We start from the raw sequence: 57671 nt of genomic DNA, 5'->3' as shown, positions 1-57671 counted from the left end.
ATTTTGCGTAAGTGCTTTAAATGATATAGCTATCGATAAATTCTTAGATGCAATTGTATATAACTTCCCAACACCAATAGAAGCAAAAGCTGCAAAAGTTGACCAAGATGGTAAAGAAGCACAAAGACATTACGAAGATGATGCTCCACTTAGTGCTTTCGTATTTAAAACAATTGCTGACCCATTTGTTGGAAAACTTTCTTTATTCAAAGTTAAAAGTGGTATTTTAAAACCTGGTATGGAATTAAATAACACAACACAAGATAAAAAAGAAAAAATCGCAAAAGTATATACATTAATAGGTAAAAAGCAAGAAGAAGTTATGGAAATGCATCCTGGAGATATCGGTGCACTTGCAAAACTTGCATATACTAAAACATCAGATACTCTATGCGATCCTAAAGACCATATTAAGTTTAACCCAATTAACTTCCCTCAATCTATTATCTTTACAGGTATTGAACCTAAATCAAGAGGAGATGAAGATAAACTTTCAACAGGTCTTAATAAACTAAGAGAAGAAGACCCAACAATTGTTGTTAAAAGAGATGATGAAACACACCAAAACGTACTTTACGGTATGGGAGAAACACATCTTGAAGTTGTTAAAGAAAAACTTAAAAATAAATTTGGCATAGAAGTTGTATTAACTCCACCTATTATACCTTACAGAGAAACAATAAAGAAAAAAGCAACTGCTGAAGGTAAACATAAAAAACAATCAGGTGGTAGAGGTCAATTTGGTGTTGTAAACATTGATTTTGAACCTACATATAATCTTGAAGATGATTTAGTATTTGTAGATGCTGTCGTAGGCGGTGCAGTTCCAAGAAACTTCATTCCTGCTGTAGAAAAAGGATTAAGAGAATGTATAGAACATGGTGTTCTAGCAGGATATCCTGTTGTTGGTCTTAAAGCTACATTGTTTGACGGAAAATTCCATCCTGTAGATTCAGACGAAATGAGCTTTAAAATGGCTGCAAGCATAGCTTATAAACAAGGTATGGCATCTGCTGATCCTGTACTTCTTGAACCTATTTATAAAGTTGAAATTACAATTCCTGATGATAACACAGGAGATGTAATGGGAGACTTAAATAAGAAGAGAGGTAGAGTTCTTGGAATGGATCCTGTAGGAAATGGCAAAACAATGATTACTGCTGAAGTTCCTTTAGGAGAAATGTTTAAGTACGCAACAGAACTTCGCTCAATGACTCAAGCAAGAGGGTCTTTCACAATGGAATATGAAAGATATGATGAAGTTCCTCAAATGGCAAGCGCTAAAATAATTGAAGAAGCGAATGCAAGAAAAGAAGCTAAAAAATAATATTTAAAATAAAAAGAAACATCTAAATATTAGATGTTTCTTTTTTTATAACATTAATACACATAAAATCTATTATAATATCTAATTTATTTTTTATATTTCCCTTCCGTAAATACACAAGAAATAATAAGTCCTATCACCCAAAAGGGCATTAATAAAATTGATAAAAACGAATACTTTGAATTTTGAGAAAATAAAACTATAGGTGATAAAATAGGTAAAAGAAGCAAAGCAAAAATAATAAATATTTTACCAATAGCCTTATTATATCCTCTTATATTTTTTACATTTGGTAGTTTTTTTGTATTTGATAAATACTGTATAGGTTTATCTTTTGTATTAATCATTGAAATTCCAATTATAACAAATATTAAAACTACAATTAAAACAATCCCTAAAGCTATTACATTTTCCATATTATTATTCTCCTATCTTGTTGCAATTAATTTATTTTATTTTTATAATATATTATTATACATAAAGGAGATTTATTTTGAAAGTATTATTACATTCATGTTGTGCCCCATGCTCAATAATGTGCATTGATACACTTAGAAAAGAAAATATAGAACCAACTTGTTTTTGGTATAATCCAAATATTCATCCTTTTAATGAATATAAAAAAAGAAAAAAAACACTTATTGATTACACTGAAAGCATTAATATAAAACTTATTATAGAAAACGAATATGGACTTAGAGAGTTTATTGATAATATTTACCCTAATTTTGATAACAGATGTGGTGTATGCTATAATATGCGTCTTTTTGAAACAGCAAGATACGCAAAAGAAAACGGATTTGACGCATTTTCTACAACTCTTTTAATTAGTCCTTTTCAAGACCATAATTTAATTTGCTCTATTGCAAAAGCTGCAGCAAAAAAATATAATGTTGAATTTCTATATAGAGATTTTAGACCATATTTTAATGAAGGGCAAGAAAAAGCCATAAGCCTCGGTTTATACAGACAAAACTACTGTGGATGTATTTTTAGCGAAGAAGAAAGATTTTCTAAAAAGAGAAGAAGAGAACTTATTAATAAACAAAAGGAATCACAAGAAAATAAGTAAAAAGACAGCCTAAGCTGTCTTTTTATTTTTATTAATAATTTGCTACATCTGTAATATCAAATTTATCATAGTCTAAATCTTCACAGAATAATGTTGCTAAAGCAATTGCACTGTCTATTGAAGTAACTATGCTTACTCCACATTCAACAGCACATCTTCTTATCTTAAATCCGTCTGTTTCTGAATCTGATGAGCTTTGAGGAGTATTGATTATTAAATCAATTTTATGATTTTTAATTACATCAAGAATACCAAGTTCTTTATGTTCTCCTTCGTAACCAATCTTATACACTTCAGTAACATTTTCTACACCATGTTCTTCCATGTATTTCTTTGTATTTCCTGTTGCAAAGAATTCATATCCAATATCAGACATCTTTTTAAGAGATTCAATAAGTTCTTCTTTACTTTCATCATTTAAAGAAATAAGAAGTTTTCTTTTTCTTCTGCTTAAATCAAATCCTGCTGCAAGGAAACCTTTGTATAATGCTTCAAGGTAATTTTTACTTACACCAAGTACTTCACCTGTTGAACGCATTTCTGGTCCAAGGCTTACTTCAACGTTTGGAAGTTTTTCTGTTGAGAATACAGGTACTTTAATTCCATAATTTTCACTGTCTTTATATACATAACTTCCATATCCCATTTCTTTAATGCAAGGACCAAACATAGATCTTACTGCCATTTCAAGAATAGGAACGTTTGTAATCTTTGTAATATATGGTACTGTTCTACTTGAACGAGGGTTAACTTCGATTACATAAAGTTCGTCTTTGAATACGATAAATTGGATATTTATCATACCTCTTACATCAAGTTCAAGAGCAATTTTTCTTGTATAGTCATATAATGTTTCTTTTATTTTATCACTTACATGAATTGTTGGATAAATTGTTACGCTGTCTCCTGAGTGAACCCCTGCTCTGTCAAGATGTTCCATGATACCAGGAACGAAAACATCTTCACCATCGCATACTGCATCAACTTCAAGTTCAAGACCATATAAATATTTATCAATAAGAACAGGATTTTTAGGGTCTTCTTTGATTGCGTTTGTTAGATATTTAACAAGACTTTCTTCGTCGTGGCAAATCATCATACCTCTACCACCAAGAACATATGAAGGTCTTACAAGTACAGGATATTCAATTTTATTTGCAGTTTCGATACCTTCTTCAACTGTAAATACACCTTTACCTGTTGGTTGTTTTACACCAAGTTTTGTAAGCATTTCTTCAAATCTTTCTCTATCTTCTGCTCTGTCGATACTATCCGGAGAAGTTCCAAGAATTGGAATATTTTCTCTTACGCACATTTCTGCAAGTTTAATTGCTGTTTGTCCACCGAATTGTAAAATTACTCCGTCAGGTTTTTCTTTATTGTAAATGTTAAGCACATCTTCATCTGTTAATGGTTCAAAATAAAGTTTATCTGAAATGTCGAAGTCTGTACTTACAGTTTCAGGGTTGTTGTTTACAACTATTGTTTCTATTCCAAGTTGTTTTAAGGCATATACACAATGTACTGAGCTGTAGTCAAATTCGATACCTTGACCGATTCTAATTGGACCTGAACCGATAACCATAACTTTCTTTTTATCTGTTACTACTACTTCATCTTCCGTATCATATGTTGAGTAATAATATGGAGTATTTGCTTCAAATTCTCCTGCACATGTATCAACCATTTTATATACAGGATTAATATTCCACATTTGTCTCATTTCATAAATATCTTTTTCTCTAACACCCATTAAGAAACTTATACCTTTATCTGAGAAGCCTTTTTTCTTTAAGTCAAGAAGTTCTTCTCTTGTTAAAGTTTCTAATGTTAATGTTTTTAAATGTTCTTCTCTTTTTACAATTTCATTGATTTTATTTACAAAGAATAAATCAATACCTGTTATTTTACTTACTTGTGTTACAGAATATTTCATTCTAAGCATTTGAGCAAGAACAAAAATCCTTTCATCATCAGCTTTAAATACTCTATGTCTAAGTTCTTTTATAGGAATATCATTTACTTTATCGTGTACTAAAGTATGTTTCTTAATTTCAAGAGAACGTATAGCTTTTAAGAATGCTTCTTCAAAAGTTCTACCTATAGCCATTACTTCTCCTGTAGCCATCATTTTTGTACCTAAATCTCTTTTTGCATTTAAAAACTTATCAAAAGGCCATTTAGGAATTTTTACTACAACATAGTCAAGAGCAGGTTCAAAACATGCATAAGTTTCTTTTGTAACTGCATTTTTAATTTCATCAAGATAATATCCTAGAGCAATTTTAGCTGAAACTTTAGCAATAGGATAACCTGCAGCTTTTGATGCAAGAGCTGAAGAACGAGAAACTCTTGGGTTAATTTCAATAATTGCATATTCCATACTGTCTGGATGAAGGGCAATTTGTACGTTACATCCACCTTCAATACCTACTGCATTAATTATATCTATAGATGCTGTTCTTAGCATTTGATATTCTTTATCTGAAAGGGTTTGACTTGGAGCAACAACAATACTGTCTCCTGTATGGATACCTACAGGGTCGATATTTTCCATATTACAAATTGTAATACAAGTACCTTTTGCGTCTCTCATTACTTCGTATTCAATTTCTTTCCAGTTTTTAATACTCTTTTCAATTAAAACCTGAGTAGTCATTGATAAAGCAAGACCGCTTTCTGCAATTTTTAAAAGCTCTTCTTCATTATTAACGATACCGCCGCCTGTACCGCCAAGTGTATAAGCAGGTCTTACAACAACCGGATAACCTATTTCTAAAGCTGCTTTTTTCGCATCTTCCAAAGTATTTACGATTCTACTTTCAATTATAGGTTGTCCAATTTCTTTCATTAACTTTCTGAACTCATCCCTATCTTCGCCTTTGATAATTCCCTCAATACTTGTACCTATTACTTTTACTCCGTATTTATCAAGAATACCTTTATTGTGAAGCTCCATTGTCATATTAAGAGCAGTTTGACCACCCATACCTCCAATGATTGAATCCGGTCTTTCTTTCGCAATAATTTTTTCCAAAGATTCTACATTCAAAGGTTCAATATATACTTTATCAGCAGTTTGTTTATCTGTCATTATTGTTGCAGGGTTAGAGTTTACAAGTACAACTTCAACACCTTCTTCTTTTAATGCTTCACAGGCCTGTGTTCCTGAATAGTCAAATTCTGCAGCTTGACCGATAATAATAGGACCAGAACCTATAACCAATACTTTCTTTATATCATCTTTTTTTGGCATTTGTACATTCCTCCTATTCTATTACCTTTAAAAATTCGTCAAAAATATGAACGCCTTCATAAGGACCAGGACAAGCTTCAGGATGGAATTGAATTGTATATATTTTCTTATCCTTACATCTCATTCCTTCTATACTTCCGTCATTTATATTTCTATAAGTAACTTCTACACCTTCAGGTAATTCATCTACTACATAACCATGGTTTTGACTTGTCATAAATACTTTTTCATTATCTAAATTTTTTACAGGATGGTTTCCACCTCTGTGACCAAATTTAAGTTTTGAAGTCTTTCCTCCAAGAGCAAGAGATGCTAACTGATGTCCAAGACAAATTCCTATTATAGGAAGTTTTCCTATTAATTTTTTAATTTCTTCAACACATTCAGGTAAATCAGCAGGGTCTCCAGGTCCGTTTGATAAAAATACGGCATCAGGATTCATTTTTAATATATCTTCCGCCTTTGTATCAAAAGGAACTACAGTTAAATTTACACCTCTTTGTTTAAACATATTGATAATATTTGCTTTTATACCATAATCTATTGCAACAATATGTTTTCCATCCTTATCACCTTCAACTTCAAAAGGAGCAGAAGTTGAAACACTGAATACACTTTTTGAATTATCAAATTCATCAAGTATTTCAATAAGTTTTGTTTTTGGCATCATATGAGTTGTAATCATACCTCTCATAACACCTTCATTTCTAAGTACTTTTGTAAGCATTCTTGTATCTACACCACTTATTGCTGTTATATCTTCACTTTCCAAATAATCGGGAAGAGTCATTTCATTATTGAAATTGTTTGGTTTATTGCTTACTTCCTTTACAATAAATCCTCTTGCCTTACAACAAGCAGATTGTTCATAATCAAAATTAACCCCATAATTACCGATTAAAGGATATGTCATTGTTACTATTTGACCATAATATGAAGGATCTGTAAGGATTTCTTGATAACCTGTCATAGATGTGTTAAATACAACTTCACCTATTACTTTTTCTTCTATCTTACCGAAAAGTTCACCTTCAAAAGTCATTCCATTTTCAAGTTGTAAGTATCCTTTCATCTTCTAACCTCTTTATTTAGTTTTTTTAAAATCTCTGCTGCCCGGTTTTACAAGTTCAATTTTTCCTTCTTTGCAAAGTGGACATTCTTCACTATCATAAGAAACAATGTTAAGTCTTATTGCAGAATAAATAGGAAGTGGGAAATTAAGATCATCACTTGTTCTATTTACTATTGAACATACCCCAACAACTTCAGCTCCCATATCTTCTAAAACTTTTACTGTTTCAAGTGTACTTTTACCTGTTGTAATAACATCTTCACTTATTAAGACTTTATCGCCTTTTCCTACAGTGAACCCTCTTCTAAGTTCCATGTTACCGTCTTTTCTTTCTGTAAAGATACTTTCTATTCCAAGTTGTCTTCCAAGTTCGTAAGAAACTATAACACCGCCCATTGCAGGTCCGCATATTTTTGTAATACCTAAATCTTTTACTTGTTCAGCAACATCTTTTAATACTTCTGCTGCTTTATCAGGAAATCTTAAAAGTTTTGCACATTGTACATATTGATTTGAATGTCTTCCTGATGAAAGTAGAAAATGACCTTCTAAAAATGCTTCAGTTTCTTTTAAAATTTCTTTTACTCTTTGTTCACTCATTACATACTCTCCTTTATACTATACCTATAAGTTCACTTATATTGTTTATATTATTATTTTTTAAATATTTATCTAAATCATCTCTTATTTCAAGCATTACCATAGGATTTGCAAAAATTGCACTTCCAACTCCTACCAAAGTTGCTCCTGCCATTACAAATTCAAGAGCATCTTTATAATTGCTTACTCCTCCGTAAGCCAATATAGGAATGTTTATTTCCTTAGCAACTTGATGTACCATTCTAAGAGCAATAGGTTTTATTGCACTTCCTGACAAACCTGCATATACATTGTCAAATACAGGTTTTTTCTTATTTATATCAATAGCCATTGCAAGAAATGTATTTGTTAAGCTTACAGCATCAGCACCACCGTCTTCTACTGCTTTTGCAACATCTGTAACACTTGGTGCGTTTGGCGATAATTTAACGATAATAGGATGTTTTGATTTTTCCTTTACCGACTTTGTAATATCATACGCACTTGCTGAATGCATACAAAAAGCCATTCCACCTTCCTTAACATTTGGACATGAAATGTTAAGCTCTATAAAATCAAGTTCTTGTTCATTTAAAAGCTCTATTCCATCAAGAAAATCTTCCTTGCTGTGAGCCCCAAAGTTTACTATAACCCTGCTGCCGGTAGAATTCATATATCCAAGTTCGTTTTCTATAAAACTTTTAACACCGGGATTTTCAAGTCCGATACTGTTTATTACCCCGCTTGGAGTTTCCCAAATTCTAACTCCGGTATTACCGGGTTGAGGATTTAAAGTAAGACCTTTTGAACATATACCGCCAATTTCTTTTACATCAAAAAACTCGCTGTATTCTCGTCCAAAACCAAAAGTTCCGCTTGCGGCAACTAAAGGATTACTAAATTCTTTACCTAAAAAATTTACTTTTAATCTATCCATTTTAGTATACCTCGCTTCCTTTAAATACAGGACCGTCTTTACATACTTTTTTATTTCCATTTGGAGTCTCAACATTACATCCAAGACAAGCACCTACGCCGCAGGCCATTCTGTTTTCAAGGGACACATATATTTCTCTTCCTGCTTTTTTTGCAAGGTCATATGCACTTCTCATCATAATATCAGGACCACAAGTAAAGTAAATATCATCCTTTGTAAAATCAACTTTATGAGTTATTATTCCACCTACATCAACTATAACTTCATCTGCAATTTCCTTAAAATCATCTACAAGATAATCTTCTTTAGTAAAACCAAGATATACTCTTATATTTTTATCAGGATATTTTTTTCTTATTTGTTTACATAGATAATATAACGGAGCGGTTCCGATACCTCCTCCTATTAAAGTAACGTCTTTTTCTATATTTTCTATATCAAATCCGTTACCTCTCGGACCGAATAAATCAAGTTCCATTCCTTTTTGAAGAGTTTTAAAATACTTTGTTCCCTCTCCTTTTACCTGATATAAGAAAGTTATCCCTTCATCATCTATATCATGAATACTTATAGGTTTTGCAAGGAATGTATTTAAAGAACGAAGCATATAAAACTGTCCTTCTTTTCCTTCAAACTTTCCTTCAAGTTTCATCATATAGATATCATCTTTTATCTTTTTATTAAATAATACTATAGCCATTGTCCTATATCCTCTTGCATATCTTTTACGGCTTTTACCGTAAGTTCGGTAAAGTTTTCATCTTCAATTTTACCTTTGTGTGCAGATATAATTCCTCTTGAAGAATTAACAACTCCGCAAATATCATCTTTGAAAATTTCCGCAATATCTTTTCCTGTTCCACCTTGAGCGCCATATCCAGGAATTAAGAAGAAAGCTTTTGGCATAAATTTCTTTACTTCTATAAATTCTTTAGGATAAGTAAGACCTACAACAGCTCCGACACTGCTGTATCCACATTCTCCTACAAAGTCGCTTCCCCATTCATCAACGTATTTAGCCATCTTTTCATAAACTTTTTCGCCGTCTTTTACTTCTAAGTCTTGAATTTGATGTCCGTTTGGATTTGATGTTTTTACTAAAACGAAAAGCCCCTTGCTTCCATCTTTCATATAGTCAAAATATGGGCTAATTGCATCAAGTCCCATATATGTGTTTATAGTAATAAAGTCAGCTTCAAAGTCTCCTTTGAAATGACCGTCAGCATACATTGCAGCAGTTGAAGAAATATCTCCTCTTTTTATGTCTGCAATTACAATTCCGTCATTTTCTCTTATATATTTAAGTGTTTTTTGATATGCGTTAAGCCCATCCATTCCAAGAGCTTCATAATAAGCAATTTGAACTTTGTAACAAGCTACAATATCTTTTGTAGCATCTATTATAGCTTTATTAAACAAGAAATATTTTTCTCCAAGAGATATATCCATGTTGCTTATATATTCAGGTAAAAAAGCTTCTTTTGTATCAAGCCCCAAACATACAGCCATGTTTTTCTTGCTTCTTTCATATAGTTTATCTATCAGCTTCATATTTCTTTTCTCCCTTGGCAAATGTCATTAAAACTTTGCCCTTAATTTTTTCTTTATCAAAAGGTGTGTTGTTTGATTTTGAAATAAACTCATATTTGTTTATAACTCCTTCATAATCAGTATCAACGACAACCAAATCTGCATCATAACCTTCTTTAATTAAACCTTTGTTTAAACCTATTTTTTTTGCTGGATTTAAACTTATCATTTCGCTTAATTTATTTATGCTGATATCATTATCAAAGAATACTTTATAGTACATAGAAAAAGCAACTTCGATATTGTCAATTCCCGGAGCTCCTTTTTCTTTATCTTCTTTTGAATGAGGAGCATGGTCTATTGCAAGAATATCTATATCGTTATTCCTTACTCCTTCTATAAGTGCCATTCTGTCTTTAGGTGTTGCAAAAGAAGGATTTACTCTATAAGAAAGGCTATCGGCAAATAAATGATGTGGTGCAACCTCACAAGTTACCGTTAATCCTTTTTCCTTTGCTGCTTTTATAAGCTCTAAAGATTTCTTTGTACTGATATGGCATACATGAAGATTTCCTCCAACCTTTTCAAGAAGTTTCATATCTCTTTCGATTATTTCTTCTTCAGGCTGGCAATGAGTTAGTAAATGGAAACCATATTCTGTGGATTTTTTCAAAGCCTCTTCCATAAATTCATCGCTGAAAATTGTTTTTCCGTCATTTGAGAAAAGGTTTGTGTATTTCATATTTTCTTTTATATCTACAAAATCTTTATCTTCAAGGTCTTTTCCGATTGCACTAATTTGGATTACTTTATTTAAACCTACTTTTTCTGATTTTTCTTTAACATATTGTAAAACTTCCGTATTATCACAAACAGGCTTTGTGTTTGCCATAGTGCAAACAACGCTATATCCGCCTTTAACGCTTGCTTTCATACCGGTTTCAATATCTTCTTTATAGGTATAACCAGGGTCTCTAAAATGAGAATGCATATCTATAAAGGCAGGAAGTAATGTTTTACCTTTTAAGTCAATTACTTCGCAGCCCATTTTATCAATATCTTTTCCAACTTTTATTATTTTTCCATCTTCAACCAAAACATCTTCTTTTACTGTTTTGGTTGCATCAATTAAAACACCGCCAGTAAATAATGTTTTCATATCTCTCCTTATTTATATTCAACCAATGTTGTTTTTGAGTCGCAATAAGAACATCTATATTCTCTTTTTTCTGCATTTGCAAGATAGAATTTAATGTTATCAACTTTTTCATATTGTGTTATACATCTTGGATTCTTGCATTTTAAAATACCTTCTACAACTTCAGGTAGCTCAGGTTGAACTTTTTTTACTCTTTTTCCATCTTTAATGTAACTTACAGTAATGTTTGGGTCAATTAATCCAAGTATTGTGAGGTCAAGTTTTAAGTCTGTTTCTATTTTTATAATGTCTTTTCTTCCCATTTTATGACTTGGAATATTTCTCATAAGAACAATAACATCATCTATTTCATCAAGTTTAAGTTGTTTAAAAACTTCATAACCATGATTTACTTTTATATGGTCAATAACAATACCTTGTTTTAACATTGAAACATTAATCATCTAAACTTACCCCCAATAATTTCATTATAAGAGCCATTCTTACATACATTCCAAGTCTTCCTTGCATAAAGTAAACTGCTCTTTTATCGCTATCTACATCTGTTGAAATTTCGTTTACTCTTGGAAGCGGATGCATAACAATCATATCTTCCTTTGCATTTTCTAACTTTTCTTTTGTAAGAATGAAGTAATCTTTAAGTCTTAAATATTCTTCTTCGTTTACAAATCTTTCTCTTTGTACTCTTGACATATAAAGTACGTCTAAATCACCTATTACTTCATCAAGAGAATTTGTTTCAGAGTATTTAACTTTTCCTTCGATTTCCTCTTTAATATATTCAGGCATAGAAAGCTCTTTTGGTGAAATAAAGACAAACTCTATATTTTCATATCTTGACATTGCTTTTACCAAAGAGTGAATTGTTCTTCCAAACATCAAGTCTCCGCAAACACCGATTTTTAAATTATCAAATCTATGTTTATAGTACTGAATTGTAAGAAGGTCTGTTAATGTTTGTGTCGGATGTTGATGTCCACCGTCTCCTGCGTTAATTACCGGAACACTTGAATGTTCGCTCATAAGTTTTGCAGTGCCTTCTCTTGGGTGTCTTGCAACGATAATATCAACATAATTTGAAATTACAACTGTTGTATCTGCAAGAGATTCACCTTTTGATGTACTTGATGTATTTGGGTCTGAAAAACCAAGTACATTTCCACCTAATCTATACATGGCTGCGTCAAAAGAAAATTTTGTTCTTGTTGACGGCTCATAAAAAAGGCTTGCCAATAATTTCCCATGACATACGTTAACATACTTCTTTTCGTCTTTAAGAATATCATTAGCAAGCTCAAATATTTCATCTAATTCTTCTACAGTAAAATTCGTTGGCTCAATCAAATTGCGACCTTTTAACATTGTTTTATACCTCCGATATTTATAAAAAAATACCTGCACTTAGGCCAGGTATTCGCAAAAAATGCATAGCTTGTCCATCAAGCTACTCATAAATCGGATATAACCTTTTTAGCCTCTCGTGCTAAGTTAAAAGTATTTTTGTTTATTATATAAAATTACACTAATAAAGTCAACGAAATATGCGTTTAATTTAACATATAATAACGTTTTAATTATATTAATTTTTATTTCTTTTTTTATCTTAAAAAAATTTTTTTCTTACAAAATTAAATGTATTTTTTTGATATTTATTTCTAACATAAATTTTAATGATATAATAAAACAGAGGTAAAAATGAACATAGAAAAAGAAGAAATTTTTTCAAAACAAAGAGCATTACAACTTTATGAAAACACATTAAAAATAAATCAAATAAGCGGTAAAACCATCGAATTAATTCAAATCCATAGATATCTGTTTATGGATGTATTTTCTTTTGCGGAAAAAATACGCAGTGTAGATTTATCTAAAGGAAATTTTAAATTTGCACCTGTAAAATTTTTAAATGAAAGTTTAAGAATTATTGATAATATGCCTATTGATTCTTATGAAAAAATAATAAAAAAATATATAGAAATGAATATCGCACATCCTTTTAGAGAAGGAAACGGCAGAGCAATGAGAATATGGCTTGATTTTATGCTTAAAGAAAAATTAAATGTTATTGTAAGATGGGATAAAATTCCTAAAAATGAATATCTTAATGCAATGATTATCTCACCTATTAACGAAAAAGAAATAATGAGTTTAATTAAAAATGCACTAACCAGTGAAATAAATAATAATGCAATATATAAAAAAGTGATTAATGCTTCCTTTGACTATGAAGGAATGACAAATTATATAATTTAAAAAGACTCTAAACTTTTTAGAGTCTTTAATTTATTCATTATCTTTATCTTCTTCATTCGGTGAATTTTTCTTTACAACCGCACTTACTACTTTATGGTCATATATTTTAACATTCATTACTTTTATTCCTTCAAAATCAAATTCAATATTTTCTCCTTTTTCCGGAATACTTTGAAGAACATGGAATATTAGCCCTCCGATTGTGTCGTATTCTTCGGTAGATAATGATACACCCATTTGTTTTGAAAGCTCGTCTAAAGAGGCAATTCCCTTTACTTTACATGTTACATCATCTATTTTTACAATCTCATTATCTTCTTCAAGGTCTCCAACAAGCTGTTCTACCAAGTCATTTATTGTAATTATCCCGGCAGTTCCGCCGTACTCATCTAAAACAACAGCCATTGTATTGCCTGTTTTTCTCATATTTCTGAATAAATCATCTGCTTTTATTGTATCAGGAACATAATATGCTTTTGACATGGTATTTTCTATTATAGTTTCAATATTTTTATCTTCCAAACGAAAATATTTCTTTGAATCAAGAACTCCAATAATTTTATCTATTGAACCGTCACAAACAGGATAAAGAGTATGCTTTGTATTAAATATAATCTCTTTCCACTTTTCAAGACTTTCTTCCATATCAAGAGTAATAACATCAGTTCTATGTGTTAATATTTCATCAGCAGATAAATCATCAAATTCAAAAACATTTTGAATGAATTTTCTTTCTTCATGGTCAATAGTCCCCTTTTCGCTTCCTACATCAACCATCATTCTTATTTCTTCTTCGCTGACATCTTCGTCTTCTTCCTCAGGATCAATACCTATAAGCCTTAAAACAAAGTTTGTTGACGCAGTAAGCATACTTACCAAAGGCGCAAATATCTTTGAAATAGAATATGTAAGCCCTGACATACCAAGAGCCAAAGATTCTGCTTTTTTCATAGCAACTCTTTTTGGAACAAGCTCACCAAAAATAAGAGTTACGTAAGACAATATAATTGTAATCAAAATTACAGAGATAGAATCTAAAACGCTTGGGGAAATTGGCACCCCTAATTTCACAGCTAAATTAACCAACCCATCAGAAAAGTTTTCCGCAGCAAAAGCACTGCCCAAAAATCCGGAAAGAGTAATTGCAACTTGAATTGTTGCTAAAAATCTTGCAGGCTGCTTGGTTAATTTTGAAAGTCTTATTGCCCTTTTATCTCCTTTTGCCGCCATTTTTTCAAGCTTGTTATCGTTCATGGATATAACGGCAATTTCAGCACAGGCAAATACAGCATTTAACGCAATTAAAACAATTTGTAATAAAATCATTAATATTATCGAACTTTTCATAATCTTACCTCCTAAATACGTTTTTTTTATTCGATATTTATTTCTATCATTCTTTTTTATATCTAAAATATATAAAACGCACTATCAGAGGTATCGGTTTGTTCGCCGCATCACTATCGTCATCGTTCATTTTTGATTCTATTCTCCTTTCATAATTATATTTAGACTATTCTATCATTTTATATTATTTAAGTCCATAAGTTAGCAATATATTACAAAAAAAACAGCACCTTAAAAGTTCTGTTTTCTATCTGCATTTTACAGCTTCAAATAAAACAATTCCCGCTGCAACAGAAGCATTTAACGAATCAAAATTGTTTTTTAGTGGAATAGAACTTATAAAGTCGCATTTTTCTTTAACAAGTCTTCCAAGTCCCTTACCCTCTGCACCTACAACTATGGCAAGAGGCATATCATAATCGATATCGTAATAATTTTCTCCGTCCATATCAAGACCTACAACAAAAAGTCCTTCCTTTTTTAATGCATCTATTGTCTGCGATATATTTGACACTTCGCATATATCGATATATTCTAAAGCACCTGCAGAAGATTTATACATACCTTCTCCTATTGAGGCACTTCTTCTGTTTTGCATAATTACACCGTCAGCACCTGCGCAGTACGCACTTCTGATTATTGCCCCTGCATTATGAGGGTCTGTTATATTATCAAGAATTACAACAAGAGGTTTTCCTTCTTTTTTATTAAGCTTATCTGTAAGCTCTCTTAAAGATACTGTTTCAACAGGAGAGCAAAGAGCAATAACTCCTTGATGATGAGGGTTCCCTGCAATGCTGTCAAGTTTATGTCTGTTTGTTTTTTGTATTGAAATACCTTTGCTTTTTGCCATTTTAATTATGTTAACAAGTCCAGAATCATGGTTTTCGCTAATATATAATTTATTTATGTTTCTTCCTGATTTTAAAGTTTCTCTTACGGCATTACGTCCGCTTACTCTTTCATAATTACTCATATCTTACCTCTATAAATTTTTAAATTTTTCTCTTATTTCTTTTGCTTTTCCGCAAGTCATCTTTCCTTCCGGACAGCCGCCTTTTACACATCCAGGGCCTGCACTTTCAAAAATAACAGGACAAACTTCTTTAACAAGTTTTAACATCTGTGTCGCAAGTTCTCTTATTTCCCATTGAGCTCTTACACATGTTCTCTCTTCAAAGAAATGAAGAAGTTGTCTTGCGTTCATTGTAGTTATAATCTTTGTTTCACAAGCTCCAGGCAAAACAAATCTTGCATCTTCATTTGCAAGTTTAACGGCTTTTTTTCTAGCTTCGCTTTCTTCAAGTCCGTCTTCGTCCATAATTTGTTTTGTAACATTTTTTGTTAGAACATCTCTTAGCTTTTCGTATGAAGATTGAATCATACTCATACTTTCCTCAAATACTTTTAAAGCTTCTTCGTCTTTTTCGATTTGAGGAGGTATTATATAATCAAACTCGTTTTCGTCAACATATCTTTGTGACTGCTGCGAATAACTTGCAATTCTATGTCTAACAAGTTGATGAGTTAAAGTTCTGCTTACTCCTTCTATTGCAAAAGAAAAGCTTATATGTTCAAGGGGTGACATATGAGAAAATCCCATAAGCATCTTTACAAATTTTTCAGCATCTTCATTACTCATTTTTTCACTTATATCTTCAACCCCAACCTTTGAATAACAAAGCTTAGCAGCCATTGCCACAGTCTTTACAGGTTCAGGAGTGTATCTAACTAAACTTACTTTTAAATTACTCTTCATTTTTCTCCTCCACTTTCCATTTAAACCATTATACAATATTTTTCTCACTTTTCTACCCTAAAGTAAGAAATCTTAAATATACATTATTTTTTTAATTTGCAAATAAAAAAGGCGGATAAAAATCCGCCTGATTTTTTTATTTAACATACTATTTTTCTTCGTATGTATAGAATTCTGCACCTTTTTCTTCAAATTCCATAATTGCAGCTGTTGTAAGTGGATGATAGATTAATTTTTCAAATAAATCACAGCTGATTGTTGCAGCATGAGAACCAGCCATAGCTACATTGTGAACTTGTTGTGTATTTTTGAAGCTTGCAGCTAATACTTTTGTATCTTTTCCGTACATATCGAATAATTCAACGATGTCAGCAACAACTCCGATACCGTCAGAAGAGAAATTATCTATTCTGTTTACATATGGAGCTACATAGTCAGCACCTGCTGTAGCAGCAAGTAAAGCTTGTTGAGCTGTAAAGATAGCTGTAGCTGTTACGCCAAAGCCAAGTTCTTTAAGAACGCTGATTGATTTTAAACCTTCACCTGTTACAGGAACTTTTACAAAGAATTTTCCGCCTACAGCATCTCTAAGTCTGATTGCTTCTTGTACGATTTCATCGCAAGTTGAAGCTAAAACTTGAGCGTGAAGTTCACAGTCAGGACCAATAACGTCTCTTATTTCTTTAATTTTTTTATAAACATTTTCTCCGTTTGCAGCAATAATGCTTGGATTTGTTGTTACCCCTGTAATTGGGAAATATTGAGTAATTGTTTTAATGCTTTCGATATTAGCATCATCGATTAAATATAACATTTGTAATCTCTCCTTGTTTTATATAACACTTGATTTTTACTAAAAAAATTATATATGATAAAAAATATAATTACAAGTACTTTCATAAAAAAAGAAAAAAAAAGGTCATGAAAATTTACATCTTTTAAATAAACATCATTATCTTTTTTAATGTGTAACCTTTACATATTCAACTAATAAACAATTGTAATCATGTTACAAATTATTTATTAACAGCTGTTTTTTATAAAAGGAAACAATAATTAAACTTTAATTGCATTAAAGCATTTTAACGATAGTATTGTTTAATATCGTCATATAATATATAATGAATTTAATATTAAAAAGGAAGTAATAAAATGACTGAATTAATTGAATTAAAAAATTTACTTAATGATATATCAAAGGAACTTGATGATTTATCAAACTCCATTAACATTGAAAGTTTACAACAAAATCTAAAAGAAAAAGAAAGCTTAATGAATGATGAAAATTTCTGGAATGACAGTGAAAATGCAAATCAAATTTTAAAGGACGTTAAAACTTTAAAATCACAAATAACATCATTTACATCTCTTGAAAACAAAAAAGAAGATATCAGCATTATAATGGAAATGTTAAGTGAAGAATTCATAGAAACAGAAGCAGATAATACCTTAAAAGAATTAAACATGCTAAAAAAAGACGTAAACAGTTTTGCACTAACAACTCTTTTATCCGGAGAATACGATTCAAACAATGCCATTCTTTCAATTCACCCGGGAGCAGGAGGAACAGAAAGCCAAGACTGGGCGGAAATGCTATATAGAATGTTCACAAGATTTGCAGAAAAGAGAAATTTTAAAATAAAAATTCTCGAAGAGTTATCGGGAGATGTTGCAGGAATAAAAAGCGTTACAATGCTTATTAAAGGCGAAAATGCTTACGGATATTTAAAAAGCGAAAAAGGGGTACATCGACTTGTAAGAATCTCACCTTTTGACAGCAATAACAGAAGACATACTTCTTTTGCATCAGTAGATGTAGAACCGGAAATAAAAGAAGATATAAACCTTGAAATCAATCCAAGTGATTTAAAAATAGATACTTATCGTTCAGGAGGAGCAGGAGGACAGCATGTAAACAAAACCGACTCAGCTGTTAGAATAACTCATCTTCCTACAAAAATTGTTGTATCATGCCAAAACGAAAGAAGCCAGTTCCAAAACAAAGAAACAGCGATGAAGATTTTAAAGGGTAAACTATACAAAATATTAATGGAAGAACATAAAGAAAAACTTGATGAAATAAAAGGCGACTATGGACAAATCGCATGGGGAAATCAAATTCGCTCATATGTTTTCCACCCATACAGCATGGTAAAAGACCATAGGACAAAAGCCGAAACGTCAAACGTTCAATCAGTAATGGACGGAGATATTGATTTATTTATTGATGCGTATTTAAAAAAGACCGATTAATCGGTCTTTTTATTTTTTATCTCAAGCAATTTATCAAGTAAAATCTCGCTTACTTCATCTTTACTCATAAGCTCTTTTTTCTCTATATTATCTTTTGTAAGGAATGTCACTTTATTTGTATCTCCCTTAAAACCTGAGCCTTCTTCTTTTAAGCAGTTAGCCACTATAATATCAGCGTTTTTCTTTACAAGCTTAGCTTTTGCATTATCTATTAAGTTTTGAGTTTCCATTGCAAAACCACATAAAACTTGATTTTGTTTTTTATTTTCTCCAAGATACATCAAAATATCATCTGTTCTTTTTAGTTTTATGGAAAGATCTCCATCTTTTTTCTTTATTTTTTCATCACTTACATCAATAGGCGTATAATCAGAAACTGCAGCAGCTTTAATAATAAAATCCATTTCACTGCTTTTTTCTTTTACTGCTTCGAACATGTCTTTTGCACTTTTTACTTTAATTAATTCAACAAAAGGAGGAACCTCTTCACTGCTATTGGCACTTACTAAAGTTACGTTTGCACCTCTTAGCATTGCATTTCTTGCAATCGCATATCCCATTTTACCGCTTGAATGATTTGTTATGTATCTTACAGGGTCTATAGCTTCCATTGTAGCTCCTGCCGTAACCATAACATTCATACCTTTTAAATCTTTTTCATGAGCTATTTCTTTTAATACATAATTTACAAGAGTCTGTTCATCAGGAAGTTTACCGTCTCCAATGTCTCTACACGCTAGCATGCCTTTTGCAGGCTCTATTATTTCAAAACCATATTCTTTTAATTTTTCTATGTTATCTTGAACTATTTGATTATGGTACATATGTGTATTCATTGCAGGAGATACTATCTTTTTACAAGTAGCTGCCAAAACAGTAGTTGATAACATATCATCTGCTATTCCATAAGCCATTTTTGCAATAATATTTGCACTTGCAGGCGCAATAAGCATCACATCTGATTTTTGACCAAGATTTACATGAGAAACATGAAATTCAAAATTCCTGTCAAATGTATCAACCAAACATTTTGAATTTGTTAAAGTTTCGAATGTTATTGGGTTTATAAAGTTAGTTGCGTTTTTAGTCATTATTACATGAACTTCGGCACCTAATTTTATAAGCATACTGGCTACGTTTGCCATTTTATAAGCAGCAATACTACCTGTTACGCCAAGGGTTACAACTTTCCCCTCTAAAATTTTATTCATCAATCATATCCTCCGTTAAGAGCCCGTGTTTTTCATATCTTGTTATTCTTTTTATTTTATTATCTTCATCAACGAAAAGCACTTTCGGAGGATTATCTTTCACTTCTTCAGGACTCATGTTTGCATAAGCCATTATTATGATCTTATCCCCTACTTGAACTTCTCTTGCTGCGGCTCCATTTAAGCATATCATACCACTGCCTCTTTTTCCAGCAATTGTGTAAGTTTCAAATCTGCTTCCGTTATTTACGTCTACGATTTGAACCTTTTCATATTCATATATTCCGGCTTTTTCAAGAAGTTCTTCATCAACAGTAATACTTCCTACATAATCAAGCTCTGCTTGAACAACGGTTGCTCTGTGAATTTTACCTTTTAACATATTAAGTAACATATTTTCCTCCTAACACTCAAACACAAAGTTGTCAATTAATCTAGTTTTGCCAATATATACAGCCATTGCAACAAGAACCGTACCTTCGATTTTATCCACTTTTTCTACCTTTTCAATATCAACTGCTTCAACATAATCAATTTTGGCAAGTGGTTCTTTATTTATGTTTTCTTTCATCTTTGAAAGTAAAATAGCGCTGTCTCTTTCACCTTCTTCAAGAAGTTTCTTACCTAAATTAATTGTTTTATATAATATCAAAGCTGCTTTTCTTTCCTCTTCGTTTAAATAAGTATTTCTTGAACTCTTTGCAAGACCGTCTTCTTCTCTTACTATTGGACAGCCTACTATTTCTATACCAAAACTTAAATCTTTTACCATTCTTTTTATTATAAGAAGCTGTTGTGCATCTTTCATTCCAAAGTATGCTTTATTAGGTGTAACGATATTAAACAGCTTACTTACAACAGTCATAACACCTCTAAAATGAATAGGTCTGCTTTTTCCACAAAGTTCTTTTGTAAGTCCATTCATATCAACATACGAACAAAAACCTTCAGGATACATTTCTTCAGGTGTTGGATTAAAAATCAAATCTGCTCCTGTTTCTTCGCATAGTTTTGTATCTTTTTCAAGATCTCTTGGGTAGCTTGCTAAATCTTCGTTTTCACCAAATTGCATAGGATTTACAAACACGCTTACAACTACTCTGTCATTTTGTTCTACGGCTTTTTTAATTAAACTTTGATGTCCTTCATGAAGATAACCCATTGTTGGAACAAGCCCAACGCTAAGCCCTTCTCTTTTCCATTTATTTACAATTTCTCTTACTTCGCTGATTTTATGTACTACTTTCATATTTCTCTCCATAATTAATATAATTTTTCTATAACTTCATCATCAAATTTATATGTATTTTCTTCCATAGGGAATTTACCCTCATTTATTTCTTTATGGTAAGTTTTAAATGCATCCTGCATTATTTCACCTATATTTGCATATTTCTTTACAAATTTCGGCGTAAAATCAGAAAACATTCCAAGCATATCTTGATATACCAAAATTTGTCCGTCACAGTATTTTCCTGCACCTATTCCGATTGTTGGAATACTAACTTTTTGAGTAATAAGCTTAGCTAATTTTTCCGGAACACACTCAAGAACAAGTGCAAAAGCTCCCGCTTCTTCAACTAACAAAGCATCTTCAAGAATTTGTTTTGCTCTTTGCTCATCTCTTCCTTGTATTTTAAATCCTCCAAACGCATTAATGCTTTGTGGGGTTAAGCCAAGATGTGCCATTACAGGTATACCGGCAGAAGTTATTGCTTTTATCTGCTCACATACTTCTCTGCCGCCTTCAAGCTTAACAGCATCACCAAGCCCTTCTTTCATAAGCCTTCCTGCATTTTTAACGGCATCATATACACTTGTTTGATATGACATAAAAGGCATATCTATAACAACCAATGCATCTTTTGCCCCTCTTGCAACGGCTCTTCCGTGGTGGATCATATCTTTCATTGTAACAGGTATTGTATCTTCATAACCAAGGATTACATTACCAAGAGAATCCCCTACTAAAATCCCGTTAATACCTGCCTGATCAATCAATTTTGCCATTGAATAATCATAAGCCGTAAGCATGGAAATCTTACTATTTTCTTCTTTTTGTTTTTTGAATGTTGTTACTGTGTTTTTCATCCTCTTATTCCTCTTTAATAATTTTTTTCATATTGCAATAATCTTTTGTATTATCTTTTTTCATTGCAACATCAATAAGCTCCTCAGACAACAATTTATAAATATCCTTTTCACTTCCGTTTATAACAGATAAATGCTCTTTTACTGTTTTTACATCGTTCCTTTCAATTGGACCGCTTAATGCATTTATTACACCTTTTGAAGCAATATTCTCTGCATTATTCATAAAAAGAGGAAGTAGTGCATTTTTAGCTTCATCAAAAGTAAACCCTGTTTCCATAAGAATTTTTATACTCTTATAAAACAAAGCTACAACTAAATTACTCGCAAAAACGCAAGATAAATGATATTTGGTTTTATTGTCTTTTGGAATGATTTTTACATGATTTCCAAGGCTTTCAAAAAAATCCTTAATAACATTAATTCTCTTTTCGTTTCCTTCAATTGTAAAGTAAGCCTTTGAAAGATCTTTGTAAGAAGTATACTTATCGCTGAAAGCATACATTGGATGAATGGAAAAACCAAGAATATCTTGGTCACACTTTTGAAAGACAGCAGAAGACATAGCTCCGCTACAATGAGAAAATATTTTATTTTCTATATCAAATTTACATATTTGTTCCCATACTTCTTTTATCTTTGAATCAGGAACAGTCAAAAATAAAATATCACAAGAAGATATAATATCTTCCAAAGAATTAAAATAATTAGTATTTGTAAAAATTGCAGCATCAACTGCAGAAGATAGAGTATTACTATAATACCCCATTACTTTTTTTTCGTGCATAACAAAATATTTCCCAAGACTTACGCCTACTTTGCCGGCACCAATAAATCCGATTTTCATTCTTCTTTTCTTCCTTTTGATAATTGAAAAGTCTCTTTCTTTCGATAAAAGCTTTATAGCAATTAGGTAGATTGAAGACTATTAATATTTTTCTCGGTATAGTTTCAAAAGAATACCATCCGCATAAATAATAGCACTATGATTTTAAAAAGTAAACATTTTTTTATTTATTATAATTATTTTATAATATAATAATATAACCCTAATATAAGGAGGTAAAAAGATGATTGATGTAAATTTAGTTTTAAAAACACTAGAGAATAAACTTATAGAAGAATTTAAAAATAGACTTATATTTTTTGGACTTCAAGGAAGCAGAGCAAGAGGAGAAGCAAATGAAAACAGCGATATTGACATTGTTGTGATTTTAGATAACCTATCAATAAATGATTTAAAAACTTATAAAGAAATAATATCTTCATTAGAACATAATAATTTATTTTGCGGTTTTATCTCAGGAATGCAGGAGATAAAAAACTGGGAAAAATCAGACCTTTTTCAGTTTTATTTTGATACACTTCCAATATACAAAAGTTTAGATTTTTTAAAACCTCTTATAAAAAATGAAGATATAAAACGTGCTGTGTTACTAAATGCTTGTAATACCTATCACATGACAGTTCATAATTTTTTATATGAAAAAAGCAATGACATTTTACTTTCACTTTATAAATCAATGTCTTTTTGCATAAAAGCTAAATATTATTTAAAAACCAATAAATACATACATAAAAATATTGAACTAATGGAAAAAATAGAAAATGAAGATAAAAATATTCTTAATTCATTTTTTAATTTAAAAATAAATAATAATATAGATAATTTACAATTTGAAAAATATACAACTGATTTAATGGAATACACAAAATCTTTAATTAACTTATATAATATTTAAAAGAGTTTTAATATAAATATTAAAACTCTTTTATCATTAGTTTTTCATTGTCATATCCTGTATTTCACTTACAGCTTCCTTTGCCGCCTTTTCAACTGCATTTTTCATTTTTCTTACAGGCTTTTTAAGTTCTTTGTTTGATGAAACGTAAGAGGCAAGTCCTATCCCCGCTATCATACCGGTAGTTAAGCTCGTAAGCATTGTCATTGTATTTCTTCTCATTTTTTATTTTCCTTTCTTAATTATTTCATATTTATTGTTCCAATTTTTTTACTCTATGATACAATAAATAAAAAATTAAAAAAGGTAATAAAAGTTAAGGTAATTTTTATGAAAACAAAAAAAGAAACATTAGAAATAATAGATATATTAAGTAAAGAATACGGAGAATATAAATGCGGGCTTAACTTCAATTCTCCTTTTGAACTTTTAATCGCAACAATTCTCTCTGCTCAGTGCACAGATGAAAGAGTTAATATAGTTACAAAAGAATTATTTAAAACCGCAAACACTCCGGGAGAAATTTTAGAACTTGGCGAAGAGAAACTTCATGAATACATAAAAAGTTGTGGTCTTTCAAACACAAAAGCAAAAAACATAATGAAAACTTGCTTTACTCTTTGCGATAAATACAATGAAGAAGTTCCAAGCACAATGGAAGAACTTATAAAATTAAATGGAGTTGGCAGAAAAACAGCAAATGTTGTAATGTCCAATGCTTTTGGTATTCCTGCAATCGCTGTTGATACTCACGTTCAAAGAGTATCTAACAGATTAGGACTTGCAAAAAGTGACGATGTATTAAAGACTGAACAATCTTTAATGAAGAAAATCCCTAAAGAATATTGGTCTGATGCACATCACTGGATTATATGGCATGGAAGAAAAGTGTGCAGTGCAAGGAATCCAAAATGCAATGAATGTATGTTAAAAAACTTATGTGATTTTTATAAAAAAACTCAAAAAAATAAAAAATAGACAAAGCATTTTGCTTTGTCTATTTTGTTACTGCATCAAATTTTATAGTAAATTCCGTACCAACGTTATAGGTGGATTTAACACTTATTTCACCTTTATACTTCATAACTATTCTTTTAACTATAGAAAGCCCAAGACCTGTCCCCTCAACTTTTCTGTTTCTGCTTTTATCAACACGATAAAATCTTTCAAAAATGTGAGGGAGATCTTCTTTTTTTATTCCTATTCCTGTATCTTTTATTATAATAACGGCTTTATTTCTTACTCTACGTAAAGAAATATAAATCTTTCCGTTATCTTTATTATACTTAATTCCGTTTTCAATAAGATTTGTAAAAACTCTTAATATATCTTCATGCACACTTTCTATATATACATCATGCACATCAACATTTGTTATGATTTTCTTTTCGTATAACTTATAATCAAGAACTTCAACTGCTTCTTTTATAATATCAGCGACATTCAATTTTTCAAGAGGCATTTCATTTTCATCAATATCTTCAAGACTGGACAACTTAAGTATTTCTTCTACCATTGTATCCATCCTTATAGCTTCTCTTTTTATTGTCGTACTGTATTCTATTATCTTGTCTTTATCATCTATAAGCCCGGAGGAAATGAGTTCAGCAAAACCTCTTATAGATGTAATAGGAGTTTTAAGTTCATGAGAAGCATTTGCAAAGAATTCTTTTTTATATATATCTACGGCACTGCCAAAAGGTTTAACCGAATCATTCGCAAATTTTTTTGCCGTAACCCAAGATATTAAAAACGAAATTATTATTGCCAAAACAAAAATACCTATCTTTGTGGCCAAATCACTGTAAATGGTTTCCATAAGAACCATTACTCTTAATATATTACCGTTTTTCAGAACAATTGCTCCATACATAACTCTTTCATCAATTGTGGAAGAACTCCTCACCGAATAGCCTTCCCCTTCTTGTAAAGCTTGTACAACCTCTTCTCTGGTTTTATGATTTTCAGTCAATTCTTTATGTGTAGAATCGGCTAGAACTGTTCCGTTTGGCGATATTAAAGTTACTCTGTAATGGTCAGTAGAGATTTTTTCCAAATATTCTACATCTTTTTCATAATCGTTTCCGAATTCATATATTTCGTTAACGGTATGTAAAAAAGCTTCTATTGTAGTATGATATCCGTTATCTTGAGTTTTAGACAAAACAAAGAAAAAAGATGAACTGAGTATCAAGGTACAAATAAGTCCGACAAGAAAACTTCTTATAAATACAAATTTTCTCATTATCCTAATTTATAACCTATTCCTCTAACAGTTTTTATATACTTATACTTATCGTCTTCGCTTCCGATTTTATTTCTTAAAGTTTTCATATGCATATCAAGAGTACGACTTTCACCTTCAAAATCATATCCCCATACTTCGTTCAAAAGTTCTTCTCTGGTTACTACCCTTCCTTCGTTTTCAAACATATAAAGAAGTATTTTATATTCTTTCTTCGTAAGAACCACTTCTTCTCCGGAATGTGTAACTAAATAATTTTCTTTATCTATTGTTATATCTTTATAACTTAATATATTATCCTCTTCTTTATAACTTCTTCTAAGCACGCTTTTAATTCTTGAAGAAAGCTCTAAAACAGAGAAAGGTTTTGTGACATAATCATCGGCACCAAGCTCTAAAGCATTTACTTTGTCTATTTCACTGCTTTTTGCACTTAGAATAATTATGGGAATTTCTTTATATTTTTTACTGTTTTTAAGTAGTTTTAATGCATCTATGCCGCTCATTCCTGGAAGCATAATATCAAGAAGCATCAATTTAGGTTTTTCTTCCTTTAATGCAACCATCATGTCTTCACAATTTTCGTATACTTTTACGTAAAAATTAAATGCTTCCAATGAACATTTCAATAATTCGCTTATATTGTTATCATCCTCAACTACATAAATATAATTTCCCATAATTTTCACTATCCTTTATTACAATAATTTTTTGTTTTTATGTTCTCCCGTCAAATAGAAGATTACCCATTCACAAATATTTGTCGCATGGTCTCCTATTCTTTCAAGATACTTAATAAGCATTAACGTATCCATTGCAAGTCCCGGAGAGATTTCATCATTTTTAAGCCCTTTTATTATATCATCTCTGACTTCATAAAACAACTCGTCAACTTCGGCATCCGTTTTAATGGTAGTTTTTGCAAGTTCCAAATTGTCGTTGACAAAAGCTGAAATACTTGACGCAACCATTTCAAGGTCAATATTTGACATTTGTATAATCTTTTCATCTACAATTTTAAATTTTTCTTGATTTTTTTCTCTTTCGTCAGGTATGCAGATTGATGCTATATCAGCAGCATGATCCCCGATTCTTTCCATATCGGTAATCATCTTCATTGCTGTTGAAATAAGCCTTAAGTCAGAAGCAACCGGTTGTTGCCTTAAAATCAACTTAAGGCATCTTGCTTCGATTTTTCTTTCCATTTCATTTATTGCTTTATCATTTTCAATAATATCTCTTGCAATATCTTCATCATCACTTTCAATTGCTTCAAATGAAGACTTTATTGCCTTTTCAATCATAGAACCCATTTCAATAAGCTCATTATGTAATAAACCAAGTTCTTCATCAAATCTTCTTCTTGCACTCATTTATATATTTCTCCTTCCTGTTTGATAAGTTATAGTTAAGTATCAACCAAATCTTCCTGTTATGTATTCTTCTGTTTTTGGATGCTTTGGATTAGCAAACAAAGAAGAAGTTTTATTGTATTCAATTAATTCTCCAAGCAAGAAAAATGCTGTTTTATCAGAAATTCTTGCAGCCTGTTGCATATTATGAGTTACAATTACAACAGTATATTTCTTTTTAAGGTCAAATACCAATTCCTCTATCTTCATTGTAGAAATAGGGTCTAAAGCTGAAGTCGGTTCATCCATAAGAAGAATTTCAGGTTCAACTGCCAATGCTCTGGCAATACAAAGTCTTTGTTGTTGACCACCTGATAAACCAAAAGCAGATTTTTTGAGTCTGTCTTTTACTTCATCAAATAAAGCAGCACCTCTTAAACTTCTTTCTACAATTTCATCAAGTTCGCTTTTATTTTTTATTCCGTGAACTCTCGGACCATAAGCAATGTTATCATATATGCTCATTGGGAATGGGTTTGGTTTTTGGAATACCATACCTACTTTTTTTCTAAGCAATGTTACATCAATATCATTATCATATATATTTTCATTATCAATTAATATTTCCCCGGTAATTTTTACTCCATCTACCAAATCATTCATTCTATTTAAACTTTTTAAATATGTAGACTTACCGCATCCACTTGGACCTATTAATGATACTACTTCATTTTCTAAAATATCCATGTTTATATTTTTTAAAGCATGGTTTTCTGAATAATAAAGATTCATATCTTTAGTAATAATCTTTTTTCTCTTTTCCATTTTTCCTCCTACTTAGCCTCCAATTTCTTTGAAAGCAATCTCGCTGATACATTTATTATTAAAACAATAACTATAAGTATACTTGCAAGGGCAAAACATACTGATAAGTTTTCTCCACGTGATGCATATAAATAAAGTTGAACGGTAAGTGTTGCACCGCTTTTAAATATATGACTTATTACTCCATCTGTTAACATATATCCCATACCTGATGTAAATATCAAAGCTGCACTTTCTCCTACAACTTTACCTATACTTAAAATTACAGCTGTCACTATACCAGGCATTGAACATGGAAGTAAAATAGTTCTTATTAAATGAATTTTTCTTGCTCCCATACCAAGAGCACCTTCTCTGTACATATCAGGCACACTGCTTAAAGCTTCTTGTGTAGTTCTTATTAAAGTAGGAAGAACCATAATTGCAAGAGTTAAGGCACCTGATAAAATAGATACACCAAAACCGCAGAATATAGAAAAGAACATATATCCAAACAAACCGTAAATAATTGAAGGAATACCTGCAAGAGTTTGTGTTGTGAATTCAACAAGTCTTACGATTTTGCTGTCTTTCTTTGCATATTCATTAAGGTATATTGCACTTCCGATTCCTATTGGAACAGATACGATAAGTGTAAGTACTATCATATAAAGAGTATTTACAATCATTGGAAGAACCCCGACTGTCCCTTTAAGTTCGCTCGGAGATGTTGTAAGCATTTCCCAGTTTATACTGCCTGCACCTTTAAATAAAACATATAGAACCAAAGACAAGGCAAGTAATGCTGTAAATCCCGCACATAAAATAACTAAGCTTCTTAGTATGGTATCACTAATTCTTAACTTTTTATTTTTCATATTACCCTCCTGTCTTTAATCATATTTTTTATCTGCTTTATTTAAAATCATATTTAAAACAAAGTTTATTATCATAATGAAAATGAACAATACAAGCCCTATTGCAAAAAGTGCGTCTCTGTGAGTTCCAACGGCATATGACATTTCAGATACGATACCGCTTGTCATAAGTCTAACAGAACCGAATAATTTTGGTAAATTTACGCTGTTTCCTGTTACCATGATTACTGCCATTGTTTCCCCGATCGCTCTACCAATACCTAGAACAACCCCTGTTGTAATACCGCTTCTTGCAGCAGGAATTAATATTTTAAAAATTGTTTGCATTTTTGTTGCGCCAAGACCTAAAGAAGCTTCTTTATATTCATTTGGAAGAGCTCTTAAACTATCTTCACTTATTGTTACAATTGTAGGAAGTATCATTATCGCAAGTACAAGCATACCTGTAAACAAACATGCTCCGTATGATAAATTAAATACATTAGCAATAAAAGGTACAACCAATATTAATCCTACAAACCCGTAAATTACAGAAGGTATACCAGCAAGAATTTCAATAAATGGTCTTATAATATTAGCAACTTTTTTGTTTGCTACTTCACTTAAGAATACTGCTGTTAATACTCCCACGGGAACTCCTATTATTATTGCACCAAGAGTAGCACATATACTTGAAAGTATCATCGGTAAAATACCAAAGCTTGGGTTACTTCCTGTTGGATTCCATTCTGTCCCAAACAAGAAATGAAAAAGCCCTACATCTTTTATTGCAGGGAATCCTGAAATAATCATGTATAAACTTATCACAACTACACTAATAATAGAAACTACTGCGCAAACAAAAAATATTTTTTCAAATATACTTGATATTTTATCTTGTTTATATGTATTTTTTAGTTTCATTTATTTTCCTCTTCAATAAGCATTAATGCACCATATGGTGCATTAATGTTTTAATTATTTAATTTATGTAATTTATTATTTTACTTTTACAAAGTGGCTGCTTTCAACGATAGCTTGACCTTCTTCACTTAACATATATTCAACATATGCTTTTACTTCTTCAGAAGCATCTGTTTTTGTTACTACGATGAATGGTCTTTGAACCTTGTAGCTTCCGTCTGATACTGTTGCTTCTGTTGGAGCAACACCGTCAACTTTTACAGCTTTAACTTCATCATCAACATATCCTAAAGACATATATCCGATAGCGCCTTTTGTTGAAGCAACTGTTGATTTAACTTGACCTGTTTCGTTAAGTTCAGCTTTGTATTTACATTTTTCTTCAACACCAAGAATGCTTTCAAAACCATCTCTTGTACCACTACCAGCTTCTCTGCCAACAACTACGATTTCTTCGTCAGCTCCGCCAACTTCTTTCCAGTTTGTGATTTTTCCTGTGTAAATATCAGCAATTTGAGCAGATGTTAAATCTTCAACACCATTTTCAGGATTTACTACGATTGCAATACCATCGATTGCTACTTGAGTAATTTGTAAATCATCTGATTTTTCTTCATCTTTAACATCTCTACTTAACATACCAACTTGAGCGCTTCCATCAACAACACTTGTTACACCTGCTGATGAACCTCCGCCTTGAACTGAGATTGTTACTCCGTTTTTAGCAAGGTAATCTTCACCCCATGCTTTCGCAACGCTTTCCATTGATGTAGAACCTGCCATTGTTATTGATCCAGTTCCTTCAGAGCTTGAACCGCATCCGGCAAATCCCATTAAGCATAATGCTGCTAAACCTACAGCTAATAATTTCTTTTTCATATTCTTCATTTCCTCTCTTTATTTAATATGGTGCTATGATATACCAATATTTAAACTTTGGAAATCATACTTAAGTAAAAGGAATGTAAAATAAAAGTAAAGCTGTAAATTTTTTATATATAAAAAAACACTTAAACTCTATATAAAGTTTAAGTGTTTTTTACTAATCAGGTATGACTTCATTTAAACAATTAAAGGCATTTAACGTTCTTGGAAAGCCTATATATGGCAGACACTGGGTTATAACCGCAATAAGTATTTCTTTTGTATTTCCTACATTAATATTTCCTTGAATATGAGATTTAACTTGACTTTCACATCCTCCAAGAGATATTAAACAACTTAAAGTAATTATTTCTCTTTGTTTCAAATTCAGGCATTTTCTTGTATAAAAGTCTCCAAAGCACATCGCAGATAAATAATTTTGTATATGTTTTTGATTTTTTGGTGCATTTTCATGTAACTGATCGATAACTTCTCCAAAAATTTCTTTTTGAACTTTTAATCCTTCTTCAAATCTATTCTCTTCATTTGTTGTCTTTTGACTTTCTACAGGATAATGAATATTGTTTTCTTTAAAAACTTCTTTCATAATCTTCATAGCTTCCTTGACCTTAGCAAAACCAATATAAGGAGAACATTGTAATATTGTTTCATTTATTTCTACACTGCTTGCTTTTAAATTTAGGGCATATTCAATATGTTCTTTAAGAGATGAAAATAAACCATTCGCAGTTAAAACACTTATTGTAATAAGCTCTCTAAATTTTTTATCTATTAAATCACTACTTTCAAACACTTCTCCATAAATAAAATAATTCATTATTTGTTCAAATTCTGAATCTAATATATTTTCAACATTTCCGTTTGAAACAAGGTTTCTTAAATTTTCTTTTGCTAAATTAATTCTGTCATCTTTCATTTTTATTCACCTCTGAGTTCCTTTTCTTTTTTAAGACATTTTTCATATCTTTCAATTTTTTTATTTAATCTTTCAAGAGTTTCCTGCATTGAATTGATTCTTTCAATTAACTTTTCTCTTTCTTCAAATAATATATCTTTTCTTGCTCTTGCAGTTTTGTCACCTTCTTCAAATAATTTTACATACTCTATTAAACTTTCAATTGAAAGCCCTGCCCCTCTCATACATTTAATAAATTCTACCCATCCAATATCTTTTTCGCTATAATCCCTTATTCCTGAAGAATTTCTTTTTACCGGTGGAATAAGCCCAATACGCTCATAATATCTAAGCGTATCTTGAGATAAATTCATTTTTTTACTAACTTCGGCTATTTTCATTTTCCTTACCTCTATATTTTAAATATATAATTTTTAGTAATTTGTATTTCCTATATATAATTTACACCTTGGAGCTAACTCTAAGTCAATACTTTTATAAAAAAAGAACTGACAAAGCAGTTCTTTTTATTTTTTGATTACAGATTTATAAGTCTTAATCTTATTGTTTTCTTTTAAATCAGCCATAAACATATTGAATGGCTCATCTATTCCTGTTCTTAAAATATCATATTTATGTTCTTTTTTAATTTTTTCATCTAATTTAGAAGCCGCCTCAGCCTTTCTATCGGCATCAAGCGTAACTAGAATTTGATCCATTGAATCTTCAAACTTAGGTTCTACGATATTTTTATCATAAACATAAACTATATGATAACCATATTCTGTTTTAACAGGTCCTATAACTTCACCTTTTTCAGCATCGAATGCTGCTTTTGAAAAATCTTCAACCATATCAGAGTATTTAAAAGCGCCAAGATCAGATGCCTGTTCAACACTTTCATCATTTTGATATTTGCTCATTAGATCATCAAAATTTGCCCCGTCTTTTGTTGCTTGTTCATATATTTCTTTTGCTAAATCTTTATCTTGTGTCAAAATATGTTTTGCACTTACTGTTGAAGTGTCATATTGTTTTGTATTTTTTTCAAATTCTTTCTTTGCATCATCTTCTGTAGGTTTTTCATATGAAACTTCATCATGAAGTTTATTTTTGTAAGCATCAGCAGTTGCTACCCATGTAGCAGCTTTATCATATTGTTCTTTTGTTATACCATATGCATTATATACAGATTCCATTGTTTCTGCATCATAAATTGAATCATATGTTGAATTTTGTTTCTTTATATTATTAATTGTTTCATCTGTAACTTGAAGTTTTTTTGCTGTTCCCTCAGCATAAAAAGCAGCTTTTTCTTTTATTGTTTCTTCTGTATCTTCTTTTATTTCTTCAGGAGTTTTTGATTCCAACTCAGCAGAAGAATCAGAAGCTGAGTAATAAGAATTCATATAGCTGTTATATTCTTCTTCTATTGTTTTTTGAATATATACATAATAGTAAATATATGCCGGTACATCGATATCATCTACAGTCATATATGTTGAAGTTGCATAACCTTTACCTTGAACTTCGTTTCTGAATTTATCCATAAAACCATTAGTATAAGTCATAGCTTCTGAATATGTTGTCACGGCTTCTTTAAAACTTTTTTCATCTTTAAAACCGTATTTTTGCAACACTTCTAAATAATCATCATCTGATATATACTGACTATCTTCAATTCCTGCTAGTAAATTATCTACACCGTCTTTAACTTCTTTTTCATCAACTTTATAGCCATATTTATCAGCTACTGTTTTAATAAGCTCTCTTTCAACCATATCATTAACAATGTCTTCTTTCATGGTGTTAAAAGAATCTTCATCTTCCGTTATATCTTGTCCTGTTGTAGCATAATAATATACAGCAGTAAAATTAACAATTTCATTCATTTGAGATTTTAAAATTTCCGTATCATTAACTTTTGCAACAGCACTTGAAGCAAGTTTTTCTTCGTTTACCGTACATCCACATACAGATAATACAAAAAGCAGTGATACAGCAATACAAACAACTTTATTTATAATTTTCATAACATTTCCTTTCTGTTACATAAACTTTTATATTAATAATGATTAATCTTATAAATTATACACAATCCATCATAGATTATCAATTATTTTATCTATAAGCTTCATGATATTTATATGAACATTTCTAGTCTTTTTATAAGGGAAACATATTCTTATAAATTTTGTATTCTTTATAAATTTGCCCTTAAAGGTTTCATATAGATTATTTACTATATCTATATTGATTTCAGTATCTTTATCAAAATCAAAATATATCTCTCTATTTTGCTCATTTACGTTAATGCTTAATATATTTTTCATAGATGCTTTATTTCTAAGAAGGGATATATTAATAAGGTTCATTGTTGCAGATGGAATATCTCCATACACATCTATTAAATGATCAATAAGGTCTTCTTTGTCAGATTCTGTTTCAACGCCCGCTATTTCTTTATAAGTAAGAATTCTTTGCATTTCATCTTCAATATAATTCTTTCCTATATAAGCATCTACTTTCATATTTATACTTGTTTCTACTTCTTTTTTGGATACTTCCCCTTTGCTTTCTTTTAAAGCCTCTGAAAGCATTTTTGTATAAAGTTCATATCCAACCGAAGAAAAATGCCCGCTTTGATTTGCACCTAAAAGATTACCGGCACCTCTTATCTGTAAATCTCTTATGGCAATTTGGAATCCTGAACCAAATTTTGTAAATTCATTTATTGCTTTAAGTCTTTTTACGGCAGTTTCGTTTAATGCCCTGTTTTTTTCATATGTTATATAACAATAAGCATTTTTATTGCTTCTTCCTACTCTTCCTCTAAGCTGATACAACTGAGAAAGTCCAAGATTATTACCGTCTTTTATTATCATAGTATTTGCATTTAATATGTTAAGTCCATTTTCAACTATTGCCGTACATACAAGCACATCAAACTCTTTATTTAAGAAACGAAACATAGTCTTTTCAAGCTCTCTTTCAGGCATCTGACCATTTGCAAATTCAACTTTTAACCCTGGAATTAATTTCCTTAAATAAGAACAAGTACTTTCAGCATTCTTTACTGAATTATAAACAAAGAATACTTGTCCATCTCTTCTAAGCTCTCTGTTTATAGCTTCCTTGATTATATAATCATCATACTCAAGTACATATGTTTCTGTTTCTTCTCTTTCTTTTGGGGGTTTTTCTATTGTAGATAAATCCCTTATACCTATTAAAGACATATTTAAAGTTCTTGGAATAGGTGTTGCTGATAAAGTAAGAGTATCTACATTTTCTTTTAAAAGTTTAAGTTTATCCTTATGAGCAACTCCAAACCTCTGTTCTTCGTCTACAACAAGAAGCCCCAAATCTTTAAACTGAATACTGTCGGAAAGCAGTTTATGAGTTCCTATTACAATATCCACTTTTCCTCTTTTTAATTTATCTATTATCTTATCTTGCTCTTTTTTTGTTTTAAATCTTGATAGCATTTCTATAGTTACGGGAAAATCTTTAAACCTTTCAACGAAAGTATCGTAATGCTGCATTGCAAGGATTGTCGTTGGAACCAAAACAGCACATTGTTTTGAATCCATGCAGGCTTTAAAAACTGCTCGCATAGCAACTTCGGTTTTCCCAAAACCTACATCTCCACATACAAGCCTGTCCATAGGATAAGGTTTTTCCATGTCTTCCTTTACTTCCCTTACACATCTTTCCTGATCCTCAGTAAGCTCATATCCAAAACTATCTTCAAATTCTTTTTGCCAAGGAGTATCGGAAGAGAAAGCATATCCTTTTATTTCTCTTCTTTTTGCATAAAGGGTTATATATTCTTTGGCAAGCTCTTTTACAGCCTTTTTCGTTCTGGCTTTTGTATTTTCCCAAACCTGAGAACCTAATTTGTTAAGCTTTGGAGGTGCATCGTCACTTCCTATATATTTACTTACAAGATGCATCTTATTTGCAATTACATAAAGTTTGTCACTTCCCGCAAATTCTATCTCCAAATAGTCGTTATATAATCCTCCGGCTTCCATGTTTACCATACCAAGATATCTACCTATACCATATGTTTCATGAACTACATAGTCCCCTTTTGATATCTCGCTGAAAAATGCTTTCTCTTTCTTTTTATCAGATTTTTTTACTGTTTTTTTTGTTTCTTTCTTCTTTAAAATATCATTATAAGAAAGAATAAACATTTTTTCACTTAATATATTTACACCGTACTTTATATTTTCCTTTACAAAAGCAATTCTTCCTTTTGCAATATTTTCGCTGTAAGTTAATTTGTAATTATCCAAAAACTCGCTTAAGTTCTTTTTCTCTTTTTCATTTCTATATGTTATTAAAACTTTGTAATCATCTTTTAGGAAAGAAACTATACTATCTATTAAAAAATGAATGTTTTTTACATAATTGATATTGTCTGCAGATTTTATTTCTATTATATCTTTGCAGAAAAGATTATTTGATGTCATAGACAAATCAAAATAAATCATGGAATTATTCCTTATAAATATTTCCTCTACATGTGAAAAAGTAAAATGATTGTTTACCTGATTATTAAGAATTTTTCCATGTTCATAAAGGTCTTTTAATTCTTCTTTGTTTTTTTTGTAAAAAGAATTGTAGCTTTTCTTTAGTAGACTATAATCATCAAAAATAATTATAGGATCTGTAAATAAATCTAAAATAGACTTTAATTCTTTTAAGGCATAGAAAACATACTTGGTTGTAGAATTTGTATTATCTTTTATTTTTTCATAAAGTTCTCTGTAATTTTTGTCTATTTCTTCGTCCGTATTCTTTGCGATATCTTTTTCTAATTTTCCTCTTGCTTTTTTATTAAGTCCGTTTAATTTCTCAAAATTTAAAATACTTGTTTTTGCGGGAACTAAAGTAAAACTTTCAAGCATATCAATACTTTTACCGGTTACAGTATCAAATGTTCTTATTGAATCTATTTCATCATCAAAAAACTCTATTCTTACAGGTTTTTCTTCCCCCATAACGAACACATCAACGATTCCGCCTTTTACGCTATATACACCTTGTCCGCTTACTTCGTATTCTCTTTCATACCCAAAATACTCAAGAGTTTTTATAAAATCATCTATATCCCATATATCTTCTACCTTTTTTGTAATAATATCTTCTTTAGTAAAAAATACACCCTTTTCACATATTGCATTTATAGATGTTACAATAATCTTTTTCTCATCCATTAATGCATTTTTTATTACACTTACTCTTTTATTTGTAAGTTCCATTGAATGTGCATCTATAAATTCATGGGTTATGGGTTTTTGTGGATAATATAAAATATCGTCTTCACCTTTAATATCTATAAGTTCTTTATATACTTCCTTTGCCGCCAAATCATCTTTTAAAATATATATTATAGGATTGTTTTCTTTTTCATAAGTATACAAACTAAGCATATTTTTTAAATTCGCACTTACGCCATGAACAAATATGCTTCCTTTTTTATCATCAAATTTTATTCTTTCACCTAATTTTGTTTCGTTAAATATCGTACCAAACATAAATACCCTCTTAATGTTTTACTAAACGCATAAATTATATATTATTATAACATAATTAAAAAATTGCATTTTAAAATATATCATATTTCCAAATAATAAACATATCAAATTAATTGTATTTTTTAAATATTTTTATTCTTTTTTAATTTACTTCTCATACATATTAAAAAAAACTTTATATCATTATTATTTATAAAACCAAAGCATTATAGTATTATAATACAAAGGATGGTAAAAAAATGAGAAAATTTAACACAAAAGAAATATATGATAATATTGACTACCTAAATTTGTTTTCTAAACAGTATCAAAACCCTTCTCATGTAAGAGCAAGAATAATAGAGCTAAACTCTTCTCTTAATCTTCCAAAGGGAACGGAACACTTCATTACCGATATACACGGAGAAAACGAAGCATTTGAACATGTACTTAGGAACTGTTCAGGAAGTATAAAAAGAAAAGTTAAAGAAACCATAGGAAGTATAGCCAGCGAAGATGAAATAAGAACAATTACAACGCTTATTTATTACCCTCATAAAAAATTAAAACTTCTTCACGAAGAGAACAAAACCCATAAAAGCTGGTATAAACAAACTTTAAAATATCTTATTGAAATTCTTTCTACCGTATCGGCAAAAGCAACAAAAGAACAAATAAGAAATGTTTTAGATAAAAATTATGTAAATATCATAGAAGAACTTTTGTATGTAAACAATAAAGACGAAAAGAGAACATTATACTTTGAAAATATTTTAGACACAATAATAGATACAAAAGCAAGCGATGACTTCATAATAAAAATATGCAGAGCCATAAGAAAAATAAACCTTGACCATCTTCATATTATAGGAGATATATATGACAGGGGTAAAGGTGCACATAAGGCGATGGATATTATAGCAAATCACCACAGCGTTGATATTCAGTGGGGCAACCATGATATAGTATGGATGGGTGCTAATTATGGAGATGAAGCCTGCATAGCAAACGTAATAAGAATATGTTTAAGATACGGAAACATCGAAACCTTAAGGGATGGTTATGGAATAGGCATTTTAATGTTATCCTTATTCGCTCAAAAAACATATAAAAACTCAACAAAAGAAGATTTAAAAAACTTTCTTCCAAGGCTAAGCGATGAAAATCCCGATATAGATGAAATAATTCTTGCTAAAATGCAAAAAGCAATAGCCGTTATTCAATTTAAACTCGAAAGCCAAGTAATAAAAAATCACCCTGAATATAATATGGATAACAGAGATTTACTTTCAAAATGTGATTTTGAAAAAGGAACAATCCTAATAGATGAAAAGGAATATGAACTTAACACAAAAGATTTTCCTACAATAGATAAAAATAACCCTACAAAACTTACAGAAGAAGAAGAAAAAATAATAAAATCTTTAAAACAAAGTTTTATATCAAGTGAAAAACTAAGTGAACACGTAGATACGTTATTTACAAAAGGAAGCATGTACCTAGTTTACAACGGAAATCTTCTTTTCCACGGATGTATACCCCTAAACGAATACGGAACATTTAAAGAAGTAAAAGTTTGTGAAGAATATTATAAAGGAAAAGAACTGTTAGATAAAATGGAACTTCATTTAAGGAGTATTGCAAACAGCGAGCAAAGCGACAAATCATACTTCTGGTATTTATGGTGCTCTCCAAACTCTCCTCTTTTTGGAAAAAGCAAAATGGCAACCTTTGAAAGGTATTTTATAGATGACAAGGAAACTCACAAAGAAAAATATCTTGCATATTTTACAAAAGCAGCAAATAAAGAAGTTGCAAGAGAAATACTTGCAGAGTTTTCTCTTAATGATGAAAATTCAAAAATAATAAACGGTCATGTTCCCATTAAATTAAAAGAAGGTCAAAGCCCTATAAAAGCAGACGGGAAACTTCTTTTAATTGATGGAGGATACTCAAAAGCATATAGAAGCGTAACGGGTATTGCAGGTTTTACATTAACTTACAATTCTTACGGAATGAATTTAATAGCCCATCACCCTTTTGAAAATATTGATTATGCGGTAAAAAATGAAATAGATATAAAAAGTGAACAAAGATTTTTATATGACAACAATAAAAGAATTCTTGTAAAAGATACGGATAAAGCAAAAGAAATAAACAAAGAAATATATTATCTTGAAATGCTTCTTAATGCATATTTAAAAGGTATAATAAAATCACAATAAAACAGTTGTTTTTACAACTGTTTTATTTATTATGAGTAAAATCATTGTTATAAAAATATTTTACTACTCCAAGAGCTATATAATTAGAAAGCTGCTTTTGATATTCTTCATCATTAAGAAGCTTTTCTTCGTTTGCTTCACTCATAAATCCACATTCTATAAGTACACTTGGTATATTATCGTTTTTTAATATATATAAATCATCATGAGGCTCTATATTTCTTTCTTTTGAATATTTTGATGTATTATCCAATTGTTCTTTTATTCTTTTTGCAAGAAGTTCACTTTTTTCATGGTCTTTTAAGTATAAAACTCCCGCACCTCTGCTGTTATCAGTATGAGAGTTCATATGTATGCTTATTAATATATCGCAGTTTGATTCTTTTATTATTTCTCTTCTTATTTTCATATCATCTTTTTTTCTCCAAACAAGACTTCCGTCTTCATAAAGCCCGTTTTCACTATCTCTAGTTAAAACAACATTTGCTCCCATACTCATAAGAATATCTTTTAATTTTAAAGTTACTTCAAGATTGAGATCATCTTCATTTTTTATATTTCCCACTTTCCCAGGGTCTTTTCCCCCATGCCCTGCATCTATACAAATGGTTTTACCTTCCAATATATAAAGTGAATTATCAACATAAGAAGCTGTAACAAGAAGGTAGCAGCATATTCCAAACATAAAAGCAATCAATATAACAGCAAAAAGAGCAATATATACATATTTTTTCATAAAATTCCTCCTTAGTTATATATACTTTTGCTTATGTTTTAATATGAATATATAAATAATTTTTGTTTAAAATAATTTTTATGTTAAATAAAAAAATTTTATTTTAATTTTGTCATAAAAATATTTTATTTTGTTGACAGCAAAATAACCCTATGATATACTAAATAAGCATGTATCCGCACTGACAAAGGTAAAAAGAAGTTGATTTTCACACCTTAGACGGCGAGACAGGATAGTGGAGGTAGAAAGATATGTATGCAATTATTAAAACTGGCGGTAAACAATATCGTGTTCAAAAAGGTGACGTTATAAACGTTGAAAAAATTGTTCCAAAAAGAAAAAATCAAAAGAAAGTAACTTTTGATGAAGTATTAATGGTAAATGAAGATTCAAATATTCTTGTTGGAACTCCTGTAGTAGAAGGCTACAAAGTAGAAGGAAAAATCCTTGAACAAGGAAAAAGCGAAAAAGTTATTGTATATAAATACAAAGCTAAAAAAGACTACAGAAGAAAACAAGGACATCGTCAACCATACACAAAAGTTGAAATTACAGGTTTAGTAAAAGCTGAAGATAAAGCTGAATAATGATTAATATCGACATTAATATTAAATCGAATTTTATAAAACAAATTGAACTTAAGGGACATGCCGGAAGCGGCGAAAAAGGTTATGACTTGATTTGTTGCAGTGTATCAACCTTGTTAATAGCTTTAATAAACGGATTAAGCGAATATATAAAAGCTGATATTGATGTTAAAGTAGAAGAAGGTTATTCTCTTGTTAAAATAAATGAAGCAAATCAAGAAAAGAAAATAAAAACTGATGTTTTGACAAAGACATTTTTACTATCTGTAGAAAGTCTTAGCGAAGAAAACCCTGAGTTTGTAAAAGTAAATATCATGGAGGAATAAAATGATTAAATTTAATTTAGATAACTTACAACTATTCGCTCACAAAAAAGGGATGGGTAGTACAAAGAATGGTAGAGATAGTGAATCAAAAAGACTTGGAACAAAAAAAGGCGACGGCCAATATGTATTAGCAGGTAACATTTTAGTAAGACAAAGAGGAACTAGAATTTATCCTGGAGTAAACGTTGGAATCGGCGGAGACGATACATTATTTGCTAAAGCTGACGGAGTTGTTAAATTCGAAAGAAAAGGCAAAACAAGAAAACAAGTTAGTGTTTATCCAAAAGCTCAATAGAATAATTTAATTAATAAACTCCATACTAAAAGGTGTGGAGTTTAATTTTTTTATAGAGGAATAAATTATGTTTGTAGATAAAGTAAAAATTAATGTTAAAAGCGGAAAAGGCGGAGACGGTGCTGTAGCTTTCAGAAGAGAAAAATACGTTCCAAACGGCGGTCCTTCAGGCGGAGACGGAGGAAAAGGCGGAGACGTTATTTTTGTTGCTAATAATGCCTTAAATACACTTGAAGCATTTAGATACAAAAGAAAGTTCGCAGCTCAAGCAGGTGAAAACGGAAGCAGAAGCAACATGAGCGGTAAAGACGGCAGCGACATTAGAATTGAAGTTCCCGTAGGGACAGTTATTTTTGACAGCGAAACCGGTCAGCTTATTTGTGATATGGTAGAAAATCACCAAGAAGTTACGGTTTTAAAAGGAGGCAGAGGAGGAAGAGGTAATCAACATTTTGCAACTTCAACCAGACAATCTCCTAAATTTGCAAAACCGGGAGACGAAGCAGAAGAAAAAGAGCTTATATTAGAGCTTAAAACAATTGCCGATGTTGGTTTAATAGGTTTCCCTAATGTAGGAAAATCTACAATACTTTCAATGGTAACAAATGCAACTCCCAAAATTGCAAATTATCACTTTACAACTCTTTCACCAAATCTTGGAATAGTAAAATATAAAAACAGCGAAGAATTCGTTCTTGCTGATATTCCGGGACTTATCGAAGGAGCAAGTGATGGACAAGGACTTGGTCACCAATTCTTAAGACATGTTGAAAGAACAAGACTTCTTGTTCATGTTCTTGACGCATCATCAATAGAAGGAAGAGACCCTAAAAAAGATTTTGATATAATTAACAACGAACTTTCCCTATACTCTGAAAAATTAAAGGAAAGACCTCAAATTGTAGTTCTTAACAAAACAGATTTAATTAATCCTGACGAAAAAGAAGAAAAAATAAATGAACTTACAAAATACTTTGAAGACAAAGGATATAAGGTATTTAATTCCAGTGCAGCAATGAATGACGGTCTTGATAAAATAATGGACTGTATAGTTGAATTACTGCCTGAAACACCAAAAACACCTTTATTCTTTACAACCGAAGAAAAAGTAATCTACGCACCAAAAGCAGAAAAAGAATACGAAATTGAAGTTGAAGATAACGTATATTATGTTGAAGGAAAAATGATGAGACGTCTTATAAAATCCGTAAACCTTGAAGATTATGAATCAAGTATGTATTTCCAAAGAGTTCTTAAAAACAAAGGAATCTTTGAAGAAATGGAAAAAATGGGTATTAAAGACGGTGATATAGTAAACATAGAAGGTTTTGAATTTGAATATTATAAATAGGAAGTAAAAAATGAACAGCAAAGAAAGAAGTTATTTAAGAAAAGAAGCCAGTAAAATGCAGCCTATAATTCACATAGGCAAAGACGGAATGAGCGACAATATAGTAACTCAAGTAAAAGACGCATTAAAAGCCAGAGAACTTATAAAGGGAAAAATCCAACAAAATTCACTTGAAGATGTAAGAGAAGTAGCTAATTATTTAGCAGATAAAACAAACAGTCAAGTTGTTACAACAATAGGAAATACTTTTATACTTTATAAAAGAAATCCTGACAAAAACAAATATGAGGTATTATAATTAATGAAAGTCGGGTTTTTAGGAGGAAGCTTTAACCCGATACATAACGGGCATATAAAGCTCGCTTTATCGGCAAAGAAAGAGTTTTCTCTTGATAAAGTATTATTTATACCAACAAACATCAATCCAATAAAAGAAAATAAAAGCAAAGTTTCAACAATGCAAAGACTTAAAATGGTTGAACTTGCAATAGAAGAATACCCTTTTTTTGAAATAGATACTTATGAAATAGACAAAAAAGGGGTAAGTTACACAATTGATACGGTATCTTATTTAAAAGATAAATACAATGACTTATTTTTTATAGGCGGAGCTGATTTAGTGTTTGAAATACACAAATGGAAAGATTATGAAACTCTTTTAAAAGAAGTAAATTTCATAATAGCCAACAGACCACCTTATAGAAAAGAAGAGCTTAAAGAAAAAACAGATCTTTTAAATAAAGAATACAATGCAAAAATAACCCTTTTAGAAAACTTTAACCTTATAGATTTATCTTCCAGTGAAATAAGAAAGAATATTTTAAAAAATAACTCTTTAAAAATTCCTGAAAAAGTGGCACAATATATAATAGAGAATAATTTATATTATAACGATTAGAGGAAGAGTAACATGAAAGAATACACAAACATCAAACATGAATTAAAGAAAATGCTAAAAGAAGACAGATATATTCACACCCTTGCAACACAAAGAGAAGCAGTAAAACTTGCTAAAAACTATGGATATGATACAGAAAAGGCTTCCCTTGCGGCTCTTCTTCATGACTGTGCGAAAAATATGGATCCTGATGCAATGATTGATATCTTAAAAAAACAATATTTTAAAATAGATGAAATCGAAAGAGTAAATACCGCATTGTTACATGGAAAAGCAGGAAGAATAGTTGCAAAATTCAAGTTTAACATAACGGATGAAGATGTATTAAGTGCCATAGAATATCATACAACGGGAAAAGAAAACATGACTATGCTTCAAAAAATAGTTTTTCTTGCCGATGTTATAGAAGAAACAAGAACATATGAAGGCGTTGAAGAAGTAAGAGAAATGGCATATCAAAATATTGACAAAGCCATTGTAATGAGCCTTAACAGAACAATTCTTTCAATTCTAAAAAGCGGGAAATTACTTCATCCAAATACAGTAAATGCAAGAAATTATCTTGTAATGGAAAAAGAAATAAAAAATAAATAAAATTACCTTTTTTAAAGGTAATTTTTTTATTTCTACATAAAGTATAGTGTATAATATACATAAATAAAAACAGAGGGTAAAAAAATGAACAAAGAAGTAATAAATGAATTTGTGTATGATGAAAATGCAATAAACGAAGTAATGGCTTTTTGGTGTAAAAAAGAATTTAAGAAACTTTATATTTCATCTTTTATTTTACTTATTATAGGCACAGCATATTTTATTGCCTTTAAAAATTCACTTGGCGTTGTTGCAGTACTACTATCTATAGTAAGTTTTCTTTCAGGTAAATTTGCCATGAGAAAGAATATTAAAGCAGAAAAAGAAAGGGCTTTACTTTTAAATAAAGAAGAGTACCCTATATTTAACATTACCATAAACGATAAAATAACTATGAAATCTGACAAAACAGAAAGATCTGTCCCATTTGAAAGCGTTAAAGGCTTTGATGAAACTGATAACTTTATTGTTGTATTTTTACAAGGTAAAATGACAATACCTTTAAAAAAGGATAGCTTTATAAAGGGAAGTGCAGATGAATGCATTGAAATTCTAAATTCAAATATAATAAAAAAATAAAGCCGTAAAAGGCTTTATTTTTTTAACTCAACCATAATATCAGTCAATAAATCTATGTTTTCTTTTTTAAATACTATATCTTTATTTGTGTGTATTTTATCAAGATAATATCCAAGTATTTTATTCTTCTTAAGCCCTGCAACACCAATAGCATTTTTAAACACCATTTGGTCTGAAGGATAAAATGTATTTTTACTGTTTTCTAAAAGTACCCCTTTATTGTATTTATGCTTTACTCTTTCTATGATATTTTGCATTTTTTTATAAATATCACTATGCATAGTCAATTCCTTTGTAACAAAAAGCATATTATCTCCGTCACTAACACAATCAAAATTTATAATAACTTTATTATCTATAATATCTTTATGTTTATTTTTGAATTTGAATGCACCTACGAGTCCTATTTCTTCGTTATCGAAAAACACAAAAGCAGACTTATTTATTTCTTCACTGCTAAGTTTATCCATTATATTAAGTAAAGTTACAACTCCTGAAGTATTGTCATTTACAGTATGTTTGTTTTTAAAACCAAACATCATTAAATATAAATCTAATAATATTGTTAAAAAATAACCTATATTTCCTATAATCTCACTTTTAGTAAATATCAATAAAGCAAATTTTACTATTAAAGCCGTAAATATAAGAAAAAAAGCTAAAATAATTGAATAAATAGCATATATAAATAGATTCTTTGGGGTAATAAAATTAGGGAAAATCATTCTTGCACACGTATCATAATGAGCGGTAAATACTGTGTCCGCTTCATTTATATCACCCACTACAATATTTCTTGTCTTAAAAAAGTCATTATATTCTTCAATATCATATTTAATATTGTTATTATTAAAATATTCAGTTAATAATTCTATAAATTTGCTTTTATCTTTATATGATTTTCTTACTTGATATTTATCCAGTATAGTTTTTATTAAACTGTTCATAATTGCCTCTTTAATTTAATATTTATTTTAATATACCATAATTTTCAAATAAAATATATAAATTAATTAAGGAGGATAAATGGAATTTTTTAACGAATATGTCCCTTACAGTAAAGATATACTTAACAAAAATGAAAAAGAGAAAGAAAATATATCCCTTAAGCCTAATGAAAAAACTATTGAAGATGTGAGCATGGTTGCAATAATGGCTATAACATCAATGACAAATATGGTGCAAATGGTATCAAAAGCGATTGTTGATAAAATAAATGAATAAAATCTTATTGAAATTTAAAAATAAATGATATAATAAATAAGCTATTTTATACTTAAGGAGAAAGAAATGTACTTAATAGTGGGACTTGGCAATATAGGAAACGAATATAATCTTACAAGACACAATATAGGATTTGAAACAATAGATTATTTAAGTGAAGAATACGATATAAAAATAAACAAAACAAAATTCAAGGCAGATTTTGGCAAAGGTAAAATTGCCGGAGAAGATGTATTTTTGGTAAAACCGAGAACTTACATGAATTTAAGCGGTGAAAGCGTAAAACTGTTTAAAGATTATTTTAAAATTCCTGAAGAAAATATTTTTATAATTTATGATGATATAGAACTTCCAAAAGGAAAACTTAGAATAAGAAAAAACGGCGGAGCAGGAACCCATAACGGAATGAAATCAATAATAAAAGAAATCGCTACAAAAAACTTCCCAAGATTTCGCCTTGGAGTTGGTAGCCCTGAACATGGTGATCTTGTAAATTATGTTCTTGGAAGATTTAGCGAAGAAGAACTTCCTATAATAAGAGAACTTGTAAAAACTACGTCAAAAGCAATCTATACTGCCCTTGACAAAGATCTTGACAAAGCAATGAATATGTATAACAAAAGGTAAAAGAGGAATATATCTTCTTTTACTTTTTTTATAAATTATTAAATTTATATAAATAAAATGACATGATTATATTTAATCCTATCTTTTGTGATATAATATTTATATAAATCGGCTTAATTCAATTTTAAAATTTACACAGAGGTAATTTAAAATGAAAGAACAATTATTTTCAATAAATTCATCTGATGAAAAACTTCAACTTTCATGTTATATAAAAGCACCAAAAGAAAATGCAAAAGCAGTTATTCAAATTGCTCATGGTATGGCAGAACATAAAGAAAGATATTATCCTTTTATGGAATATCTTGCAAATAACGGTATTGCATGCATAATAAATGACCACAGAGGACACGGTGAAAGTGTTGAAACAAAAGAGGATCTGGGGTATTTTTATGATGAAACAGGTGAAATGATAGTCGAAGATATGTATGCCGTAACAAAAAAAATGAAAGAAGAATATCCAAACGTCCCATATTTTATATTTGCACATAGTATGGGTACTTTGGCTGCAAGAAATTATATACAAAAATACGACGATGAAATCGACGGTCTTATTTTATGCGGAGCGCCTTTTGAAAATAAAGCTGCAGCGCTTGGAATAAAGATAGTTGATTATCTTGAAAAATTAAAAGGAAAACATCATAGAAGCAACTTATTAAATATGATTGTTTTTGGTTCTTTCAACGATAAGTTTGAAGAAAGCCTAAAAAACAAATGGTTAAACAGCGATGTTAAAGAAGTTCAAAAATACAATAAAGACTCTCTTTGCGGATACGTTTTTACATTAAACGGATTTAGAAATTTGTTTAAATTAATAGAAAATGCCTTTAAAAAAGAAAAATATGAAGTAAAAAATGAGAATTTACCAATTTTATTTATTGCAGGAGAAGACGACCCTGTTATAGGTGAAGATCGTGATTTCCATAATAGCATAAACTTCTTAAAAGAAGCAGGCTATAAAGATATAAAACATATTTTATATTTTGGCATGCGCCATGAAATTTTAAACGAAAAAAACAAACACGAAGTGTACAAAGACATTTTAGAATTTATTGAAAAAAATATAGTAAAATAAATTTACAAATATATTAAATCATGATATCATATGAACTGTTAGTGCTACTATGGCTCAGGAGGTAGAGCACTTCCTTGGTAAGGAAGAGGTCACGGGTTCAAGTCCCGTTAGTAGCTCCACCTTTAAAATTTAAGTGCATTAAAATGCACTTTTTTTATTTATCTTTTTTTATGTCTATATCATATATATTATCAAATAAAATTTTATCATTTGTTATATATAAACATCTTGAAACAGTATCTATTTTACTTACCTTTCCCGTTTTTTCGATATATTCTCCCTTAAAATAGTATATAATCTTAACAATATCATTTCTTTTTAACTGTCTTAATTTGTAATCAAGCACCTCTTCATATTCTCTTGAAAATTCCTTTTTTTCAACTTTAACTTTTTCTTTTATTCTAAGTGCCTCATCATATCCTTTTAATGCTTTAAAAGGCATAAACTGCTTTGCCCTATCTTCTCTTTTCATCTTTATTCTATTTTGACTCTCCACTTCTATGCCCTCCGATTTGCATATTTCTCTCCCTTGCCGTAGCACCTTCTTTTAAGCTCATTCCTTTTAAAAGAGAGTTTTTTCCATATTTATCTTTTATATTTATAATCGTTTTTTGAAGAACTTCTTCCTTTTTATTTTCTTCTATATTATCAAACAAATTATACTGATAAATATCATTATTGGTAACATTGTTAAATGTTATATAAAACCTATGAATTAACGCATCTTTTAAGACAATTTCATCATATAACTTTGATAAATAAGAACTTATTGTTTTTGAAGAGTTGGTTAAAGTGGGTATGTTTACTGTTCCATGTGAATATTTTTTAAAGTATTTTTTGTTATATCTAACATGAAGAGTAATACAGCTGCAAACAAGATTTTTTCTTGTAAGGTCAAGACATAAAGAATCCACCATTTCCATTACTATAATTTTTCCCGTTTTAACATCGCAGTCTTTTCCAAGGACTTGTCCGTTTCCTACTGAGGTAGCTTTAGGTTTATATTTCTTTATATCTTGCATTGTAACGCTTTCTCTTCCCCATGCATGATCAATCAAAAGCTCCGCATCTATGCCAAATATTTTATAAAGCATATTTTCATCTGTCTTAGCCAAATCTTTCATGGTTTTAACCCCTATTTTTTCAAGCCTGTTTGCAATACCTCTTCCAACTCTCCAAAAATCCGTTATTGGCCTATGATCCCATAACATTTTTCTATACATTTTTTCGTTTAAAACGCCTATGTTATCATCTGTTCTTTTAGCCATAATATCAAGAGCTACTTTAGCTAAATATAAATTACTTCCAATCCCACAAGCAGAACTTATACCGGTAGTATCATAAATATCTTTCATAATTTCTTTTGCAAGCTCTTTTGCATTCATTTTATACATATATAAATAATCACTTACATCCATAAAAACTTCATCAATACTATAAACGTGTATATCATCTTTTGAAATATACTTTAAATATATTCCGTAAATATCCGCAGAAACGTCTATATACAATTTCATTTGCGGAGGAGCTATTATATAATTTATGTGTTTTGGTATTTCAAATAATCTGCATCTTCCGGGAACGCCCAGCTTTTTCATTGCCGGAGATACCGCAAGACAAATTGTTTTTTGACTCCTTTTAGGATCTGCAACCACTAAATTTGTAGTCATTGGATCAAGTCCCCGCTGTCTGCATTCCACCGATGCATAAAAGGATTTTAAATCTATGCACATATATATTCTGTTACTTTTCATAACATCACCTATCAAACATTTATTTGAAACATATGTTCTAATAAATTATATTACTTTTTTATATTTTATTCAATACGAAAATTTTTCCATTAATTATATTTTTTTATTTAAAAAGAATTTAATTTGTGATAATATTTGCTATACAAAATATATAAGGAGAAAACAATGAAAACTATTATCGTTATATTACTTATTACACTTTTATTATTTATAAGTTTTAAATTTCTTACTACAAAAGAAGAACCTACATCAAACTATAATAAAATTACTGTAGATGAAGCAAAAGAAATGATGGAAAAAGAAGATGTAATCACAATTGACGTAAGAACAGAAGATGAATATAATACATCTCATATTAAAAACGCTGTATTAATTCCAAACGAAACCATAGGAAATGAAAAATTAAAAGAAGTTAGTAACTTAAATCAAAAAATAATCGTATACTGTAGAAGCGGTGCAAGAAGTAAAAAAGCCGCAATGAAACTTATAAACATAGGATACAAAAACGTATATGATATGGGCGGAATTATGAACTGGCCATATGAAACAGTAACAAAATAAATAAAAAAGAGGAATAATTATGGAAACAGGAAACACAACGACTATCATTAAAAAAACCGTAAAGTCAGGTATTTCATTCGGAAGTGCCCTTGCAATGGTTATAAGTTATACCACTTGGCATTCTATATTCTGGGCGATAATACATGGACTTTTAGGATGGATATATGTAATTTATTTTATAATAGTGCATTAAAAAAACACCGCTTAAGCGGTGTTTTATCTTGCAAGTGAAATAAGTTTTTTTGCCGTATTTACATCTGTGATAAGGGAATCAATATAATTACACCTTATTGCTGTATATATACTGTCGGCTTTTTCAACTCCTCCGGCAACGGCAACAACTTCTTTTATCTTTTTTATTTCATTCAAGTCTAATGACATTAAATGATCATTGCATGTAAGGTTTATTTAATAACTGCATAAGCTATTAACGCAAGTATAGCGGTTGTTTTATACAAAATTATAACAGGTCCAATAGCCGTAGTAATTGCTTACTTATTTAGTATCGGAATGTATTAATATAAAAAAACACTTCTTAAATGAAGTGTTTTTTTTATTTTCTCTTGACTTGGAGTTAAGTCCATATAGTAAAGTAAAATAAAAAGGAGGTAATCATGAAGAAATTCATCTTTATATTTATTATTTTACTTATATTTATATGTTTAATTTTTATAAATTATAAAAATGATAAATCTTCTGACAAAAAAGAAAACAAGATAATGAGTGGAACAACAGATATAGCAAAAAACACATCAAATACCGAAAATATTCAGTCATTAAGCATAAATATCGACGGTAAAGATTATGTTTTAAATGTAGAAAACAATCAAACGACAAAGGAACTTATAAAAATTCTTCCATTAAATATTACAATGCAGGATTTTAACCAAAATGAAAAGTATTATAATTTATCATCCTCTCTTCCTACGGATGAATATAATGTAGGAAAGATAAAAAAAGGTGATGTTATGCTCTACGGTGCAGATACTCTGGTTATATTCTATAAGGATTTTGACACTTCATATCAATATACCAAAATCGGAGTAATAGAAAATCTGGATGAAGACAATTTTACAAATAAAAATGAAGTTCAAGTACATATTAAAGTAAAGAAGTAAAAGTATGAAAAAAAAGAATATTTTAATTATTTCTTCCACAATGAGAAAAGGGGGAAATTCAGAAATATTGGCTGAAAATTTTAAAAAAGGAGCAGAAGAAAAAGGACATATTGTCGAAATTGTATATTTAAGAAATTACAATATAAACTTTTGCAGAGGATGTCTATACTGTCAAAAGGAACATAAATGCGTTATAAATGACGATGCTAAATTACTTTTAGATAAATTTAAAAATGCCGATGCAATTGTGTTTACAACACCTGTTTATTATTACACAATGTGCGGACAGTTAAAAAATTTCCTAGATAGAATGAACCCAGTATTTGCAATGAAATATAATTTCAAAGAAATATATCTACTTGCCTCATGTGCCGATGAAGAAGAAAGTGCAATAAATATAATATTAAAAGAAATTGAAGGCTGGATATCATGTTTTGAAGGTGTAAAACTTATGGGACATTTATGTGCAACAAACGTAACAAACGTAAAAGATATTTTAAGTAATGAAAATATAATAAATAAAGCAATTACAATGGGAAAAAATGCATAAAAAAAATACCGACTATTCGGTACTTATAAAAATGGTGGGGGAGAATGGATTCGAACCATTGTAGGCTGAGCCAACGGATTTACAGTCCGCCCCCTTTAGCCACTCGGGCACTCCCCCGTGAATATGCTATAATATTTTAATATATTATACCCCATTTGTCAATAGATTATAATTATATTAATAAAATAACAAAACTATTATCAATAATTTTCATGTTTACCAAAAAAAAGAGCAGGTTGTCCTGCTCTTTATTTTATTCTTCCCATGGCTTTAAAATTACTTTTATAGCTTCCCCTGTTCTTGTCATTTCAATGCCATGTTTTATTTCTTTTAAAGGAATTGTATGAGTAACAAATTTGCTTGCATCAATTTTTCCTTCTACTATTAAATCAAGTGCAGATTTAAAAGAAGCAGGATCAAAGCTATAACCTCCACAAAGTTGAAGTTCTTTATAATGAATTAAATTGCTGTCAAAATTTACACGGCAGTTATCATGAGGAAGTCCACCGAATAATAAAAGTTTTCCTCTTGGACGAAGATAATGAGTCGCCTCTTCCTGCGCAGAACCTACAGGACATGCTGTAATTGCAACATCTACCCCATCCCCATTTGTTTCTCTCATAACAACTTCTTCCAAACTTTCTTTTGTTGGATTTACGAACACATCTATATAATCAAATCTTTTTGCTTTATCAAGTCTTGGTTGATTTACTTCTGATAATATAACTTTTTTTGCTCCTCTTAATTTCGCCATTGCACTATGCAAATTTCCAAGCGGACCTGCACCTATTACAAGAACAGTGTCCCCTTTTGTTACATTGATAAAATCATGTGTTGAATATACGCTTGCCAATGTTTCTGATAAAGGAGCAAGATCCAAATTAAAATCATCAGGTAAAATATGTAAAAATTCAGGAGTTGAACCAACTGCAGGAACAGCCATATACTGAGCATATCCTCCATAAAAATTCATTCCCGGTACAGTAATATTTTTACAAAGGTTTTTAATATGTTTATCCGATGTACAATAACTGCATTTTCCGCATGTAATACCAGGATTTAACATAACCTTTTGACCTTCTTTATAATATTCACTGTCACTTTTTTCAATAATTCCCGCAACTTCATGTCCAATAACAAAAGGAGGTTTTACCTTTTTGTGTCCTGAAGTAAAAGTTCTTATATCAGAACCGCAAAGACCTACTGATATAACTTTTATAAGCACCCCGTTTTCAGGACATTTAGGTGTTTCAATATCCCCATAATAAAAATCATTTGGTCCATTAAAAATTACTGCTTTCATATTCTATTCTCCTTAGTCTTTTCTTAATTACAGTTTAAAGTAGAGTAAAATATTTTACAATACTGAAAAAATTTGCAAAGGGAAATTTTACTTAATTAAAATGTATAGATGCTTATTAAACAAATAAAAAAGGCTTGTACATTAGTACAAGCCTTTTCATTATTATTATTCTTCTTCAGGTTCTTGTAGGGCATCAAAGCCTTCTTCACCTGTTCTTATTTTAACAACATTATCAAGTCCGTAAACGAAGATTTTACCATCGCCGATATTACCTGTATATAAAGCCTTTTTAGCTTCATCAATAACTTCTCTTACAGGAACCGCCGCAACTACGATTTCTACCTTTAATTTAGGAAGTAAAATAGATTCTACTTCACTACCACGATAGAAATGTTTTCTACCTTTTTGGACACCACATCCAAGAACATTTGTTACTGTCATACCTGTAACACCGATTTTTTGCATTGCAGCTTTTAAAGCTCCAAATTTATCTTTATTAATTACTATAGTAACTTTACTTATACCACTGTCAAGTTTTGTAACTTTGATATTATCTCCTTCAGTTGTTGTTTGAATAGCAGGTTTAACTTCTTTAGCTAAAGGAGCAGGTGTTTCAACACCAAGCAATTCACTTTCATCATCTAATGAATAATAGAAATCTCCTGCAGGAGCAAAGTCTGCATATGCGCTTACAAGTCCGTGTTCCGTTATGTCAAGTCCCAAAATTTCTTCTTCTTTGCTTGCCCTTAAACCTACTGTTTTATCAATTATCTTAAATACAATAAACATTGCGATAAATACATAAACTGCTACACTTACAACACCTACAAGTTGTGTTAGGAACATGTTAATTCCACCACCATAGAATAAACCACCTTCAACTGAGAATAATCCTGTTAAAAGTGTTCCTGTCGCACCGCAACACCCATGAACCGCAATTGCACCAACAGGGTCATCAATTTTTAATTTATGATCAATAAATTCAACTGCAAATACAACAAGCACACCTGCGATTGCTCCAATAAAGAAAACACCTGTAGTAGAAACCATATCACAACCTGCTGTAATAGCAACAAGCCCTGCTAAAGCACCGTTTAGAGTCATTGAAACATCAGGTTTTCCGTATCTAACCCAAGTAACAATTAAACTCATTAATGCAGCAGCTGCTGCTGCCATGTTTGTTGTTACGAAAATTGTTGACGCAGAAACCATATCCGCATCTGTTGACATTGCAACTGTTGAACAACCATTAAATCCAAACCAACCCATCCATAAAATAAATACGCCAAGGGCACCTATTGCAATATTATGTCCAGGAATAGCTTTACTCTTTCCATTTTTATCATACTTACCAAGTCTTGCACCAAGAATTTTAGCACCTACCAAAGCAGATATTCCTCCTACCATATGCACCGCAGTTGAACCGGCAAAATCATGAAAACCAAGTTGACTTAACCAGCCACCACCCCAAATCCAGTGACCTGAAATTGGATAAATAATTGCGCTGATTACAGCCGAGTAAATTAAATATGCAATAAACTTTGTTCTTTCTGCCATTGCATCGGATACAATTGTAGCAGACGTTGCGCAAAATACAGTTTGGAAAATAATAAAGGCCATTGTAGGGAAAGTACTATCATAATTTCCTCTAATAAAGAAATCTACCTTACCTATAATTCCTCCGATATCATCACCCATCATTATACCAAAACCAAGTACCCAGAGAATAATGGTACCAAGAACAAAGTCCATTAAGTTTTTCATAATAATGTTACCTGCGTTTTTTGCTCTGGTAAAACCTCCTTCTACCATTGCAAATCCTGCTTGCATCCAAAATACCAATATTGCTCCAAGTAATACTCAAATTGTATCAAGAGCACTAAATGTTGTTCCCATTTTTCTTTTCCTCCTAAAATATATAAAATAAAAAGGCGTATATGTAATAATACATACACGCCTTTGTGTCAAATTTGATTATTTATTATTTATTTTTATTGAACGCTGAATAAAATTTCACCGTAAGATGGATATGGCCAGAACTTCTTATCTACAATTGTTTCAAGTTCATCTGCATATTTTCTTACTTCTTCCATATTTTCAAATACTTTTTCTTTAAATGCCATTGCTCTTTGTTCTGCATTTTGTACGCTTTCAGCTTCTTCTAATCCTTTTTGTAACTCATTGATTGCTTCATATAATTTTACATTCAAATCACTTACTTTTACAACAGTATCTTCTTCTACTTTGTTGTTTGCACTTGGGCAAGCTGCTTGTTTTACTTGAAGTGTTTCTGCAACTTCTTTTACATATGCAATACATGCAGGTAAGATAGCATTTTTTGCCATTTCTATTGTAGCTTTTGCTTCAATAGATAAAACATTTGAATAGTCTTCAAGTAATACTTCTGTTCTACTTTCAAGTTCATCTTTTGAAAGAACTTTATGTTTTTCAAATAATTTAACATTTTCTTCTTTTCTATAATAAGGAATTGCTTCAGCACTTGTTCTTAAATTTAGAAGTTTTCTTTTAGCTGCTTCTTCTACCCATTCATCAGAATATCCGTCTCCGTTGAAGATAATTCTTTGATGATTAGTAAATGTTTCTTTAATTAAAGCTTTGATTGCTTCTTCTGAATTATCTTTTTCTAATCTATCTGAGAAATCACTAAATGCATCTGCAACAATTGTATTTAAAATCATATTAGGACAAGCAACTGAGTCTTTAGAACCTACCATTCTAAATTCAAATTTATTTCCTGTAAATGCAAATGGAGATGTTCTGTTTCTGTCTGTTGTATCTTTTGTTAAGTCAGGAAGAACTGTTGCTCCAAGAGAGAATTTTGTTTTTCCTTCGCTCTTATAGTCATTATCAGAAATAATTGCGTCAACTACACCTTTTAAATCATCTCCAAGGAATATAGAGATAATTGCAGGAGGAGCTTCGTTTGCACCGAGTCTGTGGTCGTTACCTGCTGTTGCTACTGAAATTCTAAGTAAATCTTGATGTTCATCAACAGCTTTTACTACAGCGGCAAGAACAAGTAAGAATTGCATATTTTGTTTAGGGTCATTTCCCGGAGATAGGATATTTTCTCCTTCTTTTGTTGTAATTGACCAGTTATTATGTTTACCGCTTCCGTTAATGCCCTCAAATGGTTTTTCATGAAGTAAACATACAAGTCCATGTTTTCTTGCAATTTTTTTCATCATTTCCATCATGATTTGATTTTGGTCTGTTGCTGTATTTGTTGATGAATAAACAGGCGCAAGTTCATGTTGTGCAGGAGCTACTTCGTTATGTCTTGTCTTCGCAGTAATACCAAATTCCCAAAGGCTCTTATCCAAGTCTTCCATATATTCTAAGATTTTTGCTTTTATTGAACCAAAGTAATGGTCATCAAGTTCTTGACCTTTAGGAGAAGGTGAACCAAATAATGTTCTTCCTGTATAAATAAGGTCAGGTCTTTTCTTATACATTTCTTCTGAGATAATAAAGTATTCTTGTTCTGCTCCAACTGAAGTATCAGCACCACTGCATTCTTTTCCAAGAAGTTTTAATAATCTTTTTGTTTGATTACTGATTGCTTCAATAGATTTAAGAAGCGGAGCTTTTTTATCAAGAACTTCACCGTTATAAGAACAGAAAATTGCAGGAATACATAAAGTATTATCTTTAATAAAAGCATAACTTGTAGGATCCCAAACTGTGTATCCTCTCGCTTCATTTGTTGCTCTAAGTCCTCCTGATGGGAAAGATGAAGCATCAGGTTCTGCTTGTAATAATTCTTTACCTGATAATCTAAGTACAACTTTATCTCCGTCAGGAACTATAAAAGCATCATGTTTTTCTGCTGTTAAACTTGTCATTGGTTGGAACCAGTGAGTATAATGTGTACAACCATTTTCAAGAGCCCACTCTTTCATTGCATGGGCTACTGCATTTGCAATGCTTATATCTAATTTTTTGCCTTCTTCAATAGTCTTCTTTAATTTGTTATATGTATCTTTAGGTAATTTTTCTTTCATTGTAGTATCATTGAAAACTTTACAACCAAAGAACTCAGGTATTGCGCTCATAATATATACATCCTTTCATATGTTTTTTATTATTCTTAATACTTTTACATATAGATTAATTATACAAAATTTTTCTTTATCTTTCTACTATAAATTAATATTGAAAATATAAATTTTATACATAAACCTATAAATAAACTTGTATTAAGTAAGCAAAAAGGCACCGTAAGCATTTTGCTTACAGCGCCTTTGCTGTGTATGAGTGGATTTTACTACGAGGTGTTATTTTTGTCAAGCATTTTTTTGAAATTTTTTAAATTTTTAGAAAATTCAAAAAAAATATAAATTTCTCTTGCATTTTTATAATTTTGAGTTTATACTTATACCACTAACTAAATATTAAGGACAACGGTGTCCAATAAGCACTTTATTTTTATGTGCTTATTGGGCGCTTTATTTTTTGGGGGTGTAGAAATGATATTTGATGAAAGATATAAAGAAGGAAATGTAAGAATACCTTCAGGATGTGCCATAAGCGGTATTTTTCACAAAGACGGAAAAAGAACCGACGGAAGAGACATAATAACATCAATTGAAGTAATGCACGAAAGAAGCAACGGACTTGGAGGAGGGTTTGCCGCTTACGGCATATATCCCGAATATAAAGACTATTATGCTTTTCACGTTTTTTATGATGACAATATTGTAAGAAAAGAATGTGAAGCTTTTTTAGATACTCATTTTGATATTATCGAACAAGGAATTATTCCTACA

63 protein-coding genes and 2 tRNA genes (2 of these 65 cut by a window edge) are annotated in these 57671 nt (G+C 30.4%); 25 read left to right on the top strand and 40 right to left on the bottom strand.

Translation table 11 applies throughout. The features are described 5' to 3' along the window. Window positions 1-1327, top strand: partial view of an elongation factor G gene (gene fusA, locus V2W16_RS05175; RefSeq protein WP_329382572.1) — the 3' portion only. 761 nt of this gene lie to the left of the window's left edge; 1327 of the gene's 2088 nt are visible here — the last part of the coding sequence; its start codon lies off the left edge, out of view; its stop codon occupies window positions 1325-1327. Between the two features lie 86 nt (window positions 1328-1413). On the opposite strand, the gene V2W16_RS05170 is transcribed toward fusA, so the two are convergent. Further along, on the bottom strand, window positions 1414-1743 hold the full coding sequence (locus tag V2W16_RS05170) for a hypothetical protein (protein WP_329382569.1): 330 nt from the start codon (window positions 1741-1743) through the stop codon (window positions 1414-1416). Between the two features lie 77 nt (window positions 1744-1820). Here V2W16_RS05170 and V2W16_RS05165 point away from each other — a divergent pair, with 77 nt between their 5' ends. Then, window positions 1821-2399: an epoxyqueuosine reductase QueH gene (locus V2W16_RS05165; RefSeq protein ID WP_329382566.1), complete on the top strand. Its 579-nt coding sequence runs from the start codon at window positions 1821-1823 to the stop codon at window positions 2397-2399. 31 nt (window positions 2400-2430) lie between these two features. Here the strand turns inward: V2W16_RS05165 and carB are convergent, their stop codons facing one another. Genes carB through pyrB form a run of 9 tightly spaced genes read right to left on the bottom strand, consistent with a single transcriptional unit; the run spans window position 2431 to window position 12294 of the window. Further along, window positions 2431-5655: a carbamoyl-phosphate synthase large subunit gene (carB, locus tag V2W16_RS05160; protein WP_329382563.1), complete on the bottom strand. Its 3225-nt coding sequence runs from the start codon at window positions 5653-5655 to the stop codon at window positions 2431-2433. Between the two features lie 13 nt (window positions 5656-5668). Beyond that, the gene (locus V2W16_RS05155) at window positions 5669-6727 is read right to left on the bottom strand and encodes a carbamoyl phosphate synthase small subunit (protein WP_138267970.1); all 1059 of its coding nucleotides are present in this window, start codon (window positions 6725-6727) and stop codon (window positions 5669-5671) included. A gap of 12 nt (window positions 6728-6739) precedes the next feature. Next, on the bottom strand, window positions 6740-7327 hold the full coding sequence (pyrE, locus tag V2W16_RS05150; RefSeq protein WP_138267969.1) for an orotate phosphoribosyltransferase: 588 nt from the start codon (window positions 7325-7327) through the stop codon (window positions 6740-6742). 13 nt (window positions 7328-7340) lie between these two features. Next, window positions 7341-8243, bottom strand: coding sequence for a dihydroorotate dehydrogenase (locus V2W16_RS05145; protein ID WP_329382558.1), 903 nt, complete (start codon window positions 8241-8243; stop codon window positions 7341-7343). 1 nt (window position 8244) lies between these two features. Next, window positions 8245-8943 (bottom strand): dihydroorotate dehydrogenase electron transfer subunit, encoded by a 699-nt coding sequence (locus V2W16_RS05140; protein ID WP_329382555.1) that lies wholly within the window; start codon window positions 8941-8943, stop codon window positions 8245-8247. Continuing rightward, window positions 8934-9794 (bottom strand): orotidine-5'-phosphate decarboxylase, encoded by an 861-nt coding sequence (gene pyrF / locus V2W16_RS05135; protein WP_329382552.1) that lies wholly within the window; start codon window positions 9792-9794, stop codon window positions 8934-8936. The genes V2W16_RS05140 and pyrF overlap by 10 nt, the downstream gene beginning before the upstream one ends. After that, complete coding sequence (locus tag V2W16_RS05130) at window positions 9778-10932, bottom strand: dihydroorotase (RefSeq protein ID WP_329382548.1); 1155 nt, start codon at window positions 10930-10932, stop codon at window positions 9778-9780. The genes pyrF and V2W16_RS05130 overlap by 17 nt, the downstream gene beginning before the upstream one ends. 8 nt (window positions 10933-10940) lie before the next feature. After that, entirely contained in the window at window positions 10941-11375 is a 435-nt protein-coding gene (locus V2W16_RS05125; RefSeq protein WP_329382545.1) for an aspartate carbamoyltransferase regulatory subunit, read from the bottom strand. Beyond that, window positions 11368-12294 carry an aspartate carbamoyltransferase gene (gene pyrB / locus V2W16_RS05120; protein ID WP_329382542.1) on the bottom strand — a complete coding sequence of 309 codons (927 nt, stop codon included), beginning with the start codon at window positions 12292-12294 and terminating at the stop codon, window positions 11368-11370. The genes V2W16_RS05125 and pyrB overlap by 8 nt, the downstream gene beginning before the upstream one ends. Window positions 12295-12627: 333 nt before the next feature. Between pyrB and V2W16_RS05115 the strand changes: the two genes are divergently transcribed. After that, window positions 12628-13185, top strand: a complete 558-nt coding sequence (locus V2W16_RS05115; protein ID WP_329382539.1) for a Fic/DOC family protein — start codon at window positions 12628-12630, stop codon at window positions 13183-13185. A 30-nt stretch (window positions 13186-13215) separates the two neighbouring features. Here V2W16_RS05115 and V2W16_RS05110 read toward each other — a convergent pair whose 3' ends face one another. From V2W16_RS05110 to V2W16_RS05095, 4 genes are all read right to left on the bottom strand, one after another. After that, complete coding sequence (locus V2W16_RS05110) at window positions 13216-14532, bottom strand: hemolysin family protein (protein ID WP_329382537.1); 1317 nt, start codon at window positions 14530-14532, stop codon at window positions 13216-13218. A gap of 247 nt (window positions 14533-14779) precedes the next feature. Then, on the bottom strand, window positions 14780-15508 hold the full coding sequence (gene rlmB, locus V2W16_RS05105) for a 23S rRNA (guanosine(2251)-2'-O)-methyltransferase RlmB (protein ID WP_138267961.1): 729 nt from the start codon (window positions 15506-15508) through the stop codon (window positions 14780-14782). Between the two features lie 9 nt (window positions 15509-15517). Beyond that, entirely contained in the window at window positions 15518-16291 is a 774-nt protein-coding gene (gene thyX / locus V2W16_RS05100) for an FAD-dependent thymidylate synthase (RefSeq protein ID WP_138267960.1), read from the bottom strand. Between the two features lie 148 nt (window positions 16292-16439). Next, window positions 16440-17105, bottom strand: a complete 666-nt coding sequence (locus V2W16_RS05095; RefSeq protein WP_138267959.1) for a transaldolase family protein — start codon at window positions 17103-17105, stop codon at window positions 16440-16442. Window positions 17106-17443: 338 nt separating this feature from the next. On the opposite strand from V2W16_RS05095, the gene prfB reads away from it, so the two are divergent. Continuing rightward, window positions 17444-18544: a peptide chain release factor 2 gene (gene prfB / locus V2W16_RS05090; protein ID WP_329382528.1), complete on the top strand. Its 1101-nt coding sequence runs from the start codon at window positions 17444-17446 to the stop codon at window positions 18542-18544. Here prfB and coaBC read toward each other — a convergent pair. Genes coaBC through V2W16_RS05065 form a run of 5 tightly spaced genes read right to left on the bottom strand, consistent with a single transcriptional unit; the run spans window position 18541 to window position 22693 of the window. Continuing rightward, a complete protein-coding gene (gene coaBC, locus V2W16_RS05085; protein WP_425353943.1) occupies window positions 18541-19755 on the bottom strand; it encodes a bifunctional phosphopantothenoylcysteine decarboxylase/phosphopantothenate--cysteine ligase CoaBC in 1215 nt (404 codons plus the stop codon). The two genes, prfB and coaBC, sit on opposite strands and share 4 nt — an antisense overlap. Beyond that, window positions 19748-20149, bottom strand: coding sequence for an aspartate 1-decarboxylase (panD, locus tag V2W16_RS05080; RefSeq protein ID WP_329382525.1), 402 nt, complete (start codon window positions 20147-20149; stop codon window positions 19748-19750). Before panD ends, coaBC begins: the two co-directional genes overlap by 8 nt. Before the next feature lie 9 nt (window positions 20150-20158). Next, window positions 20159-21004 (bottom strand): pantoate--beta-alanine ligase, encoded by an 846-nt coding sequence (panC, locus tag V2W16_RS05075; protein ID WP_329382521.1) that lies wholly within the window; start codon window positions 21002-21004, stop codon window positions 20159-20161. Between the two features lie 14 nt (window positions 21005-21018). Further along, window positions 21019-21846: a 3-methyl-2-oxobutanoate hydroxymethyltransferase gene (gene panB, locus V2W16_RS05070; RefSeq protein WP_329382518.1), complete on the bottom strand. Its 828-nt coding sequence runs from the start codon at window positions 21844-21846 to the stop codon at window positions 21019-21021. Window positions 21847-21850: 4 nt separating this feature from the next. After that, window positions 21851-22693: a Rossmann-like and DUF2520 domain-containing protein gene (locus tag V2W16_RS05065; RefSeq protein ID WP_425353942.1), complete on the bottom strand. Its 843-nt coding sequence runs from the start codon at window positions 22691-22693 to the stop codon at window positions 21851-21853. 223 nt (window positions 22694-22916) lie between these two features. Here V2W16_RS05065 and V2W16_RS05060 point away from each other — a divergent pair, with 223 nt between their 5' ends. Next, a complete protein-coding gene (locus V2W16_RS05060) occupies window positions 22917-23588 on the top strand; it encodes a nucleotidyltransferase domain-containing protein (RefSeq protein WP_329382515.1) in 672 nt (223 codons plus the stop codon). A 36-nt stretch (window positions 23589-23624) separates the two neighbouring features. On the opposite strand, the gene V2W16_RS05055 is transcribed toward V2W16_RS05060, so the two are convergent. Next, window positions 23625-23810 (bottom strand): hypothetical protein, encoded by a 186-nt coding sequence (locus V2W16_RS05055; protein ID WP_329382512.1) that lies wholly within the window; start codon window positions 23808-23810, stop codon window positions 23625-23627. A gap of 108 nt (window positions 23811-23918) precedes the next feature. Between V2W16_RS05055 and nth the strand changes: the two genes are divergently transcribed. Next, window positions 23919-24566 (top strand): endonuclease III, encoded by a 648-nt coding sequence (gene nth, locus V2W16_RS05050; protein WP_329382509.1) that lies wholly within the window; start codon window positions 23919-23921, stop codon window positions 24564-24566. A gap of 19 nt (window positions 24567-24585) precedes the next feature. Here the strand turns inward: nth and V2W16_RS05045 are convergent, their stop codons facing one another. From V2W16_RS05045 to mfd, 11 genes are all read right to left on the bottom strand, one after another. Next, on the bottom strand, window positions 24586-25752 hold the full coding sequence (locus V2W16_RS05045; RefSeq protein WP_329382506.1) for a sensor histidine kinase: 1167 nt from the start codon (window positions 25750-25752) through the stop codon (window positions 24586-24588). Between the two features lie 80 nt (window positions 25753-25832). Then, window positions 25833-26513, bottom strand: a complete 681-nt coding sequence (locus V2W16_RS05040; RefSeq protein ID WP_329382503.1) for a response regulator transcription factor — start codon at window positions 26511-26513, stop codon at window positions 25833-25835. An 18-nt stretch (window positions 26514-26531) separates the two neighbouring features. Further along, window positions 26532-27206, bottom strand: coding sequence for a phosphate signaling complex protein PhoU (gene phoU / locus V2W16_RS05035; RefSeq protein WP_138267948.1), 675 nt, complete (start codon window positions 27204-27206; stop codon window positions 26532-26534). Window positions 27207-27248: 42 nt separating this feature from the next. Then, the gene (pstB, locus tag V2W16_RS05030; RefSeq protein WP_138267947.1) at window positions 27249-28010 is read right to left on the bottom strand and encodes a phosphate ABC transporter ATP-binding protein PstB; all 762 of its coding nucleotides are present in this window, start codon (window positions 28008-28010) and stop codon (window positions 27249-27251) included. Between the two features lie 8 nt (window positions 28011-28018). Beyond that, on the bottom strand, window positions 28019-28867 hold the full coding sequence (gene pstA / locus V2W16_RS05025) for a phosphate ABC transporter permease PstA (RefSeq protein WP_329382498.1): 849 nt from the start codon (window positions 28865-28867) through the stop codon (window positions 28019-28021). Window positions 28868-28882: 15 nt separating this feature from the next. Then, window positions 28883-29770 (bottom strand): phosphate ABC transporter permease subunit PstC, encoded by an 888-nt coding sequence (gene pstC / locus V2W16_RS05020; protein ID WP_138267945.1) that lies wholly within the window; start codon window positions 29768-29770, stop codon window positions 28883-28885. 75 nt (window positions 29771-29845) lie between these two features. Then, on the bottom strand, window positions 29846-30649 hold the full coding sequence (locus V2W16_RS05015; RefSeq protein ID WP_138267944.1) for a phosphate ABC transporter substrate-binding protein: 804 nt from the start codon (window positions 30647-30649) through the stop codon (window positions 29846-29848). Window positions 30650-30812: 163 nt separating this feature from the next. Next, window positions 30813-31571, bottom strand: a complete 759-nt coding sequence (locus V2W16_RS05010; protein WP_329382492.1) for a carboxymuconolactone decarboxylase family protein — start codon at window positions 31569-31571, stop codon at window positions 30813-30815. A gap of 2 nt (window positions 31572-31573) precedes the next feature. Then, window positions 31574-31951, bottom strand: a complete 378-nt coding sequence (locus V2W16_RS05005; protein ID WP_329382489.1) for a MerR family transcriptional regulator — start codon at window positions 31949-31951, stop codon at window positions 31574-31576. Window positions 31952-32077: 126 nt separating this feature from the next. After that, window positions 32078-33583, bottom strand: a complete 1506-nt coding sequence (locus V2W16_RS05000) for a peptidylprolyl isomerase (RefSeq protein WP_329382486.1) — start codon at window positions 33581-33583, stop codon at window positions 32078-32080. A 69-nt stretch (window positions 33584-33652) separates the two neighbouring features. Further along, complete coding sequence (gene mfd, locus V2W16_RS04995) at window positions 33653-37099, bottom strand: transcription-repair coupling factor (protein ID WP_329382484.1); 3447 nt, start codon at window positions 37097-37099, stop codon at window positions 33653-33655. Window positions 37100-37338: 239 nt separating this feature from the next. Between mfd and V2W16_RS04990 the strand changes: the two genes are divergently transcribed. Beyond that, window positions 37339-39303 carry a fructose-1,6-bisphosphatase gene (locus tag V2W16_RS04990; protein WP_329382481.1) on the top strand — a complete coding sequence of 655 codons (1965 nt, stop codon included), beginning with the start codon at window positions 37339-37341 and terminating at the stop codon, window positions 39301-39303. Between the two features lie 22 nt (window positions 39304-39325). Here the strand turns inward: V2W16_RS04990 and V2W16_RS04985 are convergent, their stop codons facing one another. Then, on the bottom strand, window positions 39326-40039 hold the full coding sequence (locus V2W16_RS04985) for an N-acetylmuramoyl-L-alanine amidase family protein (RefSeq protein WP_329382478.1): 714 nt from the start codon (window positions 40037-40039) through the stop codon (window positions 39326-39328). Window positions 40040-40290: 251 nt separating this feature from the next. Here V2W16_RS04985 and rplU point away from each other — a divergent pair, with 251 nt between their 5' ends. From rplU to V2W16_RS04945, 8 genes are all read left to right on the top strand, one after another. Further along, window positions 40291-40626: a 50S ribosomal protein L21 gene (gene rplU / locus V2W16_RS04980; RefSeq protein WP_329382475.1), complete on the top strand. Its 336-nt coding sequence runs from the start codon at window positions 40291-40293 to the stop codon at window positions 40624-40626. Continuing rightward, window positions 40626-40952: a ribosomal-processing cysteine protease Prp gene (locus V2W16_RS04975; protein ID WP_329382472.1), complete on the top strand. Its 327-nt coding sequence runs from the start codon at window positions 40626-40628 to the stop codon at window positions 40950-40952. Before rplU ends, V2W16_RS04975 begins: the two co-directional genes overlap by 1 nt. A gap of 1 nt (window position 40953) precedes the next feature. After that, entirely contained in the window at window positions 40954-41247 is a 294-nt protein-coding gene (gene rpmA / locus V2W16_RS04970; protein ID WP_138267935.1) for a 50S ribosomal protein L27, read from the top strand. Between the two features lie 67 nt (window positions 41248-41314). Then, window positions 41315-42598: a GTPase ObgE gene (gene obgE / locus V2W16_RS04965; protein WP_138267934.1), complete on the top strand. Its 1284-nt coding sequence runs from the start codon at window positions 41315-41317 to the stop codon at window positions 42596-42598. A gap of 10 nt (window positions 42599-42608) precedes the next feature. Beyond that, window positions 42609-42896, top strand: coding sequence for a ribosome assembly RNA-binding protein YhbY (gene yhbY, locus V2W16_RS04960; protein WP_138267933.1), 288 nt, complete (start codon window positions 42609-42611; stop codon window positions 42894-42896). Between the two features lie 3 nt (window positions 42897-42899). Then, window positions 42900-43496: a nicotinate-nucleotide adenylyltransferase gene (gene nadD / locus V2W16_RS04955; RefSeq protein WP_329382468.1), complete on the top strand. Its 597-nt coding sequence runs from the start codon at window positions 42900-42902 to the stop codon at window positions 43494-43496. Window positions 43497-43508: 12 nt separating this feature from the next. Continuing rightward, window positions 43509-44090 (top strand): bis(5'-nucleosyl)-tetraphosphatase (symmetrical) YqeK, encoded by a 582-nt coding sequence (gene yqeK, locus V2W16_RS04950; RefSeq protein ID WP_138267931.1) that lies wholly within the window; start codon window positions 43509-43511, stop codon window positions 44088-44090. A gap of 84 nt (window positions 44091-44174) precedes the next feature. Further along, on the top strand, window positions 44175-44669 hold the full coding sequence (locus tag V2W16_RS04945) for a YcxB family protein (RefSeq protein WP_138267930.1): 495 nt from the start codon (window positions 44175-44177) through the stop codon (window positions 44667-44669). Between the two features lie 14 nt (window positions 44670-44683). Here V2W16_RS04945 and V2W16_RS04940 read toward each other — a convergent pair whose 3' ends face one another. Continuing rightward, window positions 44684-45616: a M28 family peptidase gene (locus tag V2W16_RS04940; RefSeq protein ID WP_329382463.1), complete on the bottom strand. Its 933-nt coding sequence runs from the start codon at window positions 45614-45616 to the stop codon at window positions 44684-44686. A gap of 79 nt (window positions 45617-45695) precedes the next feature. Between V2W16_RS04940 and V2W16_RS04935 the strand changes: the two genes are divergently transcribed. The 4 genes from V2W16_RS04935 to V2W16_RS04920 all read left to right on the top strand — a co-directional run bounded on the left by V2W16_RS04935 (window position 45696) and on the right by V2W16_RS04920 (window position 47714). Then, window positions 45696-45893, top strand: coding sequence for a hypothetical protein (locus V2W16_RS04935; RefSeq protein ID WP_329382460.1), 198 nt, complete (start codon window positions 45696-45698; stop codon window positions 45891-45893). Window positions 45894-45959: 66 nt separating this feature from the next. Continuing rightward, window positions 45960-46520, top strand: coding sequence for an aminoacyl-tRNA hydrolase (gene pth, locus V2W16_RS04930; RefSeq protein WP_329382457.1), 561 nt, complete (start codon window positions 45960-45962; stop codon window positions 46518-46520). A gap of 151 nt (window positions 46521-46671) precedes the next feature. Then, entirely contained in the window at window positions 46672-47595 is a 924-nt protein-coding gene (locus V2W16_RS04925; RefSeq protein ID WP_329382454.1) for an alpha/beta fold hydrolase, read from the top strand. Between the two features lie 43 nt (window positions 47596-47638). After that, a tRNA-Thr gene (locus tag V2W16_RS04920) sits at window positions 47639-47714 on the top strand. 35 nt (window positions 47715-47749) lie between these two features. Here V2W16_RS04920 and V2W16_RS04915 read toward each other — a convergent pair. Then, window positions 47750-48091 (bottom strand): YolD-like family protein, encoded by a 342-nt coding sequence (locus V2W16_RS04915; RefSeq protein ID WP_329382451.1) that lies wholly within the window; start codon window positions 48089-48091, stop codon window positions 47750-47752. Further along, window positions 48075-49349 (bottom strand): Y-family DNA polymerase, encoded by a 1275-nt coding sequence (locus V2W16_RS04910; protein ID WP_329382448.1) that lies wholly within the window; start codon window positions 49347-49349, stop codon window positions 48075-48077. Before V2W16_RS04910 ends, V2W16_RS04915 begins: the two co-directional genes overlap by 17 nt. A 165-nt stretch (window positions 49350-49514) precedes the next feature. Here V2W16_RS04910 and V2W16_RS04905 point away from each other — a divergent pair, with 165 nt between their 5' ends. Together V2W16_RS04905 and V2W16_RS04900 are read left to right on the top strand one after the other, a co-directional pair. Then, on the top strand, window positions 49515-49910 hold the full coding sequence (locus V2W16_RS04905) for a rhodanese-like domain-containing protein (protein WP_329382445.1): 396 nt from the start codon (window positions 49515-49517) through the stop codon (window positions 49908-49910). A gap of 19 nt (window positions 49911-49929) precedes the next feature. After that, window positions 49930-50103 carry a hypothetical protein gene (locus tag V2W16_RS04900; protein WP_329382441.1) on the top strand — a complete coding sequence of 58 codons (174 nt, stop codon included), beginning with the start codon at window positions 49930-49932 and terminating at the stop codon, window positions 50101-50103. A gap of 23 nt (window positions 50104-50126) precedes the next feature. Here V2W16_RS04900 and V2W16_RS04895 read toward each other — a convergent pair whose 3' ends face one another. After that, window positions 50127-50318, bottom strand: a complete 192-nt coding sequence (locus V2W16_RS04895) for a sugar-binding domain-containing protein (protein WP_329382631.1) — start codon at window positions 50316-50318, stop codon at window positions 50127-50129. Between the two features lie 18 nt (window positions 50319-50336). On the opposite strand from V2W16_RS04895, the gene V2W16_RS11185 reads away from it, so the two are divergent. The 3 genes from V2W16_RS11185 to V2W16_RS04885 all read left to right on the top strand — a co-directional run bounded on the left by V2W16_RS11185 (window position 50337) and on the right by V2W16_RS04885 (window position 51578). After that, the gene (locus V2W16_RS11185; protein ID WP_425353949.1) at window positions 50337-50429 is read left to right on the top strand and encodes a hypothetical protein; all 93 of its coding nucleotides are present in this window, start codon (window positions 50337-50339) and stop codon (window positions 50427-50429) included. Between the two features lie 95 nt (window positions 50430-50524). Continuing rightward, window positions 50525-51028 (top strand): cyclophilin-like fold protein, encoded by a 504-nt coding sequence (locus V2W16_RS04890; protein ID WP_329382438.1) that lies wholly within the window; start codon window positions 50525-50527, stop codon window positions 51026-51028. Between the two features lie 4 nt (window positions 51029-51032). Further along, window positions 51033-51578 carry a flavodoxin family protein gene (locus V2W16_RS04885; RefSeq protein ID WP_329382435.1) on the top strand — a complete coding sequence of 182 codons (546 nt, stop codon included), beginning with the start codon at window positions 51033-51035 and terminating at the stop codon, window positions 51576-51578. A gap of 32 nt (window positions 51579-51610) precedes the next feature. Here the strand turns inward: V2W16_RS04885 and V2W16_RS04880 are convergent. The 4 genes from V2W16_RS04880 to V2W16_RS04865 all read right to left on the bottom strand — a co-directional run bounded on the left by V2W16_RS04880 (window position 51611) and on the right by V2W16_RS04865 (window position 56957). Next, window positions 51611-51695 (bottom strand) — tRNA-Tyr (locus V2W16_RS04880). A 136-nt stretch (window positions 51696-51831) separates the two neighbouring features. Then, window positions 51832-52881: an alcohol dehydrogenase catalytic domain-containing protein gene (locus V2W16_RS04875; RefSeq protein ID WP_329382432.1), complete on the bottom strand. Its 1050-nt coding sequence runs from the start codon at window positions 52879-52881 to the stop codon at window positions 51832-51834. A gap of 165 nt (window positions 52882-53046) precedes the next feature. Beyond that, window positions 53047-54711, bottom strand: a complete 1665-nt coding sequence (locus V2W16_RS04870; RefSeq protein ID WP_425353941.1) for an ammonium transporter — start codon at window positions 54709-54711, stop codon at window positions 53047-53049. A 161-nt stretch (window positions 54712-54872) separates the two neighbouring features. Beyond that, entirely contained in the window at window positions 54873-56957 is a 2085-nt protein-coding gene (locus V2W16_RS04865; protein WP_329382429.1) for a glutamine synthetase III family protein, read from the bottom strand. A gap of 414 nt (window positions 56958-57371) precedes the next feature. Here V2W16_RS04865 and V2W16_RS04860 point away from each other — a divergent pair, with 414 nt between their 5' ends. Continuing rightward, window positions 57372-57671, top strand: partial view of a class II glutamine amidotransferase gene (locus tag V2W16_RS04860; RefSeq protein WP_329382426.1) — the 5' end (the start) only. 807 nt of this gene lie beyond the right edge of the window; 300 of the gene's 1107 nt are visible here — the first part of the coding sequence; its start codon is at window positions 57372-57374; its stop codon lies off the right edge, out of view.

Source organism: Anaerofustis butyriciformans, assembly GCF_036289385.1.
GTDB lineage: Bacteria > Bacillota > Clostridia > Eubacteriales > Anaerofustaceae > Anaerofustis > Anaerofustis butyriciformans.
Note: the sequence above shows the minus strand (reverse complement) of the source record. Positions and strands in the feature narration are given on the sequence as shown.

Coding starts and splice junctions, on each gene's coding strand:
- V2W16_RS04935 (WP_329382460.1), top strand. CDS start 45,696: ATGGAATTTTTTAACGAATATGTCCCTTACAGTAAAGATATACTTAAC.
- panB (WP_329382518.1), bottom strand. CDS start 21,846: ATGAAAAACACAGTAACAACATTCAAAAAACAAAAAGAAGAAAATAGT.
- V2W16_RS05015 (WP_138267944.1), bottom strand. CDS start 30,649: ATGAAAAAGAAATTATTAGCTGTAGGTTTAGCAGCATTATGCTTAATG.
- pstC (WP_138267945.1), bottom strand. CDS start 29,770: ATGAAACTAAAAAATACATATAAACAAGATAAAATATCAAGTATATTT.
- carB (WP_329382563.1), bottom strand. CDS start 5,655: ATGCCAAAAAAAGATGATATAAAGAAAGTATTGGTTATAGGTTCTGGT.
- pyrF (WP_329382552.1), bottom strand. CDS start 9,794: ATGAAGCTGATAGATAAACTATATGAAAGAAGCAAGAAAAACATGGCT.
- prfB (WP_329382528.1), top strand. CDS start 17,444: ATGACTGAATTAATTGAATTAAAAAATTTACTTAATGATATATCAAAG.
- V2W16_RS05055 (WP_329382512.1), bottom strand. CDS start 23,810: ATGAGAAGAAATACAATGACAATGCTTACGAGCTTAACTACCGGTATG.
- V2W16_RS05000 (WP_329382486.1), bottom strand. CDS start 33,583: ATGAAAATTATAAATAAAGTTGTTTGTATTGCTGTATCACTGCTTTTT.
- V2W16_RS05115 (WP_329382539.1), top strand. CDS start 12,628: ATGAACATAGAAAAAGAAGAAATTTTTTCAAAACAAAGAGCATTACAA.
- pstA (WP_329382498.1), bottom strand. CDS start 28,867: ATGAAAAATAAAAAGTTAAGAATTAGTGATACCATACTAAGAAGCTTA.
- V2W16_RS04865 (WP_329382429.1), bottom strand. CDS start 56,957: ATGAGCGCAATACCTGAGTTCTTTGGTTGTAAAGTTTTCAATGATACT.
- V2W16_RS05095 (WP_138267959.1), bottom strand. CDS start 17,105: ATGTTATATTTAATCGATGATGCTAATATCGAAAGCATTAAAACAATT.
- rpmA (WP_138267935.1), top strand. CDS start 40,954: ATGATTAAATTTAATTTAGATAACTTACAACTATTCGCTCACAAAAAA.
- V2W16_RS04900 (WP_329382441.1), top strand. CDS start 49,930: ATGGAAACAGGAAACACAACGACTATCATTAAAAAAACCGTAAAGTCA.
- V2W16_RS05145 (WP_329382558.1), bottom strand. CDS start 8,243: ATGGATAGATTAAAAGTAAATTTTTTAGGTAAAGAATTTAGTAATCCT.
- V2W16_RS04985 (WP_329382478.1), bottom strand. CDS start 40,039: ATGAAAAAATATGTATATATTGCTCTTTTTGCTGTTATATTGATTGCT.
- V2W16_RS05140 (WP_329382555.1), bottom strand. CDS start 8,943: ATGGCTATAGTATTATTTAATAAAAAGATAAAAGATGATATCTATATG.
- nadD (WP_329382468.1), top strand. CDS start 42,900: ATGAAAGTCGGGTTTTTAGGAGGAAGCTTTAACCCGATACATAACGGG.
- V2W16_RS04990 (WP_329382481.1), top strand. CDS start 37,339: ATGAGAAAATTTAACACAAAAGAAATATATGATAATATTGACTACCTA.
- V2W16_RS04905 (WP_329382445.1), top strand. CDS start 49,515: ATGAAAACTATTATCGTTATATTACTTATTACACTTTTATTATTTATA.
- yqeK (WP_138267931.1), top strand. CDS start 43,509: ATGAAAGAATACACAAACATCAAACATGAATTAAAGAAAATGCTAAAA.
- V2W16_RS05110 (WP_329382537.1), bottom strand. CDS start 14,532: ATGAAAAGTTCGATAATATTAATGATTTTATTACAAATTGTTTTAATT.
- V2W16_RS04885 (WP_329382435.1), top strand. CDS start 51,033: ATGAAAAAAAAGAATATTTTAATTATTTCTTCCACAATGAGAAAAGGG.
- V2W16_RS04925 (WP_329382454.1), top strand. CDS start 46,672: ATGAAAGAACAATTATTTTCAATAAATTCATCTGATGAAAAACTTCAA.
- V2W16_RS04875 (WP_329382432.1), bottom strand. CDS start 52,881: ATGAAAGCAGTAATTTTTAATGGACCAAATGATTTTTATTATGGGGAT.
- yhbY (WP_138267933.1), top strand. CDS start 42,609: ATGAACAGCAAAGAAAGAAGTTATTTAAGAAAAGAAGCCAGTAAAATG.
- V2W16_RS04890 (WP_329382438.1), top strand. CDS start 50,525: ATGAAGAAATTCATCTTTATATTTATTATTTTACTTATATTTATATGT.
- mfd (WP_329382484.1), bottom strand. CDS start 37,099: ATGTTTGGTACGATATTTAACGAAACAAAATTAGGTGAAAGAATAAAA.
- pstB (WP_138267947.1), bottom strand. CDS start 28,010: ATGGAAAAGAGAAAAAAGATTATTACTAAAGATATGAATCTTTATTAT.
- rlmB (WP_138267961.1), bottom strand. CDS start 15,508: ATGAGTAATTATGAAAGAGTAAGCGGACGTAATGCCGTAAGAGAAACT.
- V2W16_RS05005 (WP_329382489.1), bottom strand. CDS start 31,951: ATGAAAATAGCCGAAGTTAGTAAAAAAATGAATTTATCTCAAGATACG.
- V2W16_RS04945 (WP_138267930.1), top strand. CDS start 44,175: ATGAACAAAGAAGTAATAAATGAATTTGTGTATGATGAAAATGCAATA.
- panD (WP_329382525.1), bottom strand. CDS start 20,149: ATGTTACTTAATATGTTAAAAGGTAAAATTCACAGAGCAACCGTTGTT.
- V2W16_RS05010 (WP_329382492.1), bottom strand. CDS start 31,571: ATGAAAGATGACAGAATTAATTTAGCAAAAGAAAATTTAAGAAACCTT.
- coaBC (WP_425353943.1), bottom strand. CDS start 19,755: ATGAATAAAATTTTAGAGGGGAAAGTTGTAACCCTTGGCGTAACAGGT.
- thyX (WP_138267960.1), bottom strand. CDS start 16,291: ATGAAGAGTAATTTAAAAGTAAGTTTAGTTAGATACACTCCTGAACCT.
- V2W16_RS05170 (WP_329382569.1), bottom strand. CDS start 1,743: ATGGAAAATGTAATAGCTTTAGGGATTGTTTTAATTGTAGTTTTAATA.
- V2W16_RS05065 (WP_425353942.1), bottom strand. CDS start 22,693: ATGAAAATCGGATTTATTGGTGCCGGCAAAGTAGGCGTAAGTCTTGGG.
- V2W16_RS05155 (WP_138267970.1), bottom strand. CDS start 6,727: ATGAAAGGATACTTACAACTTGAAAATGGAATGACTTTTGAAGGTGAA.
- panC (WP_329382521.1), bottom strand. CDS start 21,004: ATGAAAGTAGTACATAAAATCAGCGAAGTAAGAGAAATTGTAAATAAA.
- pyrE (WP_138267969.1), bottom strand. CDS start 7,327: ATGAGTGAACAAAGAGTAAAAGAAATTTTAAAAGAAACTGAAGCATTT.
- V2W16_RS05060 (WP_329382515.1), top strand. CDS start 22,917: ATGATTGATGTAAATTTAGTTTTAAAAACACTAGAGAATAAACTTATA.
- pyrB (WP_329382542.1), bottom strand. CDS start 12,294: ATGTTAAAAGGTCGCAATTTGATTGAGCCAACGAATTTTACTGTAGAA.
- nth (WP_329382509.1), top strand. CDS start 23,919: ATGAAAACAAAAAAAGAAACATTAGAAATAATAGATATATTAAGTAAA.
- V2W16_RS05040 (WP_329382503.1), bottom strand. CDS start 26,513: ATGGGAAATTATATTTATGTAGTTGAGGATGATAACAATATAAGCGAA.
- phoU (WP_138267948.1), bottom strand. CDS start 27,206: ATGAGTGCAAGAAGAAGATTTGATGAAGAACTTGGTTTATTACATAAT.
- V2W16_RS05125 (WP_329382545.1), bottom strand. CDS start 11,375: ATGATTAATGTTTCAATGTTAAAACAAGGTATTGTTATTGACCATATA.
- V2W16_RS05130 (WP_329382548.1), bottom strand. CDS start 10,932: ATGAAAACATTATTTACTGGCGGTGTTTTAATTGATGCAACCAAAACA.
- obgE (WP_138267934.1), top strand. CDS start 41,315: ATGTTTGTAGATAAAGTAAAAATTAATGTTAAAAGCGGAAAAGGCGGA.
- V2W16_RS04910 (WP_329382448.1), bottom strand. CDS start 49,349: ATGAAAAGTAACAGAATATATATGTGCATAGATTTAAAATCCTTTTAT.
- V2W16_RS04940 (WP_329382463.1), bottom strand. CDS start 45,616: ATGAACAGTTTAATAAAAACTATACTGGATAAATATCAAGTAAGAAAA.
- pth (WP_329382457.1), top strand. CDS start 45,960: ATGTACTTAATAGTGGGACTTGGCAATATAGGAAACGAATATAATCTT.
- rplU (WP_329382475.1), top strand. CDS start 40,291: ATGTATGCAATTATTAAAACTGGCGGTAAACAATATCGTGTTCAAAAA.
- V2W16_RS04870 (WP_425353941.1), bottom strand. CDS start 54,711: ATGCAAGCAGGATTTGCAATGGTAGAAGGAGGTTTTACCAGAGCAAAA.
- V2W16_RS04975 (WP_329382472.1), top strand. CDS start 40,626: ATGATTAATATCGACATTAATATTAAATCGAATTTTATAAAACAAATT.